This is a genomic window from Staphylococcus sp. HMSC067F07, assembly GCF_001837405.1.
Taxonomy (GTDB): domain Bacteria; phylum Bacillota; class Bacilli; order Staphylococcales; family Staphylococcaceae; genus Staphylococcus; species Staphylococcus capitis.
Map to the genome: position 1 here is coordinate 238,157 of NZ_KV832234.1, position 52,998 is coordinate 291,154.

Consider the following 52,998-nt stretch of genomic DNA (forward strand, 5'->3'; position numbering starts at 1 on the left):
CAGCGATTAAATATTCTTTAATCGTGTCTAAAGTTTCTTGAGGTAACCATTCTCCTGTTTCATCATAAGCTTTTTGTCCAGCTAAAACTTCTTTCCATTCAATACGTTTTTCGCCGTTGTAAGCTTTTTCTACTGCTGCATCAATAACGCGACTTGCAGCTTTCCAAATATCTGGTCCAATTCCATCACCAATAATAAATGGAATAATTGGTTCGTTTGGTACATTTAAACCTTCATTAGTTTGAGTAATTTTTTCTGCTGACATAAATCTAACCTCCAAGTATATTTAAACTTTCACTAAATACTATATGTTATTTTATTATCTTTCTTCAATAGGAACATATTTACGATCTTTCTCACCAATATATTGAGCTCTTGGTCTCATAATTCTGTTGTCTCGATATTGTTCTAATATATGAGCAATCCAACCAGAAGTACGACTTACTGCAAAGATTGGTGTAAATAAATCATGAGGAATGTTCATACTGTGATAAACAGTTGCACTGAAGAAATCAACATTTGGAATTAAGCCTTTTTCATCTTTCATACGCTTTTCAATAGCTAATGAAATATCAAATAATTCGCTTTGACCAGTTTCTTCAGTAATTTTACGGCTCATTTCACGTAAATATTTAGCACGTGGATCACCATCTTTATATACACGGTGACCAAAGCCCATTACTTTATCTTTATTAGCGAATCTCTCATCAAGGTAACTATCAACATTATCAGTACTACCTACTTCTTTTAACATTGCCATTACACGTTCATTTGCACCACCGTGTAGAGGCCCTTTTAATGAACCTACAGCAGCAACAATACCTGAATACATATCAGATAGTGATGAAACAGCACAACGAGCAGTGAATGCAGATGCGTTTAATTCATGATCGGCATGTAAAATTAAAGCTTTATTGAATGCTTCAACTTCAATGTCAGTTGGAAGTTCGCCTCTTAACATGTATAAGAAGTTCGCTGCATAACTTAATTCTGAATTAGGTTTAACAGGTTCTTTCCCTTCTCTTACTCTTGCGAAAGCCGTAACTAATGAAGCAATTTTTGCTTGAATACGAATTGCTCTTTCATACTTTTTATCTTCAGATTCAACTTCAGCATCTGGATCGAAATGAGCAATATAAGATACAGATGTACGTAACGCTGTCATAGGATGAACATCATCAGTTACATACTCTTCAAAGTGTTTATAAACTCTTTCGTTTAGAGTCATAAACTCAAATAATTTTTCTTTCAATTCTTTTAATTCTTCTTTATTTGGAAGTCTATAATTCCAAAGTAAGAAAATAATTTCTTCGAATTGGGCATTTTCTGCGAGATCATCAATATCATAGCCCGCATATGTCAATTGACTGTCAATTATTGAGCTGATCTTAGTTTCAGCTGCAATAACCCCTTCTAAACCTCTTTGTAATTCTGCCATGATAAATTTCCCCTTTACTATTTCTTTATGAAATGGCTTTCACCTAGTATTATAGCTAAATTCAAACAATTTGTGAAACATTATAAATAACTTTAAACATGTAAAAATGGTATATTAGCTTGACCTTAATGTATGTTAACATCTTTAAAAGAGCGTGAAATTAAACTTTACATAGTATATAACTCATCAAATTTCAAAAATATTGTGATGTTTTCGTTTAGTTATCAAGAATGATTACAAAATATAAATATACATTTTAGTGAATTTTCACACTTTTTTGCGAAAAGAATTGTATAAATAGCCTTATAAGTGCATAATATAAATATCTTATAGTAAGGGAGATGTCTTATGGCTGAAAATTTACAAAGAGAATTGAGCAATCGTCATGTTCAATTAATCGCCATTGGAGGCGCTATAGGAACGGGGTTATTCCTTGGTGCCGGTCAAACAATTGCAATGACGGGTCCCTCAATATTGCTTACCTATATCATTATAGGATTTATGTTATTCATGTTTATGCGTGGATTGGGAGAAATTATAATTCAAAACACTAATTTTAAATCATTTGCGGATGTTACTAATAAATACATAGGACCATTTGCTGGATTTATTACAGGGTGGACATATTGGTTATGTTGGATTATTACTGGTATGGCTGAAGTTACAGCGGTAGCTAAATATGTTAGTTTTTGGTTCCCTGAAATACCTAATTGGATTAGTGCTTTATTTTGTGTATTAATCTTAATGTCATTTAACCTACTAAGCGCCAAATTATTTGGTGAATTAGAATTTTGGTTTGCAATCATTAAAATTGCCACAATTATTGCTTTAATCGTTGTAGGTATTGTCATGATTCTTTTTGCTTTCAAAACACAATTCGGACATACAAGTTTAACTAATTTATACAACCATGGAATATTCCCTAAAGGGGCTTCAGGGTTCTTCATGTCATTCCAGATGGCACTATTTTCATTCGTAGGAATCGAAATGATTGGTGTTACTGCTGGAGAGACGAAAGATCCTGAACAAACTATACCAAAGGCAATCAATAGTGTACCTATTAGAATATTAATTTTCTATGTTGGGGCATTAGCAGTAATTATGTCAATCATTCCTTGGTACAAAGTTGATCCAGATAACAGCCCTTTCGTTAAATTATTCGCTTTAATTGGAGTACCATTTGCAGCTGGAATAATTAACTTTGTGGTTTTAACTGCTGCTGCATCATCATGTAATAGTGGTATCTTTTCAAATAGTAGAATGCTGTACGGACTATCTAATCAAGAACAAGCTCCACCAGCCTTCTCTAAAACCAACAAAAACGGTGTACCACACACAGCTATTATAGCTTCATCAGCATTATTGCTAATTGCAGCGTTGTTAAATTATATTTTCCCTGACGCTACTAAGGTATTTACTTATGTTACAACTATTTCAACTGTACTATTTTTAGTTGTATGGGCATTGATTATTATTGCTTATATCAATTACAGTAGAAATAATCCAGAGTTACATAAAAAGGCAACTTATAAATTACCTGGTGGTCTATATATGGGATATGCAATATTAATTTTCTTCATTTTTGTCTTCGGCTTATTATTTGTAAATGTCGATACTAGAAGAGCTATCTATTTAACACCTATTTGGTTTATTATTTTAGGTCTCATGTATTTACGATACAAAAAGGTAAGCAAACACGCGTAATAATAATAATTAATACCAGCGTTAGAATTGAAATGTCTAACGCTGGTATTTTTTTATCACCATTCAAGTTTTAAAACACAAAAACTGAGACATTATAAATAATGCCTCAGTCATGTAAAATTATATTTAAATTAAATTATAGTACGTTAGCGTAGCCTTCAAAGATTTTTCCTTGAGCTGCATCAACAGTAACTAACATATCGTTCTTAATTTCTTTAGTAGCTTTTTCAACACCAACTACTGTTGGAATACCTTTTTCTAAACCAACGATTGCACTTGGTGAAGTGATACCGTTCTCTTCAGTAATTAAACCAATAGCATTTTCGACATAAGGTACTAATGTTTCATCAACAGAGTTAGTAACAATGACTTTATCAGATAAATCTTTACCCTCTAAGTCACTTGCACTATCAGCAACAATAGCATGGCCTACTATTGATCCACGACCTACGCCTTGGCCACGAGCAATTTCATCACCTACTAAGTGAATTTTCATCATGTTTGTTGTACCTTTTTCACCAGTAGGTACACCTGCAGTAATAATGATTAAGTCTCCATTAGAAACTCTACCAGTCTCAACTGCAGTTGCTACTGCATTATTGAGTAATGCATCAGTGTTTTTACGTCCTTCTTTAACTACAGGATTAACGCCCCAAACAATCGCACATTGACGTGCAGTTTCTTCACTAGGAGTAACAGCGATAATATCAGAGTGTGGACGATATTTTGAAATCGTACGTGCAGTTGATCCACTCTCTGTTGCAGCAACAATTGCTTTAACATTTAAATTAAGCGCTGTATGTGCTACAGAAACACCAATGGCATTAACAAGAGATGTTTCAACTAACTTAGTACGGTCAGATAATAATTTTTTATAATCTTGCGCTGCTTCAGCTGAAACTGCGATATTTCTCATCGTTTTAACTGCTTCTTCTGGGTATAATCCCGCTGCAGTTTCACCTGATAACATAACTGCATCAGTACCATCATAAATGGCATTAGCAACGTCACTTGCTTCCGCACGAGTTGCACGAGGATTACGTTGCATTGAATCTAACATTTGAGTTGCAGTAATAACTGGTTTACCTAATTTATTACATTTTCTAATTAAATCTTTTTGAACCATAGGTACTTTTTCTGGTGGTATTTCAACACCCATGTCACCACGAGCAACCATTAAACCATCAGAAACTTCTAATATTTCGTCAATATTATCGATACCTTCTTGGTTTTCAATTTTAGGGAAAATTGTGATATGAGCTTTTTCTTCTTCAAGAATTTGGCGAATATCTAAAACATCACTAGGACGTCTTACGAAACTTGCTGCGATAAAATCAACATTTTCTTTGATACCAAAGCGGATATCATCAGCATCTTTATCAGTGATACCTGGTAAATTAACTTTTACTCCTGGTAAGTTAACACCTTTTTTATTTTTTAATTCTCCTGTATTTAAGATATCACATTTAACTTCGCCTTTATCTTTATTAATTTCTTTAACTTGTAGTTCAACTAAACCGTCATCTAATAAGATATAAGAACCTTCATTTACATCGTTAATTAAGTCTTCATAAGTAACTGAGAATTTCTCAGGAGTACCTTCAACTTCATTCATACTTACAATAACTTCTTTACCTTTTTCTAATTCAATAACGCCATCTTTCATATTATGCGTACGAATTTCAGGCCCTTTAGTATCTAATAATAGTGCAACAGTTTTATCTAAACGTTTAGCAACTTTACGTATTGTATCAATTCTTGCTTTATGTTCTTCATGACTACCATGAGAGAAGTTTAAACGCGCAACGTTCATACCCGCGTTAATTAATTTTTCAAGCATTTCTTCCGATTCAGAAGCTGGTCCTATAGTACATACAATTTTAGTCTTTCTCATTATATAATCCTCCCATAATTTATATTGATAATTCTTTAGCTAATTGATACATATCTTTATCAAATTTATGATTACTTTCTCCAAAGATATCATCAAATGGTGTAGCAGTTAATTGATTATTTTTAATACCCACACCTTTAGCAGTTTCACCTTGTTTAAGTAATTCTACAGCGTGTCCACCTAACCTTGAAGCCAACACACGGTCAGCTCCAGAAGGGCTTCCTCCACGCTGAATATGACCTAAAACTGATACTCGAGTATCAATATTGATGTATTTCATTAATTCATCAGCACATTCTTGGCCACTCATACATCCTTCAGCGACCATAACGATAGAATGTTTCTTACCTCTTTTTATACCCTGTTCAATTTTTTCTGCAACATCTTTAATGTCTGTATGAACTTCAGGTACTACAATCGTCTCTGCGCCAACAGACAATCCTGCCCATAACGCTAAATCACCACAGTCTCGACCCATTACTTCTACTATAAAAGTACGAGCATGACTTGATGCAGTATCTCTAATTTTATCGACCGATTCAATAATTGTATTCAAAGCAGTGTCAAAACCTATAGTGAAATCTGTACCATTAATATCATTATCAATAGTACCAGGTATTCCAATAGTTTGAATTTCCTTACATTCTTCACTAATACGTTGAGCACCGCGATAACTACCATCGCCCCCAATGACAACTAAGCCTTCAATACCACGTTTACGAAGGTTTTCAATACCTTTCTTACGCACATCTTCTTCTTTAAATTGAGGGCACCTAGCTGAAAATAGGAACGTACCTCCACGTTGAATTGTATCCCCTACAGAGCCTAATTCAAGCTTGTGAATATCATCGTCAAGTAAACCTTGGTAACCATGATAAATCCCATAAACTTCAATATTATTGTAAATTGCTGTACGAACGACTGCTCGAACTGCAGCATTCATACCTGGTGAATCTCCACCGCTAGTTAAAACTGCAATTTTTTTCATGACGACATACCTTTCTTTAACTAGATTTATCTTTAACTCTAAATTACCACAATTTATTTTACTGTTCCATCAAAAGAAAGCCTTTCAACGGATGTAAACGTTTTAAATAATGAATTTTTTCTAAAATCATAAAAAAGAGCTAATAGCCTTTAATCAAGACAATTAACTCTTAATAATTTATTCTACAACTGATCCTATATGTCTAAATTTCTCGAAACGATCATTAGCTAAATCTTCACCAGATTTTTGGTTCAATTCATTTAGGTGTTTCACAAAAACTTCTTTAATTGTTGAAGCTTGTGATTCTATATCTTTATGAGCACCACCTAAAGGTTCATTAATCACTTCATCAACAATATTTAAACCTTTAAGATCATTAGCTGTAATTTTCATAGTTTCAGCAGCAATTTTAGCTAAATTACTATCTTTCCAAAGTAAAGCAGCAGCGCCTTCAGGTGAAATAACTGAATAAGTACTATTCTCAAGCATAAGTACTTTATTAGATATACCTATACCAAGCGCACCACCACTACCGCCTTCACCAATAACGATTGCGATAACAGGGACTGTCAGTGATGCCATTTCAATTAGATTTTTAGCTATTGATTCACTCTGACCACGTTCTTCAGCTGCTTTACCTGGATAAGCACCTTTTGTATCAATAAAAGTAAAGATCGGACGGTTAAACTTTTCAGCTTGTTTCATTAAACGAAGAGCTTTACGATATCCCTCTGGATGAGCCATTCCAAAATTACGATAAATGTTATCTTTTGTATCTTTACCACGTTGCTGGCCGACTACAGTGACAGCTTGTCCGTTTAGATAACCAATTCCACCAATCATGGCAGGGTCATCTCTATAATTTCTATCTCCATGAAGCTCAATAAATGAGTCGAAAATATAAGGTATATAATCCAAAGTAGTTGGACGTTCTTGTAAGCGAGCAATCTGTACACGATCCCAAGGCTTCAAATTGGTATAAACTTTTTTAGTTTCTCTCTCAAGCGACGCTTCAAGCATATCTATTTCTTCTTGTAGATCAACTTCATTTTTCTCTTGAGATTCTTTTAACGATTCAATTTTATTTCTTATTTCAAAAAGTGGCTTTTCAAAATCTAACATTATTTACTCACCTCTTGATGGATATTTAAGATATTAGAAAGCGTTTCTTTCATATCTTTACGATGAATAACTTTATCTAATTGACCATGCTCTAATAAAAATTCAGCCGTTTGGAAGTCATCAGGTAACTTTTCATTAATAGTTTGTTCAATGACACGTCTACCAGCAAAACCTATAAGCGCTTTAGGTTCACTTAAATTAATATCTCCTACTGAAGCAAAACTTGCAGAAACCCCTCCAGTTGTCGGGTTAGTTATATATGAGATATATAATAAGCCTGCATCAGAATGACGTTTAAGTGATACACTTGTTTTTCCCATTTGCATAAGTGAAATAATGCCTTCTTGCATTCTGGCACCACCACTTGCTGAAAAGAGAATAAATGGTAGACGGTGTTCAGTACAGTAATCTATAATTCTGCAGATTTTTTCACCTACTACTGATCCCATGCTTCCCATTCTAAAACGGGCATCCATTACGGCCACTCCATATTTAATACCATCAAGTTCAGAAGTACCAGTAACTACAGCTTCATTTAATCCTGTCTTTTGTTGATCTTTCTCTACCTTTTCAATGTAGCCAGGGAAATCTAATGGATTCGCAGAGGTCATGCCCTTGTCGAATTCTACAAATGTCCCTTCATCTGAAATAGCTTCAATTCTCTTATGTGCAGTGAGTGCGATGTGGTGATCACAATTGAAGCACACATTTAGATTTTCAGCTAATTCTTTAGTGTACATAATTTTTTTACACTTTGGGCATTTAGTCATAATCCCAGCTGGCACATCATTTTGTTTAGAATCTTGAACTGTTAAATATTTCTTTTTCTTACTTCGATTAAAAAAATCTTTAAACATTGGTAAACCTCCAAATAACCTCTGTTACTACCATTTTTTAAATTTCCTGATTCAATATGCTCATGAAAAAACTATATTGTAACTAGCATATAAATCAACTTCAAAATTATTTTAAATCTGTCACTTTCATTGTTTTATCATAAATATCTTGAGGGTTAACTTCGATTCTTGCAACCCCTGATTCCATAGCAGCTTTGGCTACGCTTCTAGCAACAGATGGCGCAACTCTTTTATCAAAAGGTCCAGGAATACAATAATCAGGATTAAGTTCATCCTCTTCAATTAAGTCTGCAATTGCTTCTACAGCCGCTTTTTTCATATCTTCATTGATGTGAGTTGCTTCAACATCTAATGCACCTCTAAAAATGCCAGGGAAAGCTAAGACATTATTAATTTGGTTAGGAAAATCTGAACGTCCTGTACCAATGACTTTAGCACCTGCTTCTTTAGCATCATCAGGTTTGATTTCAGGGTTAGGATTTGCCATAGCAAAGATAATTGGATCATCTGCCATGCTCTTAACCATATCTTTAGTTAATAAGTCTGCTACAGATACACCAATAAATACATCTGCATCTTTAATAACTTCTTCTAAAGAACCATCGATTTTATCTTTGTTTGTCCAGTTAGCAACATAAGCTTTAGTATCATTCATACCATGTTGTCGCCCTTCATAAATAGCTCTTTTAGAGTCGCACATAATCATGTCTCTAACACCATAAGAATATAAAAGTTTTACAATAGCAATTCCAGCAGCTCCAGCTCCATTTAGTACAACTTTAATATCTGATAAATCTTTATCAACAATTCTTAAAGCATTGATTAAACCAGCCATAGTAACAATTGCTGTACCATGTTGATCGTCATGGAATACTGGGATATTAGTTTCTTTTTTCAATGTTTCCTCTATTTCAAAACATCTCGGTGCTGAAATATCTTCAAGATTAATACCACCATAATTAGGCTGTAGTAATTTCACAGTATTAACAATTTCATCAGTGTCTGTCGTATCTAATGCAATAGGTACGCCGTTGATACCAGCAAAGCTTTTAAACAATACCGCTTTACCTTCCATAACAGGAATGCTAGCTTCTGCTCCAATATTACCTAAACCAAGAACAGCAGTCCCATCAGTTACCACTGCTACAGTGTTTGCCTTTATTGTATAATCATAAACTTTTCTTGAATCTTCATGAATCTCCTTACAAGGTTCAGCAACACCAGGTGAATAAGCTAAACTAAGTTCTTCTTTATTAGTTACTTTTATATTTGGTGTAATTTCTAATTTACCTTGATTCTCTTTGTGCATCTCTAATGCATCGTCTCTTAAAGACATGAAATCAACCCCTATTTTAAATAATTTTAAAGTTAAAAAATAACTGTACTTATTAGATAAAAATCGTGAATGTTGAATCTAGTATTTCTAATATTTAAAAACACAATATACTTCATTTTAAGAATAGTTAGAAACGCATCTCATATGTAAATGAATACGTTAATTTAAATAATTCTTCGTGATACTATTCTTATTTATTAAAATTATTTTTTCTTTCGATTATAAGTTAAACAGTGTATAACCAAAACAAAAAATAATTACAAAGAAAAACTGATGGTTATTATCTTAACCATCAGTTAACTATACCATAGTTTAAAAATTGATAAAAGTTATATAAACCTAATATCACTAGGTTTTACAGACTCGATAAGTTGATAAATTGTCTCATCATCTTTATTTATATATCCTAAGTGTTTTATATCATTATTTTGTTCATTAAACGAACTAATCTCTAAAATGTTATTTTTCTCAATTGGTGTGTCTACTATCATTTCTTGCAACTTATCTGAAATCAATTGCGTATCACGTAGAATCACTTTTTTAGATGCTTTAATCTTTTGATTTTTAAATTCATTCACTTCAATGATCTGATTTATAATAAGTTGTAGTTGTTGATTTCTTTTTTCAAATTTACCGATGACTATATACATTTCTTCATTAGATATTGAAGTTTCATATTTCTTGAATTTATCAGGAAATATCACACCGTCCATTAACAACATTCCATCATTAAGGGTTACGAAGGCCATGTTCTGTCCATTCTTAGTTCTTATTTGTTTAATTGCATCAAATTGTACTAATATAGGTTGGTGATTTTGAGCATTACCTAATTTATAAATTCCTAAGTATTGCTTTTTATCAAATTCTTTCTCAACCGGATGTTTAGATATGTAGAAGCCTAAATACTCTTTTTCATAATCACTAAGCATTTTATCAGGTAACTCTTCTTTATCTTCATAAGCTTGTTTCGGAGTTAATATGTCGAAAAGCATATCATCCTGCTCGACATCAGAGGCTGTATCTAAAACTTGATCAATAGTTTGTAATAGAGTAGCTCTATTTTTACCAAAATGATCAAACGCACCAACTAAAATTAAATCTTCTAATAATTTTCTACTTTTAACCCTTTTAGGAATTCTTCGTGTAAAATCAAAAAAATCTTTAAACTTGCCATTATTATATCTTTCATCAACAATCGTTTTAACACTCTGGTATCCTACACCTTTTATAGCTCCTAGAGATAAATAAATACCTTTTGAAGTTGCTTTATAATACCAATGACTTTCATTGATATTAGGTGGTAAAATATTTAATTTTTGATGCTTCGCTTCATCTATAATGGCAGAAGTTTTCTTTTCACTACCTATAACATTACTTAGAATATTGGCATAGAAATAGTTTGGATAATACACTTTTAAATAACTCATAATGTAGGCTATTTTAGAATAGCTCACTGCGTGCGCTCTAGGGAAACCGTAATCAGCAAATTTAAGTATTAAGTCAAAAATTTGTTTACTTATTTGTTCGTTGTATCCATTTTGTTTGGCGCCATTAACAAAGTGTTGACGTTCATTTTCTAATACTGCACGATTCTTCTTACTCATAGCTCTTCGTAAGATATCCGCTTCACCATAACTAAAGTTAGCGAATTTACTTGCAATTTGCATTATTTGCTCTTGATAAATAATGACACCATACGTACTTTTTAAAATGGATTCTAAATCATTATGCAAATATTCTACTTTTGAAGGGTCATGTCTACGAGTAATATATGTTGGTATCTCTTCCATAGGTCCTGGACGATATAGAGATGTTACGGCAACAATATCCTCAAAATGCTCTGGTTGAAGTCTTTTTAGCACACTTCTAACGCCTTCTGATTCTAGTTGGAAAATACCTGTAGTATCACCTTGAGATAAAAGTTTAAAAACATTTTTATCATCAAATGGAATCGCTTCGACATCTATATCAACATCTAAATCTTTCTTAACTTGATTAACTATTTGATGAATAATAGATAAGTTACGTAAACCTAAAAAATCGATTTTTAATAAACCAATACGTTCCGCTTCTGTCATAGTCCATTGTGTTAATAAACCTGTATCACCCAATGTAAGTGGCGCGTATTTATATAAAGGTTGATCGTTAATAATAATTCCTGCTGCATGTGTTGATGTATGTCTAGGTAAGCCTTCTAATTTTTTACTCATTTCAAACCATAGTTCATTTCGGTGGTTTCGGTGAACAAAAGACTTAAAGTCCTCTTCTTGATATGCTTTATCTAGAGTAATCCCCAACTTGTGAGGAATTAATTTAGATATCTCATTTAAAGTCGTTTCATCAAAGCCCATAATTCTTCCGACATCACGCCCAACTGCTCTAGCAAGTAAATGACCAAATGTAACAATACCAGAAACATGGAGTTCACCATATTTTTCTTGAACATATTGAATCACTTTTTCACGTCTTGTATCTTCAAAGTCAATATCTATATCAGGCATAGTTACCCTCTCTGGATTTAAAAATCTTTCAAAGAGTAGGTTAAATTTAATTGGATCGGTAGTTGTTATTTCTAATAAATAACTGACTAATGAACCAGCTGAAGAACCACGACCAGGTCCAACCATTACGTCATGTGTTTTAGCGTAATGTATAAGGTCACTAACTATAAGGAAATAATCTTCAAATCCCATTTTAGTTATAATTTCATATTCATGCTTAAGTCGATTTAAATACTGATCGTTATTTAAATTCCAATCATTTAATTTACGAATTAATACTGACCATAGATAATCTTTTGAAACTTCTCCATCAGGTGTGACATATTGAGGCAGTAACGATTGATGATATACCAATTCAGCTTTACATAAGTCTACGATGTCTTCAGTATTTTGTTTTATTTTCTCATCGATTTCTAACTCTTCAAATTCCTTCTGATCAGGAAAATGCTCACCAAAATCTTTACTATCGTTAATAATATCTAATTTAGAATTATCTTTGATGGCTTGTAAAGCAGAAATGGTATCAGCGTCTTCTCTATTCAAATATCTTGCTGACTTAAGCCATACTTTTTTTCTATTAACAATATCATTACTCGTATGATTGATATAAACATGTATTTTATCATTAAATGCTTCAATAATTTGTTTGTGAGTATTATCAATATCTTTGAAGATAATAATTAGATTTTTATCGTAACGTTTTAGCCATTCTAAAGGTACTTCCTCTTTTTCTTTCATCTTAATTGCAGAAGAAAGTTGATATAGCGCTTTTAACCCTTCATTATTTTGAGCTAATACGACTGTTTCAACTGTATATAAACCATCAGTTAATGTTATCGTCATGCCAAAAATCGGATGAATATCTTTTGCTATACACGCATCATAAAACTTAGGAAAGCCATATAAAACATGGGTATCTGTAATTGCAAGCGCACGATAACCTTCATTTTTAGCTTTATTGACCACATCTTCAATTTTCAAACTTGCGTTCAATAAATCGTATGCAGTATGAATATTTAAATGCGCAACCATGTTTGTATACTCCTTCCAGTTATTTAATCTTTTGTTTTAATGCATTAGCTAGATTATCAAATTCAGCCCAACTATATACAGAGACACCTGAAGCATTCGGATGTCCACCACCACCAAAATCATTTGCTACATCATTAATAGTGATTTTACCCTTTGAACGAATTCGACATCTAATTTGGTCTCCTTCATCTACACCAAACATCCAAATTTTCAAACCTTGAATATCAGCTATAGTATTTACAAATTGAGATGCTTCATTAGGTTGAATATTATATTCCTCTAAAATATCGCGAGTTATTTTAACCTGACAATAACCCACATTGTCTAATTCGAAATTCTGTAAAATGTAACCTTGGAAAGGTAAAAGTTTAGGATCTTTCTCTGACATTTTATTTAGTTCTGCATTAGGGTCAAAAGGAAAGGCAATTAATTTACTAGCCACTTCCATTGTGTGCGGAGTGGTATTGTTAAATAAGAATCTTCCTGTATCTCCCACAATGCCCAAATATAATACACGTGCAGTTTTTTCGTCTATAATACGCTCATCGTTAAAATGTGTAATAAAATCATAGATAATTTCACTTGTCGAAGACGCCTCTGTACTCACATAATTAATGTCGCCATATTGGTCTATCGCTGGATGATGGTCTATCTTCAATACTTTTAAACCATTCTGATAACGTTGGTCGTCAATACGCGGAGAATTTGCAGTGTCACAAACGATCACCAATGCTTCTTTATAAACTTCATCTGAAATTTCATCAAAAGTACCTATAAATTCTAAAGATGGTTCATTTTCTCCGACTGCATAAATATGCTTATTTGGATATTTAGCCTCTAAATAATATTTAAGTCCTAATTGTGATCCATAAGCGTCAGGGTCTGGTCTAACATGACGATGGATGATGATCGTATCGTTTTGTTCAATTTCTTGCATCATATCATTCATAATATTCTTCATTTTAAATTACTCCCTTAAAATACTCATTTATTGCTCAAAAGCCTTCAAACATTTGACAAATTACTAATGCGTTTGCAACCTTTTCTTTATTATTAATCATTGTTACTTCTAACTTAGCAAAATTTCTACCAACATCTAGCATTTCATAATGAACATCGATGGATGATTCAATAGGTACAGTTTTGATATAAACTATATTTAAGTTTTCAATCATTACATTACCTTTTTTGTACTTTCTCATCTCATGTCTAATCGTTTCTTCGATAATGCCCACAAATACTGCTTTACTTAATGTGCCATAATGATTTGTTACTAAAGGAGAAACATCAACAGTAATTCCATTTGAATTAATCGTAATATGCTTAGCAATTTGATCATTAATTGTATCACCAATTTGCGGCTGTCTTCCTAAAAGTTGCATTGACTTCAATACATCCTGTCTATTAATTACACCAATAGCTTTTTTATTATTATTAGTTACAGGCAGTAATTCAATGCCTTCCCATATCATCATATGCGCACAACTAGCCACTGTATTGGTAAGCTTTACACTAAGAGGATTACGTGTCATTATTTTCCCTAACTCATCCTCTTCATTCATATTAATAATTTCTCTACTTGTAACTATTCCTACTAATTTAAAATCTTCATTCACTATAGGAAATCTAGTGTGCCCTGTATCATTTGCTAACTTTTTATAGTCATTAATTTTCATGTCATCAAATAATACTGATAACTCATTAATAGGTTTGACAATATCCTCTACGACAAGAATTTCTTTACGAATTTTTTGATTATACATTGCTCTATTAATAATATTAGCGACTAGAAATGTATCATAACTTGATGAAATAATGGGCAGTTCGTGCTCATTTGCATATTCAACGACTTCTTTAGAAGGCTGAAATCCACCAGTTATTAATATTGCAGTGTCTCGTTTTAAGGCTTCCATTTGAACATCTGCACGGTTTCCGACTATAAGCAATGTGTGACTTCCAATATATTTTAAAATATCTTGAAGTTCCATTGCTCCTATCGCAAATTTGGATACAGTTTTCCCTAATCCCTTCTTACCACCTAAAATTTGACCTTCAACAATGTTAGCAATTTCATTAAATGTTAAATTGTCTATATTATCCCTATTACGTTTCTCAATTCTTACTGTACCTACACGATCAATTGTAGCAACAATGCCAAGTTGACCTGCATCTTTAATTGCTCTATATGCTGTACCTTCAGAAACATCTAAAACTTTTGCAATCTTTCTAACAGAAATTTTAGAACCTACAGATAGTGATTCAATGTAATTTAAAATTTGCTCGTGTTTAGTCATCAAGTTACCTCTTTATTTCTATTGAACAGTGATAGCATTATTATAACTTTTAACCTCAAAAAAATCATGGCACAACTTCACTTAAAGTAAATTGAAATTCAAAACGATATACATAATTACTTTTTTATTTAATTTTGAATAGAAAAATGAATTTAAATGGAAATTCCATTAAAACTCTATTAAAATAAAGTTGAGGAGGGATGTACTTATGTATAAACATATTTTACTTGGTGTAGACACTCAATTAAAAAATGAAAAAGCATTAAAAGAAGTGTCTCATTTAGCTGGTAAAGATACAGTTGTAACTATTCTAAATGCTATTAATGAACAAGATGCTCAAGCTTCTATCAAAGCAGGAGTTCACTTGGATGAACTAACTGAAGAAAGAAGCGAACGTTTAGAGAAAACAAGAAAAGCATTAGAGGACTACGGTATTGATTATGATCAAATCATTGTTAGAGGAAATCCTAAAGAAGAGTTATTGAAACATGCTAATAGTGGTAAATATGAAATTGTTGTTTTAAGTAACCGTAAAGCTGAAGATAAAAAGAAATTTGTACTCGGTAGCGTAAGTCATAAAGTAGCTAAACGAGCTACAATCCCTGTATTAATCGTTAAATAATTAATAGAAATTCCCGATTCTTCTTAAAAAGTTTAAGAATCGGGAATTTTTTATAAACATTAAATTATTCAAAACATCAAATTAAAATTCAACTGATTGACCTGGCTCTAGAATTTGAACTTCACCTACATTAACAGCATCCTTAAACTGATTTGGGTCCTGTTCGATTAATGGGAAAGTATTGTAATGAATTGGTACACTGATTTGCGGTTTAATTAATTCATTTATCGCATAACTTGCGTCATCAATGCCCATTGTAAAGTTATCTCCAATAGGTACGAAGCATACATCAACAGGATGTCTATCTGCAATTAATTTCATATCACTAAATAAGCCAGTATCTCCTGTGTGATAAATCGTTTTACCTTCAGCTTCGATAACAACTCCCATTGGCATACCTAAATATACTGGAATACCATCTTCATGTGTAAAACTAGAGCTGTGGAAAGCTTGAACAAATTTTACAGTACCAAAATCGAATTTAGCTTTACCACCGATATTCATACCATGTACATTTTCAACACCGTGATAAGTTGATAAGTAACCTTGTAATTCCGCAGAACCAATAACTACAGCGTGGTTTCTGTTCGCTAGTTCAACTACATCACCAAAATGATCTTCATGTCCATGAGTTAAAATAATGTAGTCTACATCTAAAGTTTGTTCATCTAAATCGCATTTGTCATTTCCAGAAATAAAAGGATCGACAATTACTTTTTTACCATTTCCTTCAAAATAGATTGTTGATTGACCATGAAATGAAAGTTTCATTTATATAGCCCTCCTCAAATTTTATCTGTAATCATTATACCCTAGCTACTCCCTCTTATAACACTGTATATCAAAATGACTACAAACATGTTTTTCATGATTCGATTTTTGAAAACTAAGACTATTTAGAATAAAATTAAATTACATCAATACTATGGAGGCAAATTAAAATGACTAAAATAGATGAAATCATTAAAGTCTTACAACAACAAAATGCAGATGCAGCCTGGATTACGACGCCACTTAATATTTACTACTTTACTGGATACCGTAGTGAACCTCATGAACGTTTATTTGCCCTACTTATTCAAGCTGATGGGGAGCCAGTACTATTTTGTCCAAAAATGGAAGTAGAAGAAGTAAAAGCTTCTCCATATGAGGGAAAAATTATTGGTTACCTAGATACTCAAATCCCCTTTGATTTATATCCTCAAACGTTTACTACATTACTGATTGAAAGTGAACATTTGACTGTTAAACGTCAACGTGAATTATCTCAAGCTTTCAATGTACAAGTTTATAGTGATATAGATCAATCTATTAAAGATTTAAGAAACATAAAATCCTATGAAGAAGTAACTAAAATTAAGAAAGCCGCTGAATTAGCTGATAAGTGTATAGAAATCGGCGTCGCTTATTTAAAAGAAGGTGTTGAAGAACGAGATGTCGTGAATCATATTGAAAATGAAATAAAAAAATATGGTGTTAACGAAATGAGTTTTGACACTATGGTACTATTCGGGGATCATGCTGCTTCTTCTCACGGAACACCTGGTAATAGAAAGTTACAACAAAATGAGTATGTTTTATTTGATTTAGGTGTTGTTTACGAGCATTATTGTAGTGATATGACGAGGACGGTAAAATTTGGTAACCCTAGCGAAGATGCTCAAAATATTTATAAAACCGTATTGAAAGCTGAGCAATCTGCGATTGAGGCTATCAAACCTGGAGTAATGATTAAAGACATTGATAAAAATGCTCGAGATATTATTAGCGAAGCGGGATACGGCGACTATTTCCCTCATCGATTAGGCCACGGCTTAGGATTAGAAGAACACGAATATCAAGACGTTTCCAGTGCCAATGAGAACCCTTTAGAAGCGGGAATGGTGATAACTATAGAACCAGGCATTTATGTCCCTGATGTTGCAGGTGTTAGAATCGAAGACGATATTCTAGTGACTGAAAATGGATATGAAATCCTTACAAAATATCAAAAATAATAATTTAAGCATAATAAAACTCGGCTAAGTTAGTACCTAGCCGAGTTTCTTTTTAATTATTGATTAAGCGCATCTTCAACAGAAGTATATTCTAAGTTAAACGCTTCAGCTACACCCTTATTCGTAACATGACCTTTGTAAGTATTTAATCCTAAGGATAACGCATGATTTGATTTAAACGCTTCACGATAACCTTTATTAGCTAAAGTTTGCGCAAATGGTAATGTAGCATTATTTAAAGCTAATGTTGATGTACGTGGTACAGCGCCAGGCATATTAGCCACAGCATAGTGAACAACACCATGTTTTGTATAAGTAGGATCGTCATGTGTAGTAATTTTATCAGTTGTCTCGAAAATACCACCTTGGTCAATAGCGATATCTACTATCACTGATCCTGCTTTCATTTGCTTAATCATATCTTCAGTGACTAAGTTTGGAGCTTTAGCACCTGGAATAAGTACAGCACCAATAACTAAGTCACTATCTTTAACGAACATTTCAATATTTAGTGGATTGGACATAATTGTATGTACCCTTCCATTAAATAAGTCATCAAGTTCTTGTAAACGTTTTGGATTAACATCAAGCACAGTGACATCAGCGCCTAAGCCTAAAGCAATCTTAGCTGCGTTAGTACCGGCTTGACCTCCACCTATAATTGTTACTTTCCCTTTAGGTACACCTGGTACGCCACCGAGTAATATTCCCATGCCGCCGTTAACTTTTTGTAAGAACTCAGCTCCGATTTGAGTTGACATTCTTCCGGCAACTTCGCTCATAGGTGATAATAATGGTAATGATTTATCAGGTAATTGCACTGTTTCGTATGCAATACCAATAACTTTATTATCTACTAAAGCTTGAGTTAATTTTTCTTCATTAGCTAAATGTAAATAAGTGAAGAGAATTAACCCCTCTTTAAAGAATTGATATTCAGATTCTAATGGTTCTTTAACTTTGACTACCATATCTACATCCCATATTTTCGCCTGTTCAGATACGATCTCTGCTCCAGCTTCTTTGTAGTCAACGTCTTCAAAATATGAACCTAGTCCTGCGTTTGTTTCAACAAAGACTGTATGTCCTTGCTCTACAAGTGCATGTACGCCACTTGGTGATAAACTCACTCTGTTCTCGTTATTTTTTATCTCCTTTGGAATACCAATTTTCATTCCATCCACCTCCTCTTACATCCTAACGCGAAAGTATTGAAAGCGCAATCATAAAAAATACACAAATTTGTAATTATTGATAATTAAATATTCTGTCAATTATGTTAAAATAGAGTTAAGAAACATGAAGGGGGCACGAGCGATGATTACGTATAAAAATATTTTAATCGCAGTCGACGGTTCACACGAAGCAGAATGGGCTTTTAATAAAGCTGTAGGAGTTGCTAAACGTAACGATGCAAAATTAACAATTGTAAATGTAATCGATTCAAGAACATACTCTTCTTATGAAGTCTATGATGCTCAGTTCACTGAGAAATCTAAACATTTTTCTGAGGAGTTACTTAAAGGTTATAAAGAAGTAGCTTCAAATGCAGGAGTAAAAAATGTAGAAACACGTTTAGAATTTGGCTCACCTAAAGCGATTATCCCTAAAAAATTAGCACATGAAGTAGGTGCTGATTTAATCATGAGTGGTACTTCAGGTTTAAATGCTGTAGAACGTTTTATTGTAGGTTCAGTATCAGAAGCAATCGTACGCCACGCGCCATGTGATGTTTTAGTTGTACGTACAGAAGAAATTCCTGAAGATTTCCAACCACAAGTAGCTACGCCTAGATTACGTGAAAGATATCAAGATTAAATTTAATATTTAAAAGTAAGAATATATTCATTTAATAGCCTATCAACGTCATTATAAAAGTCGTTGATAGGCTTTCTTAATTTTATTTCTCTCTCTAGTTAAAAATTAAAAATCGCATAACCATTCATATGGTTATGCGATCACAAGTTATACTTTTACCTATTAATCAATTATTAGTTTCAGTGTTAACACTTTGTTCTTCGGATGATTCCTCTTTTAGTCCACCATATTTGATAACGTCACGAGAAATCATAACTTCCTCGTCAGTTGGTACAACCAATACTTTTACTGGGGAATGAGGATAGTTAATATACCCTTCATCTCCGTGAAGACTCTCATTTTTCTTCGGATCCCAATATACACCCATAAATTCAAGTCCCTCTAGAACTTTACCTCGAATAATATGAGAATTTTCTCCTATACCAGCTGTGAATACAATTACATCAACGCCATGCATTCTAGCCGCATAAGAGCCAATGTATTTATGAATCTTCGATGCAAATAAATCAAGTGCTACACGTGCACGATGACGTCCGTGTTTAGCTTCTTCAGTTAAGTCTCGTAAATCACTTGACGTACCAGTTAAACCTAGTAAACCGGATTCTTTATTCAAAATATTTAATACTTCGTCTGCATTTTTACCAGTCTTTTCCATAATAAACGGAATCAACGCTGGGTCTAGATTACCTGAACGTGTACCCATTGTAACACCTGCTAATGGAGTGAAACCCATAGATGTATCAATTGATTCTCCGCCATCAATCGCAGCTATTGACGCACCATTACCAATGTGACAAGAAATAATTCTTAAATCTTCGATCGGTCTTCCTAAAATGTCTGCCGCTCTTCTAGATACATACTTATGACTTGTACCATGGAAGCCATATTTACGAATGCCATAATCTTCATAATAATGATAAGGTAAACTGTATAAATAAGCTTGTTCAGGCATTGTTTGGTGGAAAGATGTATCAAATACAGCTACATGAGGAATATTTGGTAATAACTTTTTAAAAGCTCTTATTCCCATTAAATTAGCTGGGTTATGCAGTGGAGCTAACTCACTTAACTCCTCAATTTGAGTCTCTACCTCATCCGTTACAACTACTGATTTTGGAAATTTCTCTCCCCCATGCACTACACGGTGACCTGTTCCTTCAATTTCATTGATATCTTCAATCATGTGATGTTCTTTAAAGCTTTCTAACATAATATTAACTGCTTCTTCATGATCATTTATATCTCTAACGTCAGTAAGCTTTTCCCCTTCAACTACAATCGTGAAAATAGAATCGCTTAAACCAATACGCTCGATGACGCCTTTGGTTACTAACTTTTCTTCCGGCATTCTGATTAACTGGAATTTCAAAGATGAACTACCAGCATTTACCGCCAAAATTAATTTTGACATAGGTCATTGTCCTCCATCATTTGTTTAGTTATATTTTTCACACAGTTCATTTTATCATTATTACAGTTTGAATACTATATTGTTACAGATTATTTTTTTGTATGATTTGTGTCCATCCATTGATTTAATTCACTAATAAATCCTTGAAATTGCTGTGGATTTTTAAAATCAGGAATATTAGCTAATAAAACTTCAACAGGTTTAGTCTCTTGAGGTTGTTTTTTCTGTAAAATAAGTATAGATTTTCGTGCTTTTTCATTTTTAAATAACGTTGTTGGTAGATTTAAAAATGCTTGCATTTCAGTATCTGTAGCAATAAATTTTTCTAACTGTTTCACTTTATCTCCAGTAAAAATGTTACTTGGAACGACTAAAAACGCATAACCTGCCCCTTTTAATGCATTTATAGCTTGTTCAATTAATAAATAATGAGAGTAACTGTGCCCCTCATCAAAGCCAAGTTTCATTTCTTTACTACGCTCATCTACTGGATAATAGCCAATTGGGAAGTCTCCAATTACCACATCTGCTTCTTCTAAAGGCAGTGGCATAATAGCATCTTGAGGGTATACATCAAATGGAATTTCTAAGAAGTTAGCTAAATGTACACTTACTCTAGATAACACTGGATCTACTTCAATGAGATGATGCATCGTTGTTTTATCCGAAAGTACCTCCTTAACAGAAGCACTTAGGTGTCCAGCACCACTAGCGATATCAACAACATGCATCTCCTCTTTATCTTGCATGAATCGTTCAACTAAGAAACCAAGTATTAAACCTATTGAATCAGGAGTAATTTGGTGGTTTGCTTGAATATTCTCTTCTTGCATTAAACTTAAATATGCAAATTGAAATGCTTTTCTTCTATCTTGAAGTGTAGCTTGTTCGAGTAAATCTCTTTTATTGGTGTAAATTTCCTCCATAGCTAACCCTAAATTTTCAATGAAGCTTTGTCCATTCTCTTCATTTAAGGATTTAGCTTTTTCATCTAATGCATGGAATAAGCGTTCCATAATTGTATTTTCTTCAGTCATAAAAAACCCTCTCTAACCAAAAGTGCCCATTCATAATTTATAGAAATTAAACACTTTATCTAACTTTCAATTTCTTAAACAAGTATGGACACTTAGTTAATCACTGTCAATGATACGAATTCAACTTAAATGTTGCGATACGCTTCTAAAGCAGCATCAAAATCTGGGAAGTTAGTACCTTCACTAACAATTTCTTTATAAACAATTTTGTTACTTTCATCTAATACAAAAACTGAGCGTGCTAATAATCTTAATTCTTCCATAACTACCCCAAAGTTTTCACCGAAAGATAGGTCTCTGTGATCACTTAATGTAACAACATTTTCTAAACCATTAGACGCACACCATCTTTTCTGAGCGAATGGTAAATCAACAGAAATTGTTAATACTACACCATCTTCTTGAGATGCTTCTTCATTAAATTTACGTGTTTGTTGGTCACATACTCCTGTATCAATAGAAGGAACTACACTAATTAATTTCTTTTTCCCTTTATAATCTTCTAATGTTATTTGATTTAAACTATTGTCTAATACAGTAAAGTCGGGTGCAATGTCACCTTCTTTTACCTGTTGACCTGACAATGTAATAGGATCATTTTTAAAAGTAATTTCAGTCATTATGATGACCTCCTATATTTTAAGTATTTAATATTATCATACGACAAATTTTAGTAGTAATTCAATTTTTTAATGTAAACAATTTAATTTTCAAATGAGCATTAAACTCTTATACGTATCATTAATTACATATACATCCAAAAAAACTGACATCTAGATTAAACGAATAATCTTAACGTCAGTTACTAAAGATTAGTGCATCAACTGCATTACATAATCATATATATTTTTTAATATAAGGACTGCAGTTACTAAAATAAATAAATTTTTAACGTATCCAACGCCCTTTTTCAAAGCAAAATGAGCACCAAAATAAGAACCTACAATCATACTTAATGCCATAATGAATCCATAAGTAAAATTGACCTGACCTAGCATGATAAAAAGTAATAACCCACCAATATTTGATGCAAAGTTCAAAACTTTTGCATTACCAGCTGCACTTAAAAAGTCAAACCCAAACATGAGTAAAGTAAATAACATGAATGAGCCCGTACCTCCACCTAAAAAGCCATCATAAAATCCTAAAATGATAAACATGATTGAAAAAATGAATGCCTTAATAAATGTAAATGAAGTGAAGCTTCTGACACTACCCCAATCTTTTTTTACAATAGTGTATACAATAACTATCGTTAAAACGACAATAATGAGTGGCTTTAATATATTCGCGGGTAAATAAGTTGCTAAGATTGCTCCAGCTCCTGATGCAATAAATACAAATGGGAAAAGCTTCCCGACTACTTTTAAATCTACTTTTCCAGAACGTATAAATTTAAAAGCACTTGTTAATGTACTAAATGAACTTGCAAATTTATTGGTTCCTAATGCCATTGAGGGTGGTAAACCTACTGCTAAAAGTGCAGGAGTAGAAATTAACCCACCACCACCAACTACTGAATCAATAAACGAGGCGATAAACCCAAAAAACATAATAGTAACGATTACAGATAGATGCCAATCCACTTACTTCATTCTCCCCTTTATTATTTGATGGTTCGCTCGCCAATACTTAATTTTTAAAATAAATCTTCAATTAAAGCATCAGTTGATTGTTCTTTCTCACTTTTATAATTTTGATCGATAGTCATCGTTTCAATATTATCCACTGCTGTTTGAACCATATCATCAAAATTGAATACCCCTTCATATTTCTCAACTTTATCAAAGTCAGGTTCGGTTACAGGATTTTTAGGTGTAAAGATTGTACAGCAATCTTCAAATGGCTGGATAGATGTTTCATAAGTACCAATATCTCGAGCCTTTTTAATAATGTCTTCTTTATCGAGTGTTAATAATGGCCTTAAAACTGGTGTGGAAGTTACATGATTAATGGCATACATACTTTTTAGTGTTTGACTTGCAACTTGACCTAAATTTTCCCCATTAACGATGGCATTTGCACCAATTTTATGAACTAACGCATCGGAAACACGCATCATCATGCGTCGTGTTGAAGTCATTGTATATCGAGGGTGAACAACCTTATTAATTTGCTTCTGTAGTTCAGTAAAAGGAACAATGTGTAATTTAATAGGTCCTACACGCTCTGATAAAATACGTGTGAGTTCAATCACTTTATCTTTAGCTTTTTCACTAGTAAATGGTGGACTATGAAAGTGAATTGCCTCAATTGTAACCCCACGTTTCATTACTTCCATACCTGCCACCGGTGAATCGATACCGCCACTTAACATAAGTAACGTCTTGCCACCAGTTCCTACAGGTAAGCCTCCTGAACCTTGAATAATTTTTTCGAAGATATACACCGCATCCAAACGTATTTCAACTCTCACTTCATGGTCAGGTTGTTTAACATTAACCGAAACACCTTCAACATTCTTGAGTATTGCGCCACCAACTTCACGTTGTAAAGCATAGGTATCTAAATGAAAGGATTTATCTACACGTTTTACATCTATTTTAAAAGTAGAGCCTTCATCAAAATCACGAGCTAGCTGAATTGCTGCCTCATATATTGCTTCTTCTGTTTTATCGGTCTTAATCACAGGACTTATGGATTTAATTCCATAAACTTTAGTTAAACGATGAATAATTTCATTCATATCCGCATCTTGATCCATATCGACGTACATGCGATCGCGTTTACCTTTTACATGGTACCCTTGTAAGGGAATTAACGCGCGTTTTACGTTAGCCTTTAATTGATTAACGAACATTTTACGATTTGTACCTTTTAACGTCAATTCACCATATCTTACGAGCAAATGATCGTAGTGCATTATTTTAACAACTCCTTAACTTCTTCATATACTTGTTCAAATACTTCTTTAAATCTTTGAATATCCTCTTCAGTTGTATGAACTCCCATAGATATTCTTATACTACCTTCTATTCTTGCATCAGGAACTCCCATTGCTAATAGCACTTCGTTAAGTTTCCCACGTTTAGATGAGCAAGCACTTGTTGTTGATATCATTACACCATGTTTTGAAAAAGCATTAACAAGCACTTCACCTTTAACACCTGGAAAGCTAACATTAATAATTTGGGGTGCACTATCCTTAGGGGAATTAATGTAAACGCCTCTAAATTCTTCTAAAAATGTTCTAACTGACTGATTCATTTTATTTAATTTACGACGGGCTTCATCTAAACGACCCATGGTAAGTTTGATTGATTTCACCATTGAAACAGCCATTGGCAAATTAACAGTGCCACTTCTCAAACCATACTCTTGACCGCCACCATGCACAACTGGCTCAATATTTTGTATATTTTTAATAATTAAAAGTCCTTGTCCTTTTAAACCATTAAATTTATGTCCGCTTAAACTCAAGCTATCAACACCATTTAAATCCATAGACACTTTCCCAAGTGCTTGTACAGCATCCACATGTAAATGTGCTCGTGGATAGTCTTTTAAGATATTAACAATATCTTGAATTGGTTGAATTTGGCCCATAATATTATTCACGTACATACATGTGACCAACCCAACTTTATCTGACATTAAAGATTTTAAATGTTCAGTATCAATTTTACCATCACTCTTAACATCAACATATTTAAGTTTAAAACCTTGTTTCTCCTCTAAATATCTCATCACTTCTAAAACAGAGGGATGTTCTAGAACAGAGGTTATAATTTCATTAGCTGTTTCCCTTTTCCTATAAGCGATTCCTTTAAGAGCCATATTGTTAGATTCTGTAGCACCACTTGTAAATACGATATGATACAGGTGATTTAAATTTAAAGCAATGTCTATTTCTTCTTTAGCTTGCTTCAGTACTTGTTCAGCTTGTAAGCCAGCTTGATGAGGGCTATTAGGATTGAAGTACAATGATTGATTCACTTTAACGAAGGAATCAATAACATCTTGATCAGCTTTTGTAGTGGCTGCATTGTCTAAATAAATCACTGATAACACTTCTCTTTCACTTTAATAAATTCTTTAATCGGAAAATGATTACCCCGAACGCTAATCATTTTATAAATTTGGATACTCAAGCATTATACTATTTTCTAGCAAAATTAAAAGAGAGCAAGACAGAAATGATACACTAAGAATAAAAATTCTGTCTTGCTCTTATAAAATATGACCTATTCTTTAATAACTTGTTCTTCAATATGTTTAGTAATTCCAGGTTCTACACTTTCAAGTGCTTGTTCTGAAATTTCGATAGAACGTTTGTAGCGATTATTTTTGAATAAACGCTCCGCTTCGTTAAGACTCTTATCAACATTATTATGATCTTTACGATATCTATTACCATATTGAATTAATTTTTCAGCGTATACTGCATTGACTAATACATCATTCGCTTCATCTTCAAACGTATTCATTTGAATAACGATTTTAGCAACTTTATCTTTTAGCTGTTTAACATGTATTGGGCGTTCGCTAAATTGATTATTAACTTCACGCACTTCATTATCAATTTCATTTTTCATAATGATGAAACGTTCCGGAACGCTTGTTAAGTTTGAAGCTAATAAACGTCTATATACTTCTTCTTTCTTAGATTGAACTCTTAATAAATTGTCTTCTGCTTCTGCTTCATCTTCACGCAATTTAATAAGATGGTTTTGAAGTTTATCTTGTTTCTCATTGATAACTGAAACGTGATCTTCAAGATATTGTAAATTATCTTGAACTTCACTATATCTAACTGCCGACTTAGACATTTCTTTTAAGATGTCATCATAAACCGCAATGAGATTTTGAATTTCATTTTCAAATTGACGGACACTTTGTGCATCAGATTCATTAATATAATAATTTTCACGCACATATTCGATTTCAGTTTGAAGTGTATAGTTCATGTCTTTAGCTTTGAATAAATCGTCTGTAATGACATCTTTCGTTTCTTCGACTTCATTTTTAGCTTTTACTTCATGCTCTATTAGATCATACATCTCATCTAACTTATCATTAATACTTTCAAGCTTATCATTAGCTTGATCTAATTCTAGCCGACTTATCATAGGTTCTACAAAACTTAATTCGGTTTTTAAACTTTGTAAGTTTCCATCAACTTTAACATGATCTAAATCGTATCCTTCAACTTTCAAGTCTCTACAACCATATTTTAAATCTTGGAATTGACCTGGTAATTCTTTTTGAGTTTCTCGAATTAAATCAGGTATCTCTTCCATATAAGCTTTAAGACTATTCATCTCTTCGTGTAGAGCGGCTATATGATTATGAGCTTGAACATAATTCCCTTCTGATTTAAGTGTTTCATACTCATTTAATTTCGGTTCAAATTTCTCAATTTCTTTCTCTAAAGGCTGAGCAGCTTCTCCAAATTGATGACGATTAGCCAATACATCACGTTTCATTTCACGATGATCGACCTTACATTTATCGTATAATGCTTCATTGTCTTTATGTAAAGCTAAAACTTCATCTACTTGAGATACTTGTTGATTATAATTGTTTTCATATTGATCCATAAGTTCATGCGCATCATCAATTTCAGTTTGCGCTGCAGAAAACTTAAATTTATCAAGGTATTCCTCAGCATTATGAATTTTTTCTTCAACGGGAGCTAAGTATTTATTTGTACTTTCTGTGTTGTCTTTTTTCATTGCATCATACTTAGTCTTAGTTTCACCTTTTAAGTTTAAATTTTGTAATTTTTTCAAGTTGTCATCAAAAGGTAGTTTTTCAATTTCATTTTTACGCTCTTCAGCTTTTTCAATTGAATTTCTCTTATTCGAGCGCATGTAGAACATTACGCCTATCGCAATTAATATAATTACGAGTATTGCTAATATGATAAATAACACCATATACTTCTCCTCCTATTTTATCATCTTTCATTATAACGTAAATTCTCTTTTCATTAAAATAGAAAATGTATTAATTGCTAGATTATTTTCAAAACTTTATACTTATTAAAAACTTTCGTATGAAGGGGTATAGTTATGACTAACGTAAAAGAAACAAATTACTTGATGCTTACCAAGCAATTAAAGAGTTTAATCGAGGATGAACATCATTTAATTGCAATTTTAAGCAACACTTCTGCCCTAATCAATGATCATTTAGATCAAGTTAATTGGGTCGGATTCTATTTAATAGAAGATAATGAACTTATCTTAGGTCCATTTCAAGGTCATCCGGCTTGTGTGCATATCGAAATAGGTAAAGGTGTTTGTGGTACTGCTGTTTCTGAAGATGCTACACAACGTGTAAGTGATGTTCACCAATTCCCTGGGCATATCGCATGTGATGCGAATAGTAAATCAGAAATAGTAATACCTATTCAAGTTAATGATAAAATTATTGGTGTCCTAGACATTGATGCACCGATAAAAGATAGATTTACTTGGGATGATCAAGAAGGCTTAGAGCAAGTCGTTCAAATTCTAGAAAAACAATTAAATCAATCATAAATAAGTGTTGACAGTTCTCAATAAACTGGTACAATGAATTTTGTGTGAATTAACGAAAATAGCAGTTGTATATTATCAAGCTCTATGTTGTTCCCGAGGCGGACGTGTCACGTAACTGACGCTATAAGGTGAAGACACATAAAACAATATATCTCGATAAGCATATAACACTCTTTTTTGTTTTTTCATAACAACAAAAAAGAAAAAGGAGGAGTCTCACATGGCTCGATTCAGAGGTTCAAACTGGAAAAAATCTCGTCGTTTAGGTATCTCTTTAAGCGGTACTGGTAAAGAATTAGAAAAACGCCCTTACGCACCAGGACAACATGGTCCTAACCAACGTAAAAAATTATCAGAATATGGTTTACAATTACGTGAAAAACAAAAATTACGTTACTTATATGGAATGACTGAAAGACAATTCCGTAACACATTCGAAATTGCTGGTAAGCAATATGGTGTACACGGTGAAAACTTCATGATTTTACTTGCTAGTCGTTTAGACGCAGTAGTTTACTCATTAGGTTTAGCTCGTACACGTCGTCAAGCACGTCAATTAGTTAACCATGGTCACATTGAAGTAGATGGTGGACGCGTAGACATCCCATCTTATTCACTAAAACCTGGTCAAGTGATTACAGTACGTGAGAAATCACAAAACTTAAACATCATTAAAGAGTCTGTTGAAATCAACAACTTCGTACCAGAATATTTAGACTTCGATGCTGACAGCTTAAAAGGTACTTTCGTTCGCTTCCCAGAACGTAGCGAGTTACCAGCTGAAATCAATGAACAATTAATCGTTGAGTACTACTCAAGATAATCGATTTCTTCAAATTTTACCCCAATTCCTTTCCGGAATTGGGGTTTTTTTAATGCCACTTCCTCATCAATGAAGGTTAGTGGCATTTTTGCATATGCTTTAGCTTAGGCGGTTCCTTGTTTCCCCTACAACTTAAACATTTCTTCAGGTATGTCTGAAATAATTCCATCTGCTCCATAATGTAAAAGTTTCTTAGCCGCCTTAGGTTTATTAACTGTGTAAGGTAATACTTTTAACATTTCTTCATGGGCATGTTTCATAAATCTTTTAGTAACTAACTTATAATTTGGATTCGCATAATCTGCAATCTTCGCAATTTCTTTAAAGTCTGGTAATTTATACCAATATTTCTTTTTACTCAATAATACGCCTAATTCGTATTCTAAATTCATATTTGCTAACTTCTTCACACAATCAAAATCAAATGATTGTAATATCACTTTGTGAGAAGGCATATCTTTTTCTTTTAACTTATCTACAATCATCTCTTCAATACCTGGATATTGAGATGGTGTCTTGATTTCTATAAGTAGCTTTTTTGAAAAATTATTAACTAAATCAAGCACCTCATCAAATGTAGGTATACGTTCACCTTTGAACGCATCACCTCTTTTTACACCAAAATCAAATTCTCTTAACTCTTCTAAAGTATAGTCTTTAACTTTACCTTTCCCATTAGATGTACGATCAATAGTATCATCATGAATAATAACAAGTTGTTTATCCTTAGTATAATGTACATCAATTTCTAACATATCTATATGAAGCATAAGTGCATGTTTATATGCAATAAGTGTATTTTCAGGATAATCATCAGGCAAACCTCTATGTGCTACGATTTGAAAAGTTTGATTTGGACGTGCAATTTTCATGAAAGTCACCTTTCTTTTAATCTTTTTTAAATTACTCTAAACTTAAATTACCACAATGACACAGGAGGTCAATCTAAATGGTAAAGCATGATTTCAAAGTAGTTACTCAATGGAAAGGTGGACGGAATGAGATAGGCACTGTTCAAGGAGATTTGATTAACGAACAGATTTCAATCCCCTATTCTTTAGGCGGTCAAGGCATAGGCACAAATCCTGATGAAATGTTAGTATCAGCAGCTTCCTCATGCTATATTATTTCACTCGCTGCAACTTTAGAAAGAGCTGGATATAAAGATATACGCATTAATCAACAATCTGTTGGCACTGCCTCCTTTGAAAATGGAAAATTCAAAATGGAGTGTATTACACACTATCCTAAAATTAATGTCGACAACAATCATAAAGATAATCTAAAGAAGAGACTACTAAAACTCTTAAAAATTGCGGATAATAATTGTATGATTTCAAATGCTATAAAAAATAATGTTGAAGTGCGTATTGAACCAACTTTAGTTTAAATTGCAAAAGCTATCACAAATTGGAAACATGTAAACGTTTTATAAATGTGATAGCTCAATATTTAGGGTTTTAAATATTCAGAATATTTGCTAAAATAGAAAAATCTTACAGTGGGAGGAATGTTTATGCAGTATTACCAACCTTTATTATTAACTCCAGGTCCAACGCCAGTTCCAAATTCAATTATGAGTGCGATTCAATTATCTATGGTCGGACATAGATCAAAAGATTTTGAAGACATAGCTGATGAAGCATTTAAAGGTTTGAAACCTATTTTCGGTACAAAGAATGAAGTACTTATATTAACTTCTAGTGGTACAAGTGTTCTTGAAGCAAGTATGCTGAATATCGCAAATCCAGATGATCACATCGTTATTATTGTCTCAGGTGCATTTGGAAATAGATTTAAACAAATCGCTGAGACATACTATAAAAATGTGCACGTTTACGATGTAACATGGGGAGAAGCTGTTGACGTTAATGATTTCATTAAATTTTTAAAACAATTAAATCATCGTGTTACAGCGGTATTCTCTCAGTTTTGTGAAACTTCTACTGGCGTATTACATCCTGTACATGAATTAGGTCACGCTCTTAAAAATTATGACGATTCACTGTACTTTGTCGTAGATGGTGTAAGTTGTATTGGTGCAGTTGAAGTTGATTTAATTAAAGATAAAATTGACGTTCTTGTTTCAGGTAGCCAAAAAGCCATCATGTTACCTCCTGGTGTTGCTTTTGTTGCTTATAGTGACAGAGCTATAGATCGTTTTGCTGAAGTAACTACACCTCGATTTTATTTAGATTTAAATAAATATCTTAGCTCTCAAGAACAGAATTCTACACCTTTCACTCCTAATGTTGCTTTATTTAGAGGAGTTAATGCATATGTAGAATTGGTTAAACATGAGGGATTAAATCATGTTATAAAGCGCCATTATAGCATACGTAACGCTTTACGTACTGCTTTAAAATCTCTTGATTTAGAGTTATTAGTTAAAGATGATTCATATGCCTCTCCTACTGTAACGTCTTTCGTACCTAAAGACAAAGAAGAATTAACTTATTTAAAAGATCAACTTAAATCACGTTTCAATATTACAATTGCTGGTGGTCAAGGACATTTGAAAGGTCATATATTACGCATTGGTCATATGGGGAAAGTGTCTCCATTTGATATCCTCTCTGTTGTTTCAGCAATAGAAATTCTTTTAACTGAATCTAGAAATAAAAATTATATCGGCAAAGGTATTGCTCAATTTATGGAGGTTATCAAACATGAGTCATAAAATTTTAGTATCAGACCCTATTTCTGAAGAAGGTTTAAAAAGTTTATTAGATAACAATGAATTTGAAGTGGATATTCAAACTGATTTATCAGAAGAAGAGTTAATCAATATCATCGGCAATTATGAAGGATTAATTGTACGTAGTCAGACTCAAGTCACTGATAAAATTATCAACTCAGCTTCACGTCTCAAAGTTATCGCTCGAGCGGGTGTTGGGGTTGATAATATTGATATTGAAGCTGCAACGTTAAAGGGTATCTTAGTGATTAATGCCCCTGATGGTAATACAATTTCTGCAACAGAACATTCAATTGCAATGATTTTAGCAATGGCTCGCAATATCCCTCAAGCGCATCAATCATTACGTAATAAAGAATGGAATCGCAAAGCGTTTCGCGGAGTAGAACTATATGGTAAAACATTAGGTATCATCGGAGCTGGACGTATTGGTCTAGGTGTTGCAAAACGTGCTCAAAGTTTTGGCATGAAAATTTTAGCATTCGATCCTTATTTAACTGAAGACAAAGCGAAATCTCTAGATATTCAAAATGCAAATGTTGATGAAATTGCTGAACAAGCTGACTTCGTTACAGTTCATACGCCTTTAACACCTAAAACACGTGGCATTGTTGGGGAGTCATTTTTCAACAAAGCTAAACCAAATCTCCAAATTATTAATGTTGCAAGAGGTGGAATTATTGATGAAGAAGCACTTATTCATGCTCTAGACAATAATTTGATAGATCGTGCTGCCATTGATGTCTTTGAACATGAGCCACCTACAGACTCTCCATTAATTTCTCATGATAAAATAATAGTTACTCCACATTTAGGCGCTTCTACAGTTGAAGCCCAAGAAAAAGTAGCTGTTTCAGTTTCAGAGGAAATTATAGATATATTAACAAATGGAACGGTTGAACATGCATTAAATGCTCCAAAAATGGATTTAAGTAATGTTGATGAAGCAGTCAAATCATTTGTTGATTTAGGTACAACTATAGGTGAATTTGCAATTCAATTATTAGAGGGAGCGCCAAGTGAAATTAAAATTACCTTTGCTGGAGACTTAGCCACGAATGATACAAGTTTAATAACTAGAACAATTGTGACCAATATACTTAAAGAGGATTTAGGTGAGGAAGTTAATATTATTAATGCTTTAGCTCTATTGAACCAGCAAGGTGTAACATATAATATTGAAAAGCAGAAAAAACATTCTGATTTTAGTAGTTATGTTGAGCTTGAGTTAACTAATGATAAAGACCAAATTAAAATCGGAGCTACAGTTCTAGCAGGGTTTGGTCCAAGAATCGTTCGAATTAATGACTTCTCACTTGATTTCAAGCCAAATGAGTATCAAATAGTAACTTGTCATAAAGATAAACCTGGCATTGTTGGCCAAACTGGTAACCTTTTAGGTAGTCATGGTATTAATATCGCCTCTATGACATTAGGTAGAAATAATGAAGGTGGCGACGCACTTATGATTCTATCAATTGATCAACAAGCCTCTTTAGATGTTATCAATATTTTACGTGAAACTGGCGGATTTAATAGAATTATTAGTACAAAACTTACAATATAATTTTTAAGGCTACAGAACATTTTAATCTCGTTCTGTAGCCTATTTTTTATAGTAGAATATTCCTTATTTTAGTAACATCCTCAACGATGTAATCAGCCCCATATACTTCGAGTTCTGGCTGCGCTTTATCACCTTTTAGACCTGTTAACGTCCCTATAAATGTAGCGCCAATTTTTTTCGCACTTAATAAGTCAGCAAGTGAATCACCAACTATATAAACCTCGTCTTTATTCACTATATTTTCCTGATGAGTAGCATACTCCTTGTATCTATTTCTGTCATTACCATTCAAGGTAGCTATATAACTAAATGGGTTAGGTTTACCTAAAGGTTGATACTCTGGGTAATCACTCTCAGCATCTAACACCTCACTGGCAGTAACAATGTGTTCATCATCAAAATATGATTTAAGTCCTAATGATTCGAAAGGAATGATTGTTTCTGTTCTAGGACGACCTGTAGCAATCGCTAGATGATAACCCGCTTCCTTTAAATGTTGCAATAATAATTGAATTTCTTCTTGAGGTTTAAGTATCACTTCTTCATAGATGAACCCCTTTTTGAAATCTAATAATGCGATACCCTCTTCTACTTTATTGAATAAATCCTTACCTAAATACCATTCTTGATATGTATCTTTAGCGAGTTGCCATAGATTACTTTTTAATTTAAATAATTCTGTATCATCAATTTCTAATTGATCTTTAGCATATGATTCTAAATCTTCATATATAGCATCTTTCCCATTTCTGAAGGAATCAATAACTTCTAAAGGTTTCTCGTAATCTATCTCTTTATGTAATAAATGTTTATTCATTTCGAATAAAGTTTTTTCATTAAAAGTACTAGAATTTAAAAACTCATATCTATGTGATTGATCAAGTTGCTTAGCAAGATCAATTAAATGAATACTAAATACGATAAAAAGCATATCCCAATTAGAATTTAATCCTAATGATTTTAATTGATTCAATATTTTATCATGTTGAAATACACGTTCTCGTATTTCCTGAATCTTTTTATCATTTAAATCATTTTCAAAATCTATGTATGTTCCACAACCTAAAAAAATACCTTCACTCGTCATAAGTTCTTCTACAGTAATTGCTGAAACATCAAAACAGCGTTCTTCACTCAAAAATACACCATCAACATCAAATAATATGGACTTCACTACTTACACCTGGCCTTTCAGAAAATTCTGATACAACTTATATTACATGTTTAATGTTAAAAGGGCAAACCTTCAATAGATTTGCCCTTCCATCAGATATTCTGATAACTATTACATTTGTTTCTCTATTTCATCTGCAACTTGTTGAACATGTGTACCAATAATCACTTGTGTTGAGTGTTTACCACTTTTAGTAACCCCTACTGCACCTGCATTTTTAATTTTCTGTTCATCTATAATAGAATTATCATTTAATTCCATTCTTAAACGCGTAGCACAGTTTGTTAAACTTGAAATATTATCACTGCCGCCTAGTCCATCTAAAATTTGTGAGGCTGTATGATAGTATTTGCCTTTAGATTCTGAATATGTAGCAGAATTATTTTCAGACGTAGCGTTAGCCGTTGGATCCGCAAGTTCATTATCCCCTCGACCAATTGTATTCAAGTTAAACACTTGGATGACAAATCTAAAAATAGCGTAATATAAAATAAAGAATATGATACCTTGAACTAGTAACATCCATGGCTTATTTGACACTGGGTTAACGAGTGACAAGACAAAGTCAATCAACCCAGCGCTAAATGAGAAACCAGCTGTCCAGTGAAAGATAGCCGCTATAAATAGCGATAACCCTGTTAACGCAGCATGAATGACAAATAAAACTGGTGCAACAAACATAAAAGCAAATTCAATTGGTTCAGTTACTCCAACAAAGAAAGCAGAAATAGAACTTGCTAAGAACCAAGCGTAGACTTGTTTTTTCTGACTAGATTTCGCTGTATGATACATCGCAAGCGCGGCCGCTGGTATACCAAACATCATTACAGGAAAGAACCCTGCTTGATAACGACCAGTAATACCTTTAACTGCATCTTTACCACTTTGGAATTTACCTATGTCATTGATTCCGGCAGTATCAAACCAGAATACATTATTTAATGCATGATGTAATCCAGTTGGTATAAGCAAACGGTTAAAGAAACCATATAACAATGCACCAAATGGTCCCATACCTACTATCCATTTACCAAAAGTAACAATTGCGTTAAATACTGGTGGCCATACAAAAAGTAAAACAATAGCTAAAAATGTACAGAAAAAAGCGGTCATGATAGGTACTAAACGTTTACCACTAAAGAATGACAGTGCCACAGGCAATTCAGTTTCACTAAATTTGTTATAGCAAAATGCTGCAATTAAACCAATTAAAATTCCTACAAAGACATTCCCATTTGTCATTTGCTCAAAAGCACTATTAACATCTGTCGTTTTTACTTGTAATAGAGGTGCTAGTTTTTTAGGCGATAGCACGACTGTGACTATGAAAAATCCTAAAGTCGCAGCTAATGCAACTGCACCATCATTTTTCTTAGCCATACCTATCGCAACACCAATCGCAAATAATATTCCTAGTTGTTCGAGTATCGTTTCCCCTACACTTGTAAAGAACATTGCAACTTGTGGCAAAATTGATAGCGCGTCTAGCACGTGACCTATCCCTACAATAATTGCTGCAGCAGGTAATACTGCAACAGGTAGCATTAACGACCTACCTAAGTTTTGAAAAAATTTGTACATGAACATCATCCCTCTAATAAAATTTCAAATTACATTAAACATTGAAATGCTTTTCATATATTAATAATTAATTTTACTTAATTAATTTACCATAAAATAAGACTTTAGAGATGCACTATTTTTAATTAATTATAACTATTTCGTGAGTTTATGCCTTTTACATGTAAACGTTTTATTTATCATCAAAAATTTAAGAACGTCAATTTTCAAATCTAGGTTAATTGACGTTCTCATATACAAAGCGTTTATAACTTACTTAAATTAGTCCTCTAAACGTTTAGCAATCTCATTGAGTTCTTTTTGTAATTGATTTGTGCGTTTTTCTATTTCTTTAGTAAGATATTCTACTTTTTCATTTCGTTTTAAATCTTTTGGAATATCAGTTGTATCAATTGGTTCACCAATTTTTATCATCGCTTGTCCTGTAATTAAGCCATGAATTTTTTTAGGACCTACATATGCAGCCGGTAAAATTGGTGCTTTACCTAACATTGCTATAGTTGCAGCACCACGTTTTAATGGTGCACCTTCCATAGATGTACGGTGACCTGTTGGGAAGATACCAACTGTTTTATGTTCTTTAAGTAGATTGATAGGTCTTTTTAATGTGCTTGGACCTGGATTCTCTCTATCTACAGGGAAGGCATTTAAAGAGCTTAAGAATTTACCGCCCCATTTATTACTAAATAATTCTTTTTTAGCCATATAATGAATTTGATTTGGTAGTAATGCCATACCTAACATAATCACTTCATTATAGCTTTCATGTGTACAAGTCACTACATATTTACTATCTTTAGGAATATTTTCTTTTCCAATTACATATAACGATTTAGCCATTTTGACTAAAATGACGTCTAAAATTTTACTTATAATGCTGTACATTATGTCACCCGCTTCTTGATTTTGTTTTTTAACATATAAATTTTATCATTTCCCTTAATCGAGAACAATAGACGTCCCTCTTACGTGATTAAAGTTATCATTTTTAAAATTGAACTACCTTTCAAAATACGTCTAAAGTCTGATAGCCGTTTACTAGCCAAATTCTTAAAAAAATTACATAATTAGATAGAAGAGAATATTATTTGGAGGTTACATATGTCAGATCAAACACAACAACATCAGTCACACGACAATTACCAACGTCCTTCATACAATAAAAAGCCCAAATTTCCTTGGTTTAAGACAATTATAGTTGCGCTTATTGCGGGAATTATTGGTGCACTACTTGTATTAGGTATAGGAAAGGTTCTTAATCATACTGTTCTCAATCATGATGGTGCATCTGTTCAAGAGGTATCAAATAGTAAGGGCGGTAACCAACTTGATGGTAAAAGTGATAAATACACGTCGGTTCACGATATGATTAAGGATGTGTCACCGGCCATAGTTGGAGTTATTAATATGCAAAAATCTTCAAGCTTAGATGATTTACTAAAAGGCAAATCATCAAAACCTGAAGAAGCAGGTATTGGTTCTGGTGTTATCTATCAAATCAGCAATGGTTCAGCTTACATCGTTACAAATAATCATGTCGTCGATGGTGCATCCGAAATTAAAGTACAGTTACATAACTCCAAGCAGGTAAAAGCGAAGTTAATTGGTAAAGACGCTCTTACTGATATTGCAGTTCTTAAGATTGAGGACACTAAAGGTATTAAGTCTATCAAATTCGCTAACTCATCTAAAGTACAGACTGGAGATAGCGTCTTCGCAATGGGTAACCCACTTGGTTTAGAGTTCGCCAATTCAGTTACTTCGGGAATTATTTCAGCGAGTGAACGAACTATTGGTGCCAATACATCTGCAGGTAATACTAAAGTTAATGTTTTACAAACTGATGCGGCTATTAACCCTGGTAACTCTGGTGGTGCGTTAGTTGATATCAACGGTAATTTAGTGGGTATTAATTCTATGAAAATTGCTTCCGAGCAAGTAGAAGGTATAGGGTTTGCTATACCAAGTAATGAGGTTAAAGTCACGATTGAACAACTCGTTAAACATGGTAAAATTGAACGCCCTTCTATAGGAATAGGATTAATCAACCTTAGTGAAATACCTGAATCTTATCGTAAAGAGTTGCATACAACAAAGGATTCTGGGGTTTATGTTGCTAAAGCGGATAATAGTAATAATGTTAAAAAAGGAGACATTATTACTCAAGTAGATGGTAAGAAAGTCAAGGAAGATACTGATTTAAGATCATATCTTTACGAACATAAAAAACCTGGTGAAACGATTACCTTAACAGTCATTAGAGATGGCAAGACTAAAGATATTGAAGTGAAATTGAAAGAACAGACACGAACTTCATCATCACAATCTCAAAGTCAATTTGCGCAATAATTGTTTGACCTTAATAATCAAATAAGCCAAGAGACATTAATAATAGTGTCTCTTGGCTTTTCTGTATTTATAATTCAATTTCATTGGATTTATGCGTAAGAAATAACGCAGGTAAAACGATAAGTAACAATGCTATAGTTGAGACTAAGAAACCTGCATGATAAGCTCTTAAACTTTGAAAAATTGATGGATGATTTAGTGCTAACATAGATGCTACTACAGTTGCGATAATGGCTGTACCTAGACTAGAACCAATATTTTCAATCATATTAATCCCTACACCCGCTTCGGCAATTTGTTTATCGTCAATGCCTTGATAAGCATCGCTTGTAAGACCAAGATTTATCCCGCCTACGCTACATCCTCTTATAAAAAGTATCAAAGACAACCATACAATATGCGTGTGATTTGAAACGAACATCAATGGCACTGTACCAAACATGGCTATAATAATGCTCACTATGACAACATATTTCGCACCGATTTGGTCAATCATTTTCCCAATATAAGGTCTTGTAATTAACATACCTAGACCTTGAGGTATTAAAGCTAAAGAAGCTTCAATAGCAGTATAATGTTTAAAGTTCTGGAAGAATAATGGAATAATTAACATTGGTCCCATAATTCCTATATTGGCAAGTAACAATCCAATAGATGACGCAGCATAGTTCTTTTGTGTAAATAAATTGATTGGCAGAACTGTATGATAATGTCTTAGACGATTATAAATACAATAAGTAATCGTTAAAAGTATTCCCATGATAATATATATCATTGGTTTCAAAGTAAAGAATGTACCATCATCAGAAGCTTTCGTCACACCATAGATTATGCTGATACTCATAAATGATAATAATAATATTCCAATTACATCTAATTTACTGTCTTTATTAAATGGTTCAAATTGAGGTACATATTTATTCATCAATGGTATTGCAATGATAACGATAAAGATATTAATAAAAAATATCCAACGCCAGCTCGCAAAATGGATAATAAATCCTCCAAGAACAGGGCCCAATATAGGACCGAAGATCATGGGCGTACTAACCACTGCCATAACCTTACCAATATGGTCTTGCCCTGCTGTTTTCACAAGTAATGTAAACATTAAAGTTGTGATAACTCCCGCACTAAATCCTTGTAAAATTCTAAAGATATTAAATACGATAATATTCCAACTCACTCCAGCTAATATAGAAGTTAAGCCAAAAGCGGCCATTGCTAAAATAAAAACCTTCTTTCCATTAAATTGATTCATAAACCAACCGGACAATGGTACAGCAATGGCGAGCGCTAATACGTAACCTGTAATTCCCCACTGAACAATATCTAGAGAACTATTAAATGTATGATTAAGTTGTTTAATAGCAATATTTATCATTGTTGAATCTAACATTGGAGCGATGGCGCCTAAAGCAATTGCCCAAGCTGCAGTCATTACCTCTTTAGTGACACCATTGGATTGAGAATGAGATGTTGCCATTTGAATTCTCCTTCGTTCAAATTGTTTCTTCGTCAACAAAATATACACTCGTTTTGTTTCTTTATCAACAATAATTCGGTAAAAATTTAGGATACTGCAATTTCATTGTATTTAAGAAATTACAATATCCCCATATTTAATGTAATAATCCTTGCTTTTTTATTTCATGATCAAGGTGCGCATTATATTTTTCGGCAAAACGCATCATTGATTTAAATTCGTCTTCGGTGATATTATCAAACACCTCTTGATCCCTACGTTGAAATTCTTTATGAAGTTCTTCATGGGTTTGGTAAATTTGCTGACCCGCTTCGGTCAACCGAAAATAAACTTCCTTTTTATTATTAGGATTTTTATAACTCTCTATTAAGCCTCTTTGCTCAAGACGTTTCGTAAGTTTACTTATCGCGCCTCGTGTCATAAATAATGCTTCTGTTAATCGCCTTACATTAGGTTCGTTAAGCTCTTCAATTGCTTCAATACAATGCACTTCACTTGGTTTATTTCCTTTAAGCGCTTCTTCCATTTTTCCTTTGTTTAGCCAAGCAATTTTATTAAAGATATCCCGAAAATTTTTCATCATCAATTGTTCTTTATTCACACTACGCACCTCCTATTATTGAAAATAAACCTCCCAACCAATGAGATGATTAGGAGGTCATTTTTTACACATCACTTATTGATAATTAACCATGAAATATTTTTTCTTACCACGACGAATAATTGTAAACTCATTATCAATTTTATCGTCATTGCTTAATTCATAATCAACTGACTGTTGACGTTCGCCATTAATATAGATAGCACCATTATTAACATCTTCACGTGCTTGTCGTTTAGATGTAGCAATACCTGTTTCAATTAACGCTTCAATAATATTTGTTGTTTCAGAAGATAATGAAACTTGAGGTACATCTTTGAAACCTTCTTTTAATTCTTTACCAGTTAATGATTTCAAGTCACCGCTAAATAAAGCTTTAGAAATTCTAATCGCATCATTTAGCGCTTCCTCACCATGAATAAATTTAGTTACGTTTTCTGCTAATGCTTTTTGAGCTTCACGAAGATGTGGCGCCTCTTCTTTAGATTGTTCTAAACGATCAATCTCTTCTTTATCTAAAAAAGTAAAGTATTTTAAGAATTTAATCACATCTTCATCAGATTGGTTAATCCAGAATTGATAGAATTCATATGGACTTGTCTTTTCAGGGTCTAGCCACACCGCGCCTGACTCTGATTTACCAAATTTCTTACCGTCAGATTTAGTTACTAATGGGATTGTAAGACCAAACGCTTCAGTTTGACCGTACATACGGCGCATTAATTCGATACCACTTGTAATGTTACCCCATTGATCTGAGCCACCAACTTGAATTTTACAATTTAATTCACGATTTAAATGACCGAAATCGATAGCTTGTAAAATAGTATAAGTGAATTCAGTATAAGAAATACCGTGTTCTAAACGTGTTTGAATGGAATCTTTACCTAACATGTAGTTGACGCCTACATGTTTACCATAATCACGTAAAAAGCTAATTAAAGATATTTGTCCAAGCCAATCTTTATTGTTGACTAAAACCGCACCTTTATCAGTACCAAATTCAAATAAGCGATGCATTTGCTTTGATAACCCTTGTACGTTAGCTTCCACTTGTTCTTCAGTTTGTAAAACACGTTCTTCAGATTTACCAGATGGATCACCAATCATACCTGTACCGCCACCGATAAGCACGATTGGACGATGACCATGTTCTTGGAAACGTCTTAATGTTAGGAATGGTAGTAAATGTCCAATGTGTAAACTATCTGCAGTAGGGTCAGCACCACAATATAAAGTAACTTGTTCTTTATTTAATAAATCTTCAATACCTTGTTCGTCAGTTTGTTGATATATTAAACCTCTCCATTTTAAATCTTCAATTAATGCATTAGCCATTGCTAACATCCTCCCTTAATATTTTTATAGTTATTATTTTGTTTTGAAAATGGTTACTCGTGAGTGTGTAATTTAATAAAAAGTATTTGATATTGCATTTAATTTATTTTTCAAAAATAAATTTTTAATATAAATCAAATAAAAAAGCCCTTACATCTTAACATGTAAGGGCGCTTATGCACGGTACCACCATACTTTAACAAGAGTTTATGTACTCTTGAAAAACTTTATTAATGAGACGTTCATTAATGAAACGTTGAATAACTTTATAGAGGTGTATTCACATATAAGCAAATGCTAGTTCGCAGCGACCACTAACTCTCTGTAATCTTCCTTAAATGCTACTTCTCCTCGTATCCAAAACATATTGAATTGAATTTAATTATAGATAACATTATTTTAAAAGTCAACTTCATGAATATGGTATACTATACCTAAATTTAGGAGGTATACGATGCACAACAATAAGAATATTTCACAATCTACGGATAGATATGTGCAATTCGAACGTATTTATAAGAAAATCAAACATATTTGTGTAGGCATTTCTGTTGTATTCTCCATAATTGGAATCGCATTGATTTTAGCATTAGTGATATACTTCCATCATTTAACTAAGGAAGCGTCCTCTATTAGTGATAAAGAGTTAAAGCAGAAAGTGTTACACCTTCCAGGCGATGAACTAATAAATCATAGTAACAAACATATTTTAGAAGAATATGATCATTCTCTTAATACTCTGATTGTGGGACCTAAATCTGTAAATCCGAATGTGATAAAAGCACTTACCTCATCTGAAGATACTCTCTTCTATAAACATAATGGTATCTTACCTAAAGCATTAATGAGAGCAATGTATCAAGATATTATTGATGCAAATGAAACATCAGGTGGTAGTACGATTACACAACAACTAATTAAAAACCAAGTTTTAACAGATAAAAAGACATATAGTAGAAAAGCAAATGAAATTATTTTGGCTATGAGACTTGAGAAACTTCTATCTAAAAACGAAATCATATATACTTATCTGAATATTGTTCCGTTTGGTCATGATTATAATGGGGCCAATATTACTGGTATAGCATCAGCTTCATATAGCTTATTTGGTGTAGCTGCCAAAGATTTAAACATTGCTCAGTCCGCTTATTTAGTAGGACTCTTACAAAGTCCTTATGGTTATACTCCGTATGATAACCAAGGTAATTTAAAAAGTAATCGGATATTACATTATAGTATTCACCGTCAGCGTTATGTTTTAAAGCGTATGCTTGTGGAGCGCAAAATTTCAAAAAAACAATACATTAAAGCGAAAAAGTATCGTATTAAATCACACTTACTCACTCACCCTCCTCAACAAGGTGCGTAGTCATAATAAGTAAAAAAGCACTAGTGACTTGTAAAATCACTAGTGCTTATTATCTTTAGAAATGTATTGTTTAAAAATTAGAATAGTCCAATCGCTTGTCCATCATCAGTAACATCCATATTAAGTGCAGCTGGTTTCTTAGGTAAACCTGGCATTATCATAATTGCACCAGTTAACGCTACAATAAATCCTGCACCTGTTTTTGCTTCTAGTTCTCTGATTGTAATTTCAAAATCTGTTGGAGCACCTAATGCTGTTTGATCATCACTGAATGAATATTGTGTTTTAGCCATGCACACTGGATAATTGTCCCATCCATTTTCTTTAAATTGCTTTAATTGCTTTTGAGCCTTACTACTGAACGTAACTTTTGAACCACCATAAATTTCTTTAACGATTGTTTCAATTTTACTTTCAAGTGGTTGTTCTAATTCATATAAGTGTTTAAATGTTTGAGGCTGATCAATGACTTCAAGTACGTGATGAGCTAAATCAACTCCACCTTTACCGCCTTTTTCCCATACTTCAGTTAACGCAATGCGTACACCTTGTTCTTGAGCCCATTGTTTAACAAACTCAGTTTCTGCTTCCGTATCATGTATAAATGCATTTAAAGCGATAACAGGTTCAAGGCCATATTTCTTCACATTGTTAACGTGACGTTCAAGGTTTACAATACCCGCTTTAACCGCTTCTAGGTTTTCCTCTTTAAGTTGATCTTTAGCAACACCACCATGCATTTTTAGTGCTCGAATCGTAGCAACTACCACTACCGCTGATGGTTCAAAGCCTGCCTCGCGTGATTTAATATTGATAAACTTTTCAGCACCTAAATCTGAACCGAAGCCAGCTTCCGTAACAACGATATCTGCTAAATTCCTAGCTGTTTCAGTAGCTAATATAGAGTTACAACCATGTGCGATATTAGCAAATGGTCCACCGTGCACAAGTGCTGGTGTACCTTCTATCGTTTGAACTAAATTGGGTTTAATTGCATCTTTAAGTATTAACGCAAGTGCCCCTTCTACTTTTAAATCTTGAACTGTTACGGGTTTACGATCTCTAGTATAACCGATAGTAATACGACTAATTTTTTCTTTTAAATCCTTAATACTACGACTTAAGCATAAAATCGCCATTATCTCTGATGCCACTGTAATATTAAAACCATCTTCTCTTGGAACACCATTTGTTGGCCCACCCAATCCAACATTTACATAACGAAGTGCACGATCATTCATATCTAATACACGTTTCCACTCGATACGACGTTGATCAATGCCTAATTCATTACCTTGATGTAGATGGTTATCAATAAATGCAGATAATGCATTATTTGCAGTTGTTATTGCATGAAAATCACCATTGAAATGTAGGTTAATATCTTCCATTGGTAATACTTGTGCATATCCTCCACCTGTGGCACCACCTTTAATACCAAAAGTTGGTCCAAGCGCTGGTTCACGTAATGCGACCATCACGTTTTGTTTTAACTCATTAAATGCATCTGCTAAACCTACTGTAACTGTGGATTTTCCTTCTCCAGCTGGCGTAGGACTCATAGCAGTCACTAATACAACTTTACCTTTTTTCTCTCTAGGTTTAATCTGATTAATATCTATTTTAGCTTTATAGTGTCCATATTGTTCAAGTGCATCTGCAGATATACCTGCTTTATCAGCAATTTCTCCAATAGGTTTTAATTGTGATTGATTTGCAATCTCTAAATCTGATAAATGTGCCAAACGATTCAACCCCTTGATCATTATGTAGTATTAATTAATATTAAATTATTTTTGATACGTCTTATATGGTTTATGATAACCGACTTAATTTCAATTGTCGAATATTTCAAGAATTATTCAAATCAATGTTCGTTCTTAAGAATGACTTTAACTTATTTGAAAATGAGAGCTAAAGCTGATACTTTAGCTCTCAATTATTAATTTTAATCTTCCATTGTACTCAAATCACCTGCATCTAAATCTAATTCCCAAGCTTTAAGCACACGTCTCATAATTTTACCTGAACGTGTTTTTGGCAACTTGTCTTTAAATTCAATTTCTCTAGGCGCAGCATGTGCTGATAACCCTTCTTTAACATATTTACGGATATCTTCTTTTAAATCATCTGATGGTTCATATCCTTGTCTTAATGCAACGAAGGCTTTAATAATTTCTCCACGAACTGGATCAGGTTTACCAATAACACCTGCTTCCGCTACGGCTTCATGTTCTACTAATTTTGACTCAACCTCAAATGGTCCAACACGTTCTCCGGCTGTCATAATAACGTCATCAACTCGTCCTTGGAACCAGTAGTATCCATCCTCATCTTTATAAGCAGAGTCACCAGAAACATACCAATCTCCGATAAAGTATGAGTTAAACTTTTCAGGATTTTTCCAAATAGAATGCATCATAGAAGGCCAACCCTTCTTAATTGCTAAATTACCCATACGATTAGGTGGGAGTTCATTACCTTCATCATCTATGATTGCTGCCTCAATACCAGGTAGTGGTTTACCCATAGAACCTAGTTTAATATCCATAGTTGGGTAATTTACAATCATATGTCCACCTGTTTCAGTCATCCACCATGTATCTAAAACACGTTTATCATAGACATCTTTCGCCCATTTTATTACTTCTGGATTTAGTGGTTCTCCTACAGATAAAATTGACCGTACAGATGATAAATCGTATTTTTCAACGATATCGTCTCCAGCACTCATTAACATACGAAGTGCTGTTGGTGCGGTATACCATATCGTAACTTTAAATTCTTCTAACATGCTATACCAAGATTCAGGTGAGAATCGCCCACCGGCTATGCAATTCGTAACCCCATTTAACCAAGGAGCAAAGACTCCGTAAGATGTACCAGTTACCCATCCTGGATCAGCAGTGCACCAATAAACATCATCTTCTTTTAAATCTAATACGTATTTTCCTGAGATATAATGTAATAGCATTGCTTGTTGGACGTGCAATACACCCTTAGGTTGTCCTGTAGAACCTGATGTATAGTGAAGAATTAATCCATCATCTGGCGCTAGCCACTCAATATTAAATTCCTCGCTAGCTTGTCCCATTTCTTTATTAAAATCAATGTATTCACCATCAACGTCATCATCTACAACAATGATTGTTTCTAAATGAGGTAATTTATCTTTCGGAATTCTAGGAAGTAATGCTTTATTCGTAATGACTACTTTAGCTTCACTATTAGCTAAACGATCTGCTACAGCCTTCTCCATGAACGCTTCAAATAATGGACCCACAATCGCACCAATTTTTAAAATACCTAAGAACGCAAAGTATAATTCAGGTGTACGAGACATAAAGATAAAAACGCGATCTCCTTTTTTAACATCCGCCTTATCTTTAAGAACATTAGCTGCTTGATTTGATAACTTTTTTAAATCACTATAAGTGTATGATTCTTTACGTTTCTCATCTTTATAATTTAAGGCTATTTTTTCCCCTTTTCCGTTATCAACATGACGATCGATACATTCATACGCCATATTCATTTTTCCTGTTTCATACCAAGAAAATGATTTTTCTATCTCTTTCCAATCGAAATTTTGATATGCTTCATTATAATTCTCTAAATTATAATCCCCTGGTTCTCTTTTATACACTTCAACTTTCATAATTAAATCCCCCTTGTTTATGAAATCGCTTTCTTTAAAAGTAATTATACATATAATTTTCACATTTTTCAAAAATCTTTGTATTCTATTACTATTTAATTGTTCATGTACAACCTTTTTATATATAATAAGTTTAATAACAAGTTAAGTCACCTGCATAAGGAGATGATAACGTGAGACATGTTAAAACTTATGTAACTAAGAATCTTAAACTAAGTGACACTACTTTTGTCATTGAAGGACCTATTTCGTACAATTTTTTGAAAACGCTTACTTTAGATAACCAGCTTAATGCATTCCGCCTACCTCAGGATCAGTATGAAGCACTTTTAGAGATTACTGAACTACCTGAAGGTCGTGTCTATATCATTCGTCAAGACAAGCATATCGTGGGATATGTGACATATCATTATCCTGATGAATTCGAAAGATGGTCCGAGGGTCATTTGACCTATTTAATTGAACTAGGAGCCATAGAGATAAGTCCTACATACCGTCACTTACATTTAGGTGGCGAGCTTATTGCGACTAGTTTATCTGCGGATGAATTTGAAGATTATATTGTATTGACTACTGAATATTATTGGCATTGGGATTTGGATCAAGCACAGCTAGATGTTTTCGAGTATAAGAAACTGATGCAAAAGTTAATGTCTAAAGGTGGATTAGAAATTTTTGCTACAGATGATCCTGAAATCACTAGCCACCCTGCTAATTGTTTAATGGCACGTATTGGCAAACGTATCACTTTGTCACAACAACAAGCTTTTGACGATCTTAGATATAAAAATAAATTCTTCTTTTGACATACTACAAAAGTATCTAATTTCAAAAGTATCATAGTTAAATATCTCGCATTCAAATAAAGTTAATCAAAATAGTGAGAATGTTGTTACGGGGGGAGCATCATACCAAATAAAAATTTAAGTACTGGTTATGTTTATTCTGAAGATCTCTTACAATACCGCTTTAGTAACGAACACCCTTTCAATCAAATGAGGCTTAAACTAACGACTGAGTTGTTAAAGGACGCGAACTTTTTAAAGGATGAGCATATCGTAATACCACGTATAGCTACAGATGAAGAACTCGCATTAATTCATCAATATGATTATATTCAAGCTATTCGTCACGCATCACATGGTATATTAAGTGAACACGAGGCAAAGAAATATGGACTCAATGGTGATGATACGCTTCAATTTAAACATATGCATCGTCATAGCGCTCGGATTGTAGGAGGAGCGCTTAATTTAGCGGATTGTATCATGGATGGAACATTTATTAATGGATGCCATCTCGGTGGTGGTTTACATCACGCACTACCCGGACGAGCGAATGGCTTTTGCATTTATAATGATGTTGCTATAACTGCAAAGTATTTAGTTGAAAAATATCATCAACGCGTCATGGTTATTGATACAGATGCACATCATGGAGATGGTACACAATGGAGCTTTTATACAGACAATAGAATTATGACTTATTCCATTCATGAGACAGGAAAATTTTTATTCCCGGGCTCTGGTCATTATACTGAACGTGGTGAAGATATAGGATATGGTTATACGGTAAATGTGCCTCTTGAACCTTATACTGAAGATGCCTCTTATCTAGAGGTATTTAAAGAAACTGTAGAACCATTAGTTGCAGCTTTTAAGCCTGATATCATTTTAAGCGTTCATGGTGTAGATATCCATTATAGAGATCCACTTACACACATGAACTGTACATTAAATAGCCTATATTCTATTCCATATATAATCCAAGATTTAGCAAAACGCTATTGTAATCATAAAGTATTAATGTTCGGGGGCGGAGGTTATAATATTTGGAGAGTTGTCCCTCGAGCTTGGAGTCACGTCTTTTTAAGTTTAATCGGGGAGCCTATTCAACAAGGTTACCTCCCGTTAAATTGGATTAATAAATGGAAGTTATATAGTACTGTCAAACTACCAAAACGCTGGGAAGATCGTTTAAATGATTATGCTTATATTCCAAGAACTAAAGAAATATCTGATAAAAATCTTAGAATTGCTAAACAGGTTGCAAGTTGGTATGAACGTTATAGCGATATTTAATAATATATTAAAAAGGGTGCTCAATGAATCATGTTGAAACATCAAGTACCCTTTTAAAATTTATATTTACGTTTTCTCTTCACTTAACAATCATTTATAATTTTAATTAGTCGTTCCACGATATTCTATTCTGTGAGGAAGAATTACATTTGGTTCTTCAATGTCTTCTTCATTCATATATTTTGTCAATAATCTCATGCCTACTGCACCGATATCATATAGTGGTTGTATAACACTAGATAGTTGTGGGCGTACCATTTCGACTAAACGTGTGTTGTTAAAGCTTAAAATTTGTAAGTCTTCAGGTACATTAACCCCAGCATCTAATGCGCTGTGTAAAATACCAATTGCCTGCTCGTCACTAATTGAAAGAATAGCATCAGGCATATTATTTTGTAATTTTTCAAATGCTTTGATTCCCTCTTTATAGCTTTCTTTACCAGAGAAATGTAATGCCTCATCAAGTTCTAAATGATGTTGATTTAAAACTTTTGTTAAACCTTGTAATACATCATCTTGTGCTTTTTTAGAATAATCGCCACCAACAAGTGCAAATTTCTTAGCACCTTTTTCAATCATATGTTGAGTGGCTTCTTCAGCAGCTTGTTTGAAATCAATATTAACTGATGCAATATGATCATCTTTACCATTTGTTCCTGATACCACAACTGGAACTGAAGATTGATTAATTAAATCTTTAATTTCTTCTGAAATAGTACCACCAAGGAAAATAATACCATCAACTTGTTTACTTAATAAATTATTAAAGATTTCTTTCTCTTTTTCAGGGTCATTATCAGAATTGGAGATGATTGAGTGATATTTATACATTGTTGCAATATCCTCAAGACCTCGCGCGAGTTGTGAATAATAAACATTTGAAATATCTGGAATTATCACACCTACAGTTGTAGTACGTTTACTTGCAAGTCCTCGTGCAACTGCGTTAGGTCTATAATTTAGCTTCTTGATGACCTCATTGACTTTGTTTCTCGTTTCAGGTTTTACGTTTTGATTGCCGTTAACTACACGTGATACAGTTGCCATCGACACACGAGCTTCTCTAGCTACATCATAAATCGTTACAGTCATAATTTCCTCCTTGTAAGCGTTTCATTGCTTATAATATCGTGTTTTCATATCATTTTCAAAGTTTATCATATTTATGGTTATTGTGAAATGATTTTGTTCTTTTGTCACATTTCTGTCAGAAAAAGCAAGTGCAATTCATTTATATTATATACTTTTCGCTTAAAAATTTTAAATAAATAAAAATTGAAAATTTAATTTAAGTTAAATTCATTAAAAAATAAAAAGACTACATCACTATTCAAGAAAAGAATAACTGAGTAGTCAATTTAGTATAAATGATTGCAAAATGTTTATTTTAACTTTTTAGCATTATACATATCTGCAAGTGGCTTAAGTTCATTGTAGAAATCATTAAACTCATTCAAATCCATTTGTTGTCCAGCATCACTTAATGCAACTGATGGATCAGGATGAACTTCAGCCATTACGCCATCAGCACCAACGGCTAATGCTGCTTTTGCAGTTGGTAGCATAATATCTTTTCTGCCTGTACTATGAGTTACATCAACCATTACTGGTAAGTGTGTACCTTGTTTTAAAATAGGTACTGCAGAAATATCAAGTGTATTACGAGTCGCCTTTTCATATGTACGTATTCCTCGTTCACATAAAATAATATTTCTGTTGCCTTGAGAAGCAATGTATTCAGCTGCATAAGTAAACTCTTCAATTGTTGCAGATAGACCTCGTTTTAAAAGAATTGGTTTGTTTGTGCGACCAGCTTCTTTTAACAGTTCAAAGTTCTGCATATTACGTGCACCAATTTGGAAAACATCTAAATATTCGTCTGCTACTTCAAAGTCATTAGGATTTACAATTTCACTGACTACATTAAGATTAAACTTATCTTTTACATTTTTAAGGATTTTTAATCCTTCTACACCAAGTCCTTGGAAATCATAAGGAGATGTACGTGGTTTAAATGCTCCACCTCTAATAAATTTTTCTCCTCTAGATTGTAAATCTTTAGCAACAGCATCTACTTGTTCTTGTGATTCAACTGAACAAGGTCCAAATACAAATGATTTATTACCATCACCAATAATGCCACCATTATCAAATTTCACAATAGTATCTTCAGGTTTTAATTTTCGTGATACGTATAGATGTTTTTCGTTTTCAGATTTTTGTAAATCAGTAGAGGCTTTAAAAATTTCTTTAAACAACTGCTTGATTACATTATCATTAAATGGACCCTCATTTCGATCCAATAAATCATTAATCATTTCTTTTTCACGTTGAGGATCATATACTTGAGTTCCTTGTTTAATTTTTTCTTCTCCAATTTTTTGAGCTAACTCGCCTCTTTTAGATAACAAATCTAAAATTTGATAGTTTAATGAGACAATTTCCTCTCTATATTCTTCCAATTTATTAGTCATTTCTACTCACCTCTAAGATATAGTTATGTATGAAAGTATATTACTTTAAAGCGATAAAATAAAAGTATTTAGACTTAATTCTAACAATTTCATTTTTATTGTTCAAGCACATGTTTACAGAAAATATAAAATTTTCTAAAAACTTCAACTACAATATACAATTTTGTGAAAACTTTTCAACATTTAATTATGAATTAGAAAATAAAAAAGCTGAGACAATATGATAATGCCTCAGCTTAAATATATATTGTAAGTTTAATTAATCATTGAATGTACGTTTTTCAATCTTGCTATTTGCTTTCTCAACTTTTTGTTGATTATTATTTGATTGATTTTGTTGTTTTTGAGTTCTGTTGTTTTGTTTAGGCGTATTACTTTGTTTTTTACTTGTATTTGCCTTTTTATTAGATTTTGCGTTTGTTTTGTTACCTTTACTATTAGATTTTTGAGTACCTTTTATAGAATTCTCATGGGTAACTACGCCTTTATCGAATGTCGCACTTTCTTGTGATTTATTTACTTTATCTTCTTTAGAGGTAGAAGATTGACCTTTTTTAGAGTTTGTTGATTGCTTAGTAGTTTGAGTTACAAGATTAGGTACATTATTATTTTTCTTACCTTTAGGTAATGCTGGTTCAGCTAATAATGCTTCAGTGAGCTGTGATTCTTTAGATCCTTTAGTTAGTTTAGATTTTTTTGCTTTTGCAGCTGTAGCTAGTCGATTTGCAAATGAACCATCACTTGAACCTGTGTCATTCTCATTTTTCTTTGTAACTAAATTAGGTACCTCTTTGTCAGCAGATTTAGGTACACTTGATTCACTTGTGAGATCATTTGTATTTTTAGCAACTTGGCTGTCATTAGTGATTTTATCGTTTTTTGTTTTAGCAGCTGTAGCTAAATTTTTTGCTTGCGTTTTTTGATGGGCATCTTCATTTTTGCCTTCTTTAGTAGTAGGATCAGCTAAATCATTATCACTTGATTCTTTTTTAATAGCTGTTTGAGCAATAGCTATTTCTTCAGCTGATGGTTTTTTATCACTTTCGATATGTGATGCTTCTTGACTATCTTCCTTATGTGATTCAGCTTTAGCTTCCTGTATTTCTTGTGCTTCTGGTGACTGGTCAGCTAATTTTGATTCTTGTTGAATCGCATTTTGTTGAGCTGTTAATTCTGTAGCTGATGGTTTATTTTGTTGTTCTTGTGCTTCGGCTTTAGCTTCCTGTATCTCTTGTGCTTCTGGTGACTGGTCAGCTAATTTTG

The 52,998-nt window shown here is 33.1% G+C and carries 43 protein-coding genes and 1 pseudogene (1 of these 44 running past the window's edge); 13 read left to right on the forward strand and 31 right to left on the reverse strand.

Features of this window, described 5'->3' with window-relative positions; translation table 11 throughout:
* Positions 1-265, reverse strand: the start of a protein-coding gene (gene icd / locus HMPREF2706_RS04420) for an NADP-dependent isocitrate dehydrogenase (RefSeq protein WP_023350121.1). Its footprint begins 1,004 nt before the window's first position; only the first 265 of its 1,269 coding nucleotides appear in the window; its start codon is at positions 263-265; its stop codon lies beyond the left edge, outside the window.
* Between the two features lie 54 nt (positions 266-319).
* Positions 320-1,438, reverse strand: coding sequence for a citrate synthase (locus tag HMPREF2706_RS04425; RefSeq protein WP_070862214.1), 1,119 nt, complete (start codon positions 1,436-1,438; stop codon positions 320-322).
* Positions 1,439-1,786: 348 nt separating this feature from the next.
* Here HMPREF2706_RS04425 and HMPREF2706_RS04430 point away from each other — a divergent pair, with 348 nt between their 5' ends.
* The gene (locus HMPREF2706_RS04430) at positions 1,787-3,142 is read left to right on the forward strand and encodes an amino acid permease (protein WP_023350119.1); all 1,356 of its coding nucleotides are present in this window, start codon (positions 1,787-1,789) and stop codon (positions 3,140-3,142) included.
* A gap of 136 nt (positions 3,143-3,278) precedes the next feature.
* Here the strand turns inward: HMPREF2706_RS04430 and pyk are convergent, their stop codons facing one another.
* The 8 genes from pyk to HMPREF2706_RS04470 form a co-directional block, all read right to left on the reverse strand.
* Entirely contained in the window at positions 3,279-5,036 is a 1,758-nt protein-coding gene (gene pyk / locus HMPREF2706_RS04435; protein ID WP_049427461.1) for a pyruvate kinase, read from the reverse strand.
* A 19-nt stretch (positions 5,037-5,055) separates the two neighbouring features.
* Entirely contained in the window at positions 5,056-6,024 is a 969-nt protein-coding gene (pfkA, locus tag HMPREF2706_RS04440; protein ID WP_002434701.1) for a 6-phosphofructokinase, read from the reverse strand.
* A 177-nt stretch (positions 6,025-6,201) separates the two neighbouring features.
* The gene (locus HMPREF2706_RS04445) at positions 6,202-7,146 is read right to left on the reverse strand and encodes an acetyl-CoA carboxylase carboxyltransferase subunit alpha (RefSeq protein ID WP_002434660.1); all 945 of its coding nucleotides are present in this window, start codon (positions 7,144-7,146) and stop codon (positions 6,202-6,204) included.
* On the reverse strand, positions 7,146-8,003 hold the full coding sequence (gene accD, locus HMPREF2706_RS04450; protein ID WP_002434776.1) for an acetyl-CoA carboxylase, carboxyltransferase subunit beta: 858 nt from the start codon (positions 8,001-8,003) through the stop codon (positions 7,146-7,148). Before accD ends, HMPREF2706_RS04445 begins: the two co-directional genes overlap by 1 nt.
* 106 nt (positions 8,004-8,109) lie before the next feature.
* On the reverse strand, positions 8,110-9,339 hold the full coding sequence (locus HMPREF2706_RS04455; protein WP_070862215.1) for an NADP-dependent malic enzyme: 1,230 nt from the start codon (positions 9,337-9,339) through the stop codon (positions 8,110-8,112).
* A 329-nt stretch (positions 9,340-9,668) separates the two neighbouring features.
* Entirely contained in the window at positions 9,669-12,872 is a 3,204-nt protein-coding gene (locus HMPREF2706_RS04460) for a DNA polymerase III subunit alpha (RefSeq protein WP_049427454.1), read from the reverse strand.
* A gap of 19 nt (positions 12,873-12,891) precedes the next feature.
* On the reverse strand, positions 12,892-13,833 hold the full coding sequence (locus tag HMPREF2706_RS04465; protein ID WP_049427452.1) for a DHH family phosphoesterase: 942 nt from the start codon (positions 13,831-13,833) through the stop codon (positions 12,892-12,894).
* 34 nt (positions 13,834-13,867) lie between these two features.
* Positions 13,868-15,166 (reverse strand): DRTGG domain-containing protein, encoded by a 1,299-nt coding sequence (locus HMPREF2706_RS04470; RefSeq protein WP_049427451.1) that lies wholly within the window; start codon positions 15,164-15,166, stop codon positions 13,868-13,870.
* Between the two features lie 208 nt (positions 15,167-15,374).
* Here HMPREF2706_RS04470 and HMPREF2706_RS04475 point away from each other — a divergent pair, with 208 nt between their 5' ends.
* Complete coding sequence (locus tag HMPREF2706_RS04475) at positions 15,375-15,788, forward strand: universal stress protein (protein ID WP_002434753.1); 414 nt, start codon at positions 15,375-15,377, stop codon at positions 15,786-15,788.
* An 81-nt stretch (positions 15,789-15,869) separates the two neighbouring features.
* On the opposite strand, the gene HMPREF2706_RS04480 is transcribed toward HMPREF2706_RS04475, so the two are convergent.
* Positions 15,870-16,559 carry a metal-dependent hydrolase gene (locus HMPREF2706_RS04480; protein WP_023350114.1) on the reverse strand — a complete coding sequence of 230 codons (690 nt, stop codon included), beginning with the start codon at positions 16,557-16,559 and terminating at the stop codon, positions 15,870-15,872.
* A 170-nt stretch (positions 16,560-16,729) separates the two neighbouring features.
* Here HMPREF2706_RS04480 and HMPREF2706_RS04485 point away from each other — a divergent pair, with 170 nt between their 5' ends.
* Positions 16,730-17,785 (forward strand): M24 family metallopeptidase, encoded by a 1,056-nt coding sequence (locus tag HMPREF2706_RS04485; protein ID WP_070862216.1) that lies wholly within the window; start codon positions 16,730-16,732, stop codon positions 17,783-17,785.
* Positions 17,786-17,841: 56 nt separating this feature from the next.
* On the opposite strand, the gene ald is transcribed toward HMPREF2706_RS04485, so the two are convergent.
* Positions 17,842-18,960 (reverse strand): alanine dehydrogenase, encoded by a 1,119-nt coding sequence (gene ald / locus HMPREF2706_RS04490; protein WP_002469674.1) that lies wholly within the window; start codon positions 18,958-18,960, stop codon positions 17,842-17,844.
* A gap of 142 nt (positions 18,961-19,102) precedes the next feature.
* On the opposite strand from ald, the gene HMPREF2706_RS04495 reads away from it, so the two are divergent.
* Complete coding sequence (locus HMPREF2706_RS04495) at positions 19,103-19,603, forward strand: universal stress protein (protein ID WP_002434800.1); 501 nt, start codon at positions 19,103-19,105, stop codon at positions 19,601-19,603.
* Between the two features lie 166 nt (positions 19,604-19,769).
* On the opposite strand, the gene HMPREF2706_RS04500 is transcribed toward HMPREF2706_RS04495, so the two are convergent.
* The 7 genes from HMPREF2706_RS04500 to ezrA all read right to left on the reverse strand — a co-directional run bounded on the left by HMPREF2706_RS04500 (position 19,770) and on the right by ezrA (position 27,930).
* Complete coding sequence (locus HMPREF2706_RS04500) at positions 19,770-21,014, reverse strand: acetate kinase (protein WP_002434682.1); 1,245 nt, start codon at positions 21,012-21,014, stop codon at positions 19,770-19,772.
* A gap of 89 nt (positions 21,015-21,103) precedes the next feature.
* Complete coding sequence (locus HMPREF2706_RS04505; protein WP_002453444.1) at positions 21,104-22,051, reverse strand: class I SAM-dependent methyltransferase; 948 nt, start codon at positions 22,049-22,051, stop codon at positions 21,104-21,106.
* Positions 22,052-22,176: 125 nt separating this feature from the next.
* Entirely contained in the window at positions 22,177-22,671 is a 495-nt protein-coding gene (tpx, locus tag HMPREF2706_RS04510; protein ID WP_002434812.1) for a thiol peroxidase, read from the reverse strand.
* Positions 22,672-22,863: 192 nt separating this feature from the next.
* Positions 22,864-23,637 (reverse strand): sulfite exporter TauE/SafE family protein, encoded by a 774-nt coding sequence (locus HMPREF2706_RS04515; RefSeq protein WP_037549441.1) that lies wholly within the window; start codon positions 23,635-23,637, stop codon positions 22,864-22,866.
* Positions 23,638-23,690: 53 nt separating this feature from the next.
* Entirely contained in the window at positions 23,691-24,914 is a 1,224-nt protein-coding gene (gene thiI / locus HMPREF2706_RS04520) for a tRNA uracil 4-sulfurtransferase ThiI (RefSeq protein WP_049427442.1), read from the reverse strand.
* Complete coding sequence (locus HMPREF2706_RS04525) at positions 24,914-26,053, reverse strand: cysteine desulfurase family protein (RefSeq protein WP_049427440.1); 1,140 nt, start codon at positions 26,051-26,053, stop codon at positions 24,914-24,916. Before HMPREF2706_RS04525 ends, thiI begins: the two co-directional genes overlap by 1 nt.
* A gap of 182 nt (positions 26,054-26,235) precedes the next feature.
* The gene (gene ezrA / locus HMPREF2706_RS04530; RefSeq protein WP_049427436.1) at positions 26,236-27,930 is read right to left on the reverse strand and encodes a septation ring formation regulator EzrA; all 1,695 of its coding nucleotides are present in this window, start codon (positions 27,928-27,930) and stop codon (positions 26,236-26,238) included.
* A gap of 135 nt (positions 27,931-28,065) precedes the next feature.
* Here ezrA and HMPREF2706_RS04535 point away from each other — a divergent pair, with 135 nt between their 5' ends.
* Together HMPREF2706_RS04535 and rpsD are read left to right on the forward strand one after the other, a co-directional pair.
* Entirely contained in the window at positions 28,066-28,536 is a 471-nt protein-coding gene (locus HMPREF2706_RS04535; RefSeq protein ID WP_070862217.1) for a GAF domain-containing protein, read from the forward strand.
* A gap of 220 nt (positions 28,537-28,756) precedes the next feature.
* The gene (rpsD, locus tag HMPREF2706_RS04540; RefSeq protein ID WP_002434877.1) at positions 28,757-29,359 is read left to right on the forward strand and encodes a 30S ribosomal protein S4; all 603 of its coding nucleotides are present in this window, start codon (positions 28,757-28,759) and stop codon (positions 29,357-29,359) included.
* A gap of 125 nt (positions 29,360-29,484) precedes the next feature.
* Here the strand turns inward: rpsD and HMPREF2706_RS04545 are convergent, their stop codons facing one another.
* Positions 29,485-30,231, reverse strand: coding sequence for a glycerophosphodiester phosphodiesterase (locus HMPREF2706_RS04545; RefSeq protein ID WP_064212350.1), 747 nt, complete (start codon positions 30,229-30,231; stop codon positions 29,485-29,487).
* Between the two features lie 77 nt (positions 30,232-30,308).
* Here HMPREF2706_RS04545 and HMPREF2706_RS04550 point away from each other — a divergent pair, with 77 nt between their 5' ends.
* The 3 genes from HMPREF2706_RS04550 (at position 30,309) to serA (ending at position 33,624) form a co-directional block, all read left to right on the forward strand.
* On the forward strand, positions 30,309-30,749 hold the full coding sequence (locus HMPREF2706_RS04550; protein WP_023350109.1) for an SACOL1771 family peroxiredoxin: 441 nt from the start codon (positions 30,309-30,311) through the stop codon (positions 30,747-30,749).
* 126 nt (positions 30,750-30,875) lie between these two features.
* On the forward strand, positions 30,876-32,039 hold the full coding sequence (locus tag HMPREF2706_RS04555) for a pyridoxal-phosphate-dependent aminotransferase family protein (protein WP_070862218.1): 1,164 nt from the start codon (positions 30,876-30,878) through the stop codon (positions 32,037-32,039).
* On the forward strand, positions 32,029-33,624 hold the full coding sequence (gene serA, locus HMPREF2706_RS04560; RefSeq protein ID WP_070862219.1) for a phosphoglycerate dehydrogenase: 1,596 nt from the start codon (positions 32,029-32,031) through the stop codon (positions 33,622-33,624). Before HMPREF2706_RS04555 ends, serA begins: the two co-directional genes overlap by 11 nt.
* Positions 33,625-33,670: 46 nt before the next feature.
* Here serA and HMPREF2706_RS04565 read toward each other — a convergent pair whose 3' ends face one another.
* The 3 genes from HMPREF2706_RS04565 to HMPREF2706_RS04575 all read right to left on the reverse strand — a co-directional run bounded on the left by HMPREF2706_RS04565 (position 33,671) and on the right by HMPREF2706_RS04575 (position 37,264).
* On the reverse strand, positions 33,671-34,798 hold the full coding sequence (locus HMPREF2706_RS04565) for an HAD family hydrolase (RefSeq protein WP_049427426.1): 1,128 nt from the start codon (positions 34,796-34,798) through the stop codon (positions 33,671-33,673).
* A gap of 111 nt (positions 34,799-34,909) precedes the next feature.
* Positions 34,910-36,379, reverse strand: a complete 1,470-nt coding sequence (gene nagE, locus HMPREF2706_RS04570; protein ID WP_037549463.1) for an N-acetylglucosamine-specific PTS transporter subunit IIBC — start codon at positions 36,377-36,379, stop codon at positions 34,910-34,912.
* A 261-nt stretch (positions 36,380-36,640) separates the two neighbouring features.
* Positions 36,641-37,264, reverse strand: a complete 624-nt coding sequence (locus tag HMPREF2706_RS04575; RefSeq protein ID WP_023350103.1) for a lysophospholipid acyltransferase family protein — start codon at positions 37,262-37,264, stop codon at positions 36,641-36,643.
* A 216-nt stretch (positions 37,265-37,480) separates the two neighbouring features.
* Between HMPREF2706_RS04575 and HMPREF2706_RS04580 the strand changes: the two genes are divergently transcribed.
* Positions 37,481-38,728, forward strand: coding sequence for a S1C family serine protease (locus tag HMPREF2706_RS04580; RefSeq protein WP_049427423.1), 1,248 nt, complete (start codon positions 37,481-37,483; stop codon positions 38,726-38,728).
* 67 nt (positions 38,729-38,795) lie between these two features.
* Here HMPREF2706_RS04580 and HMPREF2706_RS04585 read toward each other — a convergent pair whose 3' ends face one another.
* The 3 genes from HMPREF2706_RS04585 to tyrS all read right to left on the reverse strand — a co-directional run bounded on the left by HMPREF2706_RS04585 (position 38,796) and on the right by tyrS (position 42,153).
* Complete coding sequence (locus HMPREF2706_RS04585) at positions 38,796-40,214, reverse strand: DHA2 family efflux MFS transporter permease subunit (RefSeq protein WP_049427420.1); 1,419 nt, start codon at positions 40,212-40,214, stop codon at positions 38,796-38,798.
* Between the two features lie 136 nt (positions 40,215-40,350).
* On the reverse strand, positions 40,351-40,815 hold the full coding sequence (locus tag HMPREF2706_RS04590; RefSeq protein ID WP_023350100.1) for a MarR family transcriptional regulator: 465 nt from the start codon (positions 40,813-40,815) through the stop codon (positions 40,351-40,353).
* Between the two features lie 75 nt (positions 40,816-40,890).
* A complete protein-coding gene (gene tyrS, locus HMPREF2706_RS04595) occupies positions 40,891-42,153 on the reverse strand; it encodes a tyrosine--tRNA ligase (protein WP_002434727.1) in 1,263 nt (420 codons plus the stop codon).
* Between the two features lie 454 nt (positions 42,154-42,607).
* Here tyrS and HMPREF2706_RS04600 point away from each other — a divergent pair, with 454 nt between their 5' ends.
* Positions 42,608-43,522 (forward strand): transglycosylase domain-containing protein, encoded by a 915-nt coding sequence (locus tag HMPREF2706_RS04600; RefSeq protein ID WP_070862220.1) that lies wholly within the window; start codon positions 42,608-42,610, stop codon positions 43,520-43,522.
* 77 nt (positions 43,523-43,599) lie between these two features.
* Here the strand turns inward: HMPREF2706_RS04600 and HMPREF2706_RS04605 are convergent, their stop codons facing one another.
* Positions 43,600-45,267: a formate--tetrahydrofolate ligase gene (locus tag HMPREF2706_RS04605; RefSeq protein WP_070597864.1), complete on the reverse strand. Its 1,668-nt coding sequence runs from the start codon at positions 45,265-45,267 to the stop codon at positions 43,600-43,602.
* A gap of 203 nt (positions 45,268-45,470) precedes the next feature.
* Positions 45,471-47,180, reverse strand: coding sequence for an acetate--CoA ligase (gene acsA / locus HMPREF2706_RS04610; protein WP_049427408.1), 1,710 nt, complete (start codon positions 47,178-47,180; stop codon positions 45,471-45,473).
* A 173-nt stretch (positions 47,181-47,353) separates the two neighbouring features.
* On the opposite strand from acsA, the gene HMPREF2706_RS04615 reads away from it, so the two are divergent.
* Both HMPREF2706_RS04615 and HMPREF2706_RS04620 read left to right on the forward strand, forming a co-directional pair.
* Positions 47,354-47,986 (forward strand): GNAT family N-acetyltransferase, encoded by a 633-nt coding sequence (locus HMPREF2706_RS04615; protein WP_037549484.1) that lies wholly within the window; start codon positions 47,354-47,356, stop codon positions 47,984-47,986.
* 102 nt (positions 47,987-48,088) lie between these two features.
* Positions 48,089-49,261, forward strand: coding sequence for an acetoin utilization protein AcuC (locus HMPREF2706_RS04620; RefSeq protein WP_023350095.1), 1,173 nt, complete (start codon positions 48,089-48,091; stop codon positions 49,259-49,261).
* Between the two features lie 102 nt (positions 49,262-49,363).
* Here HMPREF2706_RS04620 and ccpA read toward each other — a convergent pair whose 3' ends face one another.
* From ccpA to HMPREF2706_RS04635, 3 genes and pseudogenes are all read right to left on the reverse strand, one after another.
* Positions 49,364-50,353: a catabolite control protein A gene (ccpA, locus tag HMPREF2706_RS04625; RefSeq protein WP_037549490.1), complete on the reverse strand. Its 990-nt coding sequence runs from the start codon at positions 50,351-50,353 to the stop codon at positions 49,364-49,366.
* 290 nt (positions 50,354-50,643) lie between these two features.
* The gene (locus HMPREF2706_RS04630) at positions 50,644-51,735 is read right to left on the reverse strand and encodes a bifunctional 3-deoxy-7-phosphoheptulonate synthase/chorismate mutase (protein WP_002434695.1); all 1,092 of its coding nucleotides are present in this window, start codon (positions 51,733-51,735) and stop codon (positions 50,644-50,646) included.
* A 259-nt stretch (positions 51,736-51,994) separates the two neighbouring features.
* Positions 51,995-52,998, reverse strand: a pseudogene (locus tag HMPREF2706_RS04635) (smooth muscle caldesmon); the annotation flags it as partial.

Bases quoted from the DNA above. Each gene is read 5' to 3' on its own strand.
- HMPREF2706_RS04580 (WP_049427423.1), top strand. From the start codon at position 37,481: ATGTCAGATCAAACACAACAACATCAGTCACACGACAATTACCAACGT.
- accD (WP_002434776.1), bottom strand. From the start codon at position 8,003: ATGTTTAAAGATTTTTTTAATCGAAGTAAGAAAAAGAAATATTTAACA.
- thiI (WP_049427442.1), bottom strand. From the start codon at position 24,914: ATGCACTACGATCATTTGCTCGTAAGATATGGTGAATTGACGTTAAAA.
- HMPREF2706_RS04475 (WP_002434753.1), top strand. From the start codon at position 15,375: ATGTATAAACATATTTTACTTGGTGTAGACACTCAATTAAAAAATGAA.
- pfkA (WP_002434701.1), bottom strand. From the start codon at position 6,024: ATGAAAAAAATTGCAGTTTTAACTAGCGGTGGAGATTCACCAGGTATG.
- HMPREF2706_RS04470 (WP_049427451.1), bottom strand. From the start codon at position 15,166: ATGACTAAACACGAGCAAATTTTAAATTACATTGAATCACTATCTGTA.
- pyk (WP_049427461.1), bottom strand. From the start codon at position 5,036: ATGAGAAAGACTAAAATTGTATGTACTATAGGACCAGCTTCTGAATCG.
- HMPREF2706_RS04480 (WP_023350114.1), bottom strand. From the start codon at position 16,559: ATGAAACTTTCATTTCATGGTCAATCAACAATCTATTTTGAAGGAAAT.
- HMPREF2706_RS04465 (WP_049427452.1), bottom strand. From the start codon at position 13,833: ATGAAGAATATTATGAATGATATGATGCAAGAAATTGAACAAAACGAT.
- ccpA (WP_037549490.1), bottom strand. From the start codon at position 50,353: ATGACTGTAACGATTTATGATGTAGCTAGAGAAGCTCGTGTGTCGATG.
- tpx (WP_002434812.1), bottom strand. From the start codon at position 22,671: ATGACTGAAATTACTTTTAAAAATGATCCTATTACATTGTCAGGTCAA.
- HMPREF2706_RS04575 (WP_023350103.1), bottom strand. From the start codon at position 37,264: ATGTACAGCATTATAAGTAAAATTTTAGACGTCATTTTAGTCAAAATG.
- HMPREF2706_RS04445 (WP_002434660.1), bottom strand. From the start codon at position 7,146: ATGTTAGATTTTGAAAAGCCACTTTTTGAAATAAGAAATAAAATTGAA.
- nagE (WP_037549463.1), bottom strand. From the start codon at position 36,379: ATGTACAAATTTTTTCAAAACTTAGGTAGGTCGTTAATGCTACCTGTT.
- HMPREF2706_RS04585 (WP_049427420.1), bottom strand. From the start codon at position 40,214: ATGGCAACATCTCATTCTCAATCCAATGGTGTCACTAAAGAGGTAATG.
- tyrS (WP_002434727.1), bottom strand. From the start codon at position 42,153: ATGGCTAATGCATTAATTGAAGATTTAAAATGGAGAGGTTTAATATAT.
- rpsD (WP_002434877.1), top strand. From the start codon at position 28,757: ATGGCTCGATTCAGAGGTTCAAACTGGAAAAAATCTCGTCGTTTAGGT.
- HMPREF2706_RS04550 (WP_023350109.1), top strand. From the start codon at position 30,309: ATGGTAAAGCATGATTTCAAAGTAGTTACTCAATGGAAAGGTGGACGG.
- HMPREF2706_RS04535 (WP_070862217.1), top strand. From the start codon at position 28,066: ATGACTAACGTAAAAGAAACAAATTACTTGATGCTTACCAAGCAATTA.
- HMPREF2706_RS04600 (WP_070862220.1), top strand. From the start codon at position 42,608: ATGCACAACAATAAGAATATTTCACAATCTACGGATAGATATGTGCAA.
- HMPREF2706_RS04430 (WP_023350119.1), top strand. From the start codon at position 1,787: ATGGCTGAAAATTTACAAAGAGAATTGAGCAATCGTCATGTTCAATTA.
- HMPREF2706_RS04495 (WP_002434800.1), top strand. From the start codon at position 19,103: ATGATTACGTATAAAAATATTTTAATCGCAGTCGACGGTTCACACGAA.
- HMPREF2706_RS04455 (WP_070862215.1), bottom strand. From the start codon at position 9,339: ATGTCTTTAAGAGACGATGCATTAGAGATGCACAAAGAGAATCAAGGT.
- HMPREF2706_RS04505 (WP_002453444.1), bottom strand. From the start codon at position 22,051: ATGACTGAAGAAAATACAATTATGGAACGCTTATTCCATGCATTAGAT.
- ezrA (WP_049427436.1), bottom strand. From the start codon at position 27,930: ATGGTGTTATTTATCATATTAGCAATACTCGTAATTATATTAATTGCG.
- HMPREF2706_RS04485 (WP_070862216.1), top strand. From the start codon at position 16,730: ATGACTAAAATAGATGAAATCATTAAAGTCTTACAACAACAAAATGCA.
- HMPREF2706_RS04555 (WP_070862218.1), top strand. From the start codon at position 30,876: ATGCAGTATTACCAACCTTTATTATTAACTCCAGGTCCAACGCCAGTT.
- HMPREF2706_RS04460 (WP_049427454.1), bottom strand. From the start codon at position 12,872: ATGGTTGCGCATTTAAATATTCATACTGCATACGATTTATTGAACGCA.
- ald (WP_002469674.1), bottom strand. From the start codon at position 18,960: ATGAAAATTGGTATTCCAAAGGAGATAAAAAATAACGAGAACAGAGTG.
- HMPREF2706_RS04630 (WP_002434695.1), bottom strand. From the start codon at position 51,735: ATGACTAATAAATTGGAAGAATATAGAGAGGAAATTGTCTCATTAAAC.
- HMPREF2706_RS04500 (WP_002434682.1), bottom strand. From the start codon at position 21,014: ATGTCAAAATTAATTTTGGCGGTAAATGCTGGTAGTTCATCTTTGAAA.
- HMPREF2706_RS04425 (WP_070862214.1), bottom strand. From the start codon at position 1,438: ATGGCAGAATTACAAAGAGGTTTAGAAGGGGTTATTGCAGCTGAAACT.
- HMPREF2706_RS04545 (WP_064212350.1), bottom strand. From the start codon at position 30,231: ATGAAAATTGCACGTCCAAATCAAACTTTTCAAATCGTAGCACATAGA.
- acsA (WP_049427408.1), bottom strand. From the start codon at position 47,180: ATGAAAGTTGAAGTGTATAAAAGAGAACCAGGGGATTATAATTTAGAG.
- serA (WP_070862219.1), top strand. From the start codon at position 32,029: ATGAGTCATAAAATTTTAGTATCAGACCCTATTTCTGAAGAAGGTTTA.